At 71.8% G+C, this 46,407-nt stretch carries 32 protein-coding genes and 1 pseudogene; 15 read left to right on the forward strand and 18 right to left on the reverse strand.

Translation table 11 applies throughout. The annotated features are described in order from the left end of the window. Positions 1 to 333: 333 nt before the first annotated feature. The 7 genes from IE245_RS34230 to IE245_RS34260 all read right to left on the reverse strand — a co-directional run bounded on the left by IE245_RS34230 (position 334) and on the right by IE245_RS34260 (position 15,578). Positions 334 to 1,938: a glycoside hydrolase family 13 protein gene (locus IE245_RS34230; protein WP_189954904.1), complete on the reverse strand. Its 1,605-nt coding sequence runs from the start codon at positions 1,936 to 1,938 to the stop codon at positions 334 to 336. Positions 1,939 to 2,059: 121 nt separating this feature from the next. Further along, complete coding sequence (locus IE245_RS34235) at positions 2,060 to 2,935, reverse strand: carbohydrate ABC transporter permease (RefSeq protein WP_189954906.1); 876 nt, start codon at positions 2,933 to 2,935, stop codon at positions 2,060 to 2,062. A 15-nt stretch (positions 2,936 to 2,950) separates the two neighbouring features. Continuing rightward, entirely contained in the window at positions 2,951 to 3,916 is a 966-nt protein-coding gene (locus IE245_RS34240) for a carbohydrate ABC transporter permease (protein WP_189954909.1), read from the reverse strand. Positions 3,917 to 4,036: 120 nt separating this feature from the next. After that, entirely contained in the window at positions 4,037 to 5,455 is a 1,419-nt protein-coding gene (locus IE245_RS34245; protein WP_189954918.1) for an extracellular solute-binding protein, read from the reverse strand. A 340-nt stretch (positions 5,456 to 5,795) separates the two neighbouring features. Continuing rightward, on the reverse strand, positions 5,796 to 10,085 hold the full coding sequence (locus tag IE245_RS34250; protein WP_189954920.1) for a galactose-binding domain-containing protein: 4,290 nt from the start codon (positions 10,083 to 10,085) through the stop codon (positions 5,796 to 5,798). A 198-nt stretch (positions 10,086 to 10,283) separates the two neighbouring features. Further along, positions 10,284 to 13,655 (reverse strand): CARDB domain-containing protein, encoded by a 3,372-nt coding sequence (locus IE245_RS34255; protein ID WP_189954922.1) that lies wholly within the window; start codon positions 13,653 to 13,655, stop codon positions 10,284 to 10,286. 912 nt (positions 13,656 to 14,567) lie between these two features. Beyond that, positions 14,568 to 15,578, reverse strand: a complete 1,011-nt coding sequence (locus IE245_RS34260) for a LacI family DNA-binding transcriptional regulator (RefSeq protein ID WP_189954924.1) — start codon at positions 15,576 to 15,578, stop codon at positions 14,568 to 14,570. Positions 15,579 to 15,923: 345 nt separating this feature from the next. On the opposite strand from IE245_RS34260, the pseudogene IE245_RS34265 reads away from it, so the two are divergent. The 3 genes and pseudogenes from IE245_RS34265 to IE245_RS34275 all read left to right on the forward strand — a co-directional run bounded on the left by IE245_RS34265 (position 15,924) and on the right by IE245_RS34275 (position 20,995). Then, positions 15,924 to 19,057: pseudogene (locus IE245_RS34265) on the forward strand (Tn3 family transposase). Positions 19,058 to 19,291: 234 nt separating this feature from the next. After that, positions 19,292 to 19,552, forward strand: a complete 261-nt coding sequence (locus IE245_RS34270; protein ID WP_189954926.1) for a DUF6343 family protein — start codon at positions 19,292 to 19,294, stop codon at positions 19,550 to 19,552. 108 nt (positions 19,553 to 19,660) lie between these two features. Next, complete coding sequence (locus tag IE245_RS34275; RefSeq protein ID WP_189954928.1) at positions 19,661 to 20,995, forward strand: PP2C family protein-serine/threonine phosphatase; 1,335 nt, start codon at positions 19,661 to 19,663, stop codon at positions 20,993 to 20,995. Positions 20,996 to 21,646: 651 nt separating this feature from the next. Here the strand turns inward: IE245_RS34275 and IE245_RS34280 are convergent. Then, the gene (locus tag IE245_RS34280; RefSeq protein WP_189954930.1) at positions 21,647 to 22,237 is read right to left on the reverse strand and encodes a DUF305 domain-containing protein; all 591 of its coding nucleotides are present in this window, start codon (positions 22,235 to 22,237) and stop codon (positions 21,647 to 21,649) included. Positions 22,238 to 22,264: 27 nt separating this feature from the next. On the opposite strand from IE245_RS34280, the gene IE245_RS34285 reads away from it, so the two are divergent. Further along, positions 22,265 to 22,489, forward strand: a complete 225-nt coding sequence (locus IE245_RS34285; RefSeq protein ID WP_268256624.1) for an STAS domain-containing protein — start codon at positions 22,265 to 22,267, stop codon at positions 22,487 to 22,489. A gap of 75 nt (positions 22,490 to 22,564) precedes the next feature. On the opposite strand, the gene IE245_RS34290 is transcribed toward IE245_RS34285, so the two are convergent. Beyond that, positions 22,565 to 22,975 (reverse strand): four-helix bundle copper-binding protein, encoded by a 411-nt coding sequence (locus IE245_RS34290; protein WP_189954934.1) that lies wholly within the window; start codon positions 22,973 to 22,975, stop codon positions 22,565 to 22,567. Between the two features lie 382 nt (positions 22,976 to 23,357). Here IE245_RS34290 and IE245_RS34295 point away from each other — a divergent pair, with 382 nt between their 5' ends. The 4 genes from IE245_RS34295 to IE245_RS34310 all read left to right on the forward strand — a co-directional run bounded on the left by IE245_RS34295 (position 23,358) and on the right by IE245_RS34310 (position 27,837). Next, positions 23,358 to 24,374: a recombinase family protein gene (locus IE245_RS34295; RefSeq protein ID WP_189954936.1), complete on the forward strand. Its 1,017-nt coding sequence runs from the start codon at positions 23,358 to 23,360 to the stop codon at positions 24,372 to 24,374. Further along, positions 24,367 to 24,699 (forward strand): hypothetical protein, encoded by a 333-nt coding sequence (locus tag IE245_RS34300; RefSeq protein ID WP_189954939.1) that lies wholly within the window; start codon positions 24,367 to 24,369, stop codon positions 24,697 to 24,699. Before IE245_RS34295 ends, IE245_RS34300 begins: the two co-directional genes overlap by 8 nt. A 512-nt stretch (positions 24,700 to 25,211) precedes the next feature. Continuing rightward, positions 25,212 to 27,002 (forward strand): amidohydrolase, encoded by a 1,791-nt coding sequence (locus tag IE245_RS34305; RefSeq protein WP_229851977.1) that lies wholly within the window; start codon positions 25,212 to 25,214, stop codon positions 27,000 to 27,002. Positions 27,003 to 27,033: 31 nt separating this feature from the next. Further along, on the forward strand, positions 27,034 to 27,837 hold the full coding sequence (locus tag IE245_RS34310; RefSeq protein ID WP_189954943.1) for a helix-turn-helix transcriptional regulator: 804 nt from the start codon (positions 27,034 to 27,036) through the stop codon (positions 27,835 to 27,837). Here IE245_RS34310 and IE245_RS34315 read toward each other — a convergent pair. The 3 genes from IE245_RS34315 to IE245_RS34325 form a co-directional block, all read right to left on the reverse strand. Next, complete coding sequence (locus IE245_RS34315) at positions 27,797 to 28,684, reverse strand: NAD-dependent protein deacetylase (RefSeq protein WP_373305451.1); 888 nt, start codon at positions 28,682 to 28,684, stop codon at positions 27,797 to 27,799. The genes IE245_RS34310 and IE245_RS34315 overlap by 41 nt on opposite strands. A 67-nt stretch (positions 28,685 to 28,751) precedes the next feature. Further along, positions 28,752 to 29,162 (reverse strand): VOC family protein, encoded by a 411-nt coding sequence (locus IE245_RS34320; protein WP_189954946.1) that lies wholly within the window; start codon positions 29,160 to 29,162, stop codon positions 28,752 to 28,754. 114 nt (positions 29,163 to 29,276) lie between these two features. Then, on the reverse strand, positions 29,277 to 29,678 hold the full coding sequence (locus IE245_RS34325) for a hypothetical protein (protein ID WP_189954949.1): 402 nt from the start codon (positions 29,676 to 29,678) through the stop codon (positions 29,277 to 29,279). A 165-nt stretch (positions 29,679 to 29,843) separates the two neighbouring features. Here IE245_RS34325 and IE245_RS34330 point away from each other — a divergent pair, with 165 nt between their 5' ends. From IE245_RS34330 to IE245_RS34355, 6 genes are all read left to right on the forward strand, one after another. Continuing rightward, a complete protein-coding gene (locus IE245_RS34330) occupies positions 29,844 to 31,394 on the forward strand; it encodes a carboxylesterase/lipase family protein (RefSeq protein WP_189954951.1) in 1,551 nt (516 codons plus the stop codon). A 268-nt stretch (positions 31,395 to 31,662) separates the two neighbouring features. Continuing rightward, positions 31,663 to 32,640, forward strand: a complete 978-nt coding sequence (locus IE245_RS34335; RefSeq protein ID WP_229851979.1) for a hypothetical protein — start codon at positions 31,663 to 31,665, stop codon at positions 32,638 to 32,640. 175 nt (positions 32,641 to 32,815) lie between these two features. Continuing rightward, positions 32,816 to 34,705, forward strand: coding sequence for an HSP90 family protein (locus tag IE245_RS34340; RefSeq protein ID WP_189954953.1), 1,890 nt, complete (start codon positions 32,816 to 32,818; stop codon positions 34,703 to 34,705). After that, positions 34,706 to 37,837 carry a soluble NSF attachment family protein gene (locus IE245_RS34345; RefSeq protein ID WP_189954955.1) on the forward strand — a complete coding sequence of 1,044 codons (3,132 nt, stop codon included), beginning with the start codon at positions 34,706 to 34,708 and terminating at the stop codon, positions 37,835 to 37,837. A 182-nt stretch (positions 37,838 to 38,019) separates the two neighbouring features. Beyond that, positions 38,020 to 38,442, forward strand: a complete 423-nt coding sequence (locus tag IE245_RS34350; RefSeq protein ID WP_189954957.1) for a YunG family protein — start codon at positions 38,020 to 38,022, stop codon at positions 38,440 to 38,442. After that, complete coding sequence (locus IE245_RS34355; RefSeq protein ID WP_229851980.1) at positions 38,439 to 38,942, forward strand: hypothetical protein; 504 nt, start codon at positions 38,439 to 38,441, stop codon at positions 38,940 to 38,942. Before IE245_RS34350 ends, IE245_RS34355 begins: the two co-directional genes overlap by 4 nt. Before the next feature lie 24 nt (positions 38,943 to 38,966). Here IE245_RS34355 and IE245_RS34360 read toward each other — a convergent pair whose 3' ends face one another. Continuing rightward, positions 38,967 to 39,965, reverse strand: coding sequence for a TetR/AcrR family transcriptional regulator C-terminal domain-containing protein (locus tag IE245_RS34360; protein WP_229851982.1), 999 nt, complete (start codon positions 39,963 to 39,965; stop codon positions 38,967 to 38,969). 184 nt (positions 39,966 to 40,149) lie between these two features. Between IE245_RS34360 and IE245_RS34365 the strand changes: the two genes are divergently transcribed. Beyond that, a complete protein-coding gene (locus IE245_RS34365) occupies positions 40,150 to 41,403 on the forward strand; it encodes an FAD-dependent monooxygenase (RefSeq protein WP_189954961.1) in 1,254 nt (417 codons plus the stop codon). Here IE245_RS34365 and IE245_RS34370 read toward each other — a convergent pair. The 5 genes from IE245_RS34370 to IE245_RS34390 form a co-directional block, all read right to left on the reverse strand. Then, positions 41,393 to 42,433 (reverse strand): vWA domain-containing protein, encoded by a 1,041-nt coding sequence (locus IE245_RS34370; protein WP_189954963.1) that lies wholly within the window; start codon positions 42,431 to 42,433, stop codon positions 41,393 to 41,395. The two genes, IE245_RS34365 and IE245_RS34370, sit on opposite strands and share 11 nt — an antisense overlap. 102 nt (positions 42,434 to 42,535) lie before the next feature. Beyond that, positions 42,536 to 43,078 (reverse strand): GNAT family N-acetyltransferase, encoded by a 543-nt coding sequence (locus tag IE245_RS34375; protein WP_189954965.1) that lies wholly within the window; start codon positions 43,076 to 43,078, stop codon positions 42,536 to 42,538. A gap of 46 nt (positions 43,079 to 43,124) precedes the next feature. Next, positions 43,125 to 44,438, reverse strand: coding sequence for a threonine--tRNA ligase (gene thrS / locus IE245_RS34380; protein ID WP_268256627.1), 1,314 nt, complete (start codon positions 44,436 to 44,438; stop codon positions 43,125 to 43,127). Positions 44,439 to 44,565: 127 nt separating this feature from the next. After that, positions 44,566 to 45,756: a hypothetical protein gene (locus tag IE245_RS34385; RefSeq protein WP_229851984.1), complete on the reverse strand. Its 1,191-nt coding sequence runs from the start codon at positions 45,754 to 45,756 to the stop codon at positions 44,566 to 44,568. A 32-nt stretch (positions 45,757 to 45,788) separates the two neighbouring features. Then, positions 45,789 to 46,322 (reverse strand): GNAT family N-acetyltransferase, encoded by a 534-nt coding sequence (locus IE245_RS34390; RefSeq protein ID WP_189954969.1) that lies wholly within the window; start codon positions 46,320 to 46,322, stop codon positions 45,789 to 45,791. Between the last annotated feature and the right edge of the window lie 85 nt (positions 46,323 to 46,407).

Raw genomic sequence — 46,407 nt, forward strand, 5'->3', positions numbered from 1 at the left:
CCTTCCGGGGAGGTTTCACCGGCACGAGGCCAGATCGCGTTCGGACATTCGTCCCTTTCACCCTCCATTCGGCGCGATCGCGGAGAGGGATTGCTCACGGGTCGCGCCACTCCTCACAGGGCGGATGCCGCCGTCGACGCGCGGGCGCGGGCGGTGCGCCGGCTCGTGGACCGGGCGCGTCGCCCGCCCCCCTTACGCCTGCCGCGGACTCGCTTCCGTCGGAGGTGATGCGGGCTTCGCCAGGGGACGGGACCCCGGCCGTGGGAGCGGCGGGCCCGGTGCGCGCACCCCGCGGGAATGCGCGCACCGGGCGTTCCGCCGTGGGCGGCGTGGTCAGGTACGCAGCCAGACGGCGGTGTCCGGGGGGAGGGTGCCGTCCGCCGGCAGCTCGTCGCTGGCCAGCAGGACGGCGGCGTGCGGCGGGAGTGGCACGGGGTCGCCGGAGAGGTTGACGGCACAGAGGAGGTCCTCCGCGCGGCTGAAGGCCAGCACTCCCTCGGGCGACGGCAGCCAGCTCAGGGCGCCGTCTCCGAGCGCGGACTCGGCCCTGCGCAGCTCCAGCGCCGTGCGGTAGAGGCTGAGCATCGATCCGGGGTCGGCGTTCTGCCGGTCGACGGCGTAGCGGGCCCAGTCGGCGGGCTGCGGCAGCCAGGGTTCCGTACCGGTTCCGAATCCGTACGACGGGGCTTCGGCCTCCCAGGGCAGGGGGACGCGGCAGCCGTCGCGGCCGGGGTCGACGCCCTCGGAGCGGAAGTGCATGGGGTCCTGGATGCGGTCCAGCGGGATGTCCGCCTCGGGCAGGCCCAGTTCCTCGCCCTGGTAGAGGTAGACGGAGCCGGGGAGGGCGAGGGTGAGGAGGGCGGCGGCGCGGGCGCGGCGGGTGCCGAGCTCCAGGTCGGTGGGGGTGCCGAAGCGCTTGGCGGCGAAGTCGAAGCCGGTGTCCTCACGGCCGTACCGGGTGACGGTCCGGGTGACGTCGTGGTTGCAGAGCACCCAGGTGGCGGGGGCGTGGACGGGGGCGTGTTCGGCGAGGGTGGAGTCGATGGTGCGGCGCAGCCGCTCCGGGTCCCAGGGGCAGGCGAGGAAGTTGAAGTTGAAGGCGGTGTGGAGTTCGTCGGGGCGGAGGTAGCGGGCGAAGCGTTCGGCGTCGGGGAGCCAGACCTCGCCGACGAAGACGCCGCCGTACTCGTCGGCGATCGCCCGCCAGGAGCGGTAGACGTCGTGGATCTCGTCGAGGTCGACGTACGGGTGGGGGTCGACGCCCTCGGTGAAGTCGCGGAGCTCGGGGTCCTTGGTGAGGAGGGCGGCGGAGTCGATGCGGACGCCGGCGACGCCGCGTTCGAACCAGAAGCGCAGGACGTCCTCGTGTTCGCGGCGGACGTCGGGGTGGGCCCAGTTGAGGTCGGGCTGTTCGGGGGTGAAGAGATGGAGGTACCACTCGCCGTCGGGAACGCGGGTCCAGGTGGTGCCGGAGAACTGGGACGGCCAGTCGTTGGGCGGGAGTTCGCCGTGTTCGCCGCGGCCGGGCCGGAAGTGGAAGCGGGCGCGCTCGGGGCTGCCGGGGCCGGCGGCCAGGGCCTCGCGGAACCAGGCGTGCTGGTCGGAGACGTGGTTGGGGACGATGTCGACGATGACGCGCAGGCCGAGTTCGGCGGCCTCGGCGATGAGCTTCTCGGCCTCGTCGAGGGTGCCGAAGGCGGGGTCGATGGCGCGGTAGTCGGCGACGTCGTAACCGCCGTCGACCATCGGGGAGGCGTACCAGGGGGTGAACCAGACCGCGTCGACGCCGAGTTCGGCGAGATGGGACAGTCTCGTCCGGACGCCCGCGAGGTCACCGGTGCCGTCGCCGTCGCCGTCGGCGAAGCTACGTGGGTACACCTGGTAGATGACGGCGTCGCGCCACCAGTCGTCGGTGCGGGGCGGATGAGGGGCTGCCACGGGGCGTTCCTTTCGGGCAGGGCGGTTCTTCGCCGCCGGCCCTGACGGCGGGGCGGCGGGTGGGCCGACGGCGAAGGCTTATGGGGTACGGGCTCGTGATCGGCAGGGGCTCGGGGCTCGGTCAGCCCTTGAGTCCGCCGGCGGTCAGGCCGCTCATGATGTTGCGCTGGAAGACCAGGAAGATCAGCAGCGTGGGGACGGAGGCGATGGTCAGGGCGGCGATGAGGACGTTGACCGGGACGCCGTTGGACAGGGAGTAGATGCCGACGTTGAGCGTCTGCTTCGACGGGTCGGGGAGGGTGAGCATCGGCCAGAGGAAGTCCTTCCACACCCCTACGACCGCGAAGATCGAGACCACGCCGAGGATCGGGCGGGAGATCGGAAGCACGATCGACCACAGGACCCGCAGGGGCGAGGCCCCGTCCATCGACGCGGCGTCGAGCAGCTCCTTCGGGATGGAGTCGAAGAACCGCTTCAGCAGGAAGATGTTGAAGGCGTTGGTGACGGCCGGCAGCCAGATCGCCCACGGTGAGTTCAGCAGGTTCCGCTCGATGACGGGCACGTCGAGCACGGTGAGGTACTGCGGCACGACGAGGACGGTCGCCGGGATCATCAGCGTGGCGAGCATCATGCCGAGGATGGCCTTGCCGAAGACGGGCCGCAGCTTCGAGAGCGAGTACGCGGCCGCCACGTCGAGGACGAGCTGGAAGGCGAGCGCTCCGAAGGCGTAGTAGAGGGTGTTGAAGAGGAGGGTGGCGAGGTCCATGACCTCCCAGGCCCGTGTGTAGTTCTCCGGCTCGAACGATTCGGGCACCAGGGTCGGCGGTGTCGCGATGACTTCCTGGGCGTCCTTGAAGCCGCTGGACACGAGCCAGTACAGGGGGCCCAGGAAGACCAGGGTGAACAGGAGGACGACGACGGCGAAGACGGTCCAGTACAGGGCCTTGCCGCGGGGCCTGGCGAGGACGGCCGGCGAGATGAGCGTGCGTGTGGACATGACGGGTCTCCGGTCCTACTCGTCCTCGGCGCGGCTGAGCTTGACGTACACCGCCGAGAATCCGGCCAGGAGCACGAGCAGGAGCAGGCCGAGCGCCGCCGCGGCACCGTAGTCGTTGAAGTTGAAGGCGTACTGGTAGATCAGGTGGACGACGGTCGTGGTCGACCCCTCGGGTCCCGCGCCGCCCGTGAGCAGGAACGGCTCCACGAAGACCTGCATCGTGGCGATGACCTGCATGAGCGCCATCAGCGACAGGATGAGACGGGTCTGCGGGATGGTGACGTGCCAGATCTTGCGGAGCAGGCCGGCGCCGTCGAGCTCGGCGGCCTCGTACAGCTCGCCGGGGATGGACTGGAGCGCGGCGAGGTAGATCAGGGTGGCGCCGCCCATGTTCATCCAGGTGGAGGCGATGACGACGGCGAGCATCGAGATGTCCGGGTCCTGCAGCCACTGCTGCTCGGGCAGGCCGATCGAGGTGAACAGTTCGTTGAGGAGGCCGTAACCGGGGTCGTACAGGTACTTGAAGAGGAGGACCGAGGCGACCGGCGGCAGCATGACGGGCAGGTACACGAGCAGCCGCAGGTAGCCCTGGCCGTGCCGGAACTCGTTGATGACGACCGCGACGAGGAAGGGCACCGCGAAGCCGAGGACCAGTGCGAGGAGCGTGAACAGCCCGGTGTTCCCCCATGCCTGCCAGAACGCGGGGTCGTTGAACACCGTCACGAGGTTGTCGAACCCGACCCAGTCGGTCCGGCCGTTCTCGGTCTTCTGGAAGGCGAGGAAGAACTCCCGGACCATCGGGTACCAGGAGAAGACGCCGAAGCACAGGACCGCGCCGATGAGGAACCCGTGGGCGGTGAGGTTCCGCTTCAGGTTCCTGGCGAACCGGCCGGCGGGAGGTACGGATCCCGCCCCGCTCGGCGGGGAGGGGCGCGGGGGTCCCGCCTTGCTCGGGGTCGGGGTCATGCTGGGGGCCGACATCGTCTCTCCTCGGTACTGTCTGCCGGTTTCGGGGCCCGGGAGCGCCGGGTGGTGGGTGCGCGCCGGTCCGTGGGGGACCGGCACCCGGGTGGGACGGGCGCCCGCCCCACCCGGACCCGCTCACTGGTGGGCGAGGATCTGGTTGACCTGCGCCTCGGCGGTGGAGAGGAGCTTGTCGACGTCGGCGTCCTTGTTGGTGAGGAGGCCCGACATCACGTTGTCGAGGATCTTGTAGACCTCCTGGGCCTTCGGCGGCTCGGCCTTGCCCGCGACGGGGTTGTCCATGAAGGCCTTGAAGTTCTCGACCGGCATGGTGGCGTGCTCCACGCGGGCGGCGTCGTCCTTCGTCTTGGACCCGTTCAGCCAGAAGTTGGGCTGCGGGATGCCGACCGGGAGGCCGTCGGCCTTGGTGCGGGCCCAGTCGAACTGGCCCTTGCCGACGGTGAGGTTCTTGAAGTTGAGCCAGGCGACGGCGGCCTTGATCTTGTCGGGCGAGATGCCCTTCTTGACCATGTAGTTGTTGCCGCCGGCGAGGGTGTTCTTGCCGCCGGGGATGGGGCCCATGCCGAAGTTCTCGTACTTCGCGCCGAGTTGCTGGACCATGTAGGCGATGTCGTCGGGGGCGGCGAGGAACATGCCGAGCTTGTCGGTGGCGATCTGCTTCTGGAGGTCGCCCCACTTGAGCAGCTGGGTCTTGCCCATGGAGTCGTCCTCCCAGCGCATGGCGTGGAGGTTCCTCGCGACCTGCTTGCCGAGCTCGTTGTTGAAGGCGGCCTTGGTGCCGCTCGCGTCGACGACGTCGCCGCCGAGGCTGTACATCTGGGCGGTGAAGTGCCAGCCGCCGGTGTTGCCGGCGGAGTACTCGCCGAAGCCGGCGATCCCGTCGCCGAGGGCGGCGATCTTCTTGGCGGCGGCGCGGACCTCGTCCCAGGTGCGCGGCGGGGCGTCGGGATTCAGTCCGGCGTCCTTGAAGAGCTTGCGGTTGATCAGCAGGCCCATCGTGTAGTTGCTGGTGGGCAGGCCGTAGAGGTTGCCCTGGTGCCTGAGGGAGTCGAGGACGTTCGGGTCGATGTCCTTGAGGAGCGGGACGGTCTTGGGGCTGACGTAGGCGCTGATGTCGGCGGCGCCGTCCTCGGCGAGGACCTGCGGCAGGTCGGTGAAGTAGGTGTAGAAGACGTCCGGCTGGGACTTGGCCTTGAGCATGGCGGTGAAGCGCGGGGGCTCCAGGCACTGGCCGGGGGTGGAGCGGCCCTCGATGGTGACGTTCGGGTAGGTCTTGTTGAACTCGGCGACGTCCTCCTTCCACTCCTTGAGCTCGGCCGCCTTCGCCGCGGGCGGCATGCAGTCGATGGTGAGCGTCACCTTGGTCTTGGGGTCGAGCGGGATCGTCGGGTCGGACGAACCGTTCTGCTGGGCTCCGTCGCCGCCGTCGTCACCGCTGCTGCTCGTGCCGCAGGCGGCGAGCGCGGTCAGCGACAGGGCGGAGACGAGGGTGATCGCGGCGGCACGACGGCTGCGGCGGAACCGGGCACTTCTCATGGGTGGACCCCTTCGGGCATGAACGAGAGGAGCGATGCGTGAAGCGTGGAGCTCGCCCACGGCCTGTGAACTTCGTGGGGTGCGGCACACTCAATCACCACCAACAAGTGAACGCAAGATCTCGCGTTGATTTCGTAATTGCCTGACAGAGACGCGTAATCGTCTCGTGACCCATGCGCATCGAAGCGACGTTCCCCTGCTGGGCGGGCTTGTGCGCACCCGTACCGCGCGCACCGCGCCCTTCGCCCCGGGGGGACGCGCAAGGGCCGGCGCAGGGGCTCACGGAGGAGGCCCTGCGCCGGCTGGTGGTGCCTCCGGGGGACGCCGGAGGGAGGGGTGGCTACGGGTTGACGTTGATCTTGAAGGTGGAGGTGGTGTTGCGGACGTCGACGGCGTTGCCGCTCATCCGCAGCCCGTTGAAGGTGACCTCACCGACGGCCGGACCCTGGCCCGACTCGGGCATCTCGTTGGCCCAGAGACCGAAGCCGGACTTGGCGTCCCAGGCGTCGCCGCTCCTGCGGGCCCCGGTGACGGAGATGTCGGTGAGGACGGTGTCCTTGATCGGGAACTGCGGCTGTCCGCCGACGTAGTTCGTCTGGAACATGATGCCGCTGTAGGTGGGGTCGACGATGTCGACGTGGTTCACCCGGATGCCCTGGAACACCTTGGAGGCGGAGAAGAGCCACATGCCGGGGAAGGTCTGGTTGCCCCAGAAGTGGCCGCCGGAGCGGACGATCGAGATGTTCTCCAGCGTCGTCGGCTCGGTTCCGAAGCCGTTCATCGCGTAGCCGAAGTCCAGCGAGGAGATGGTGACGCCGGAGTACACCAGGGTGTCCGCGATGTGGATGTTACGGAAGGTGTTGCTGTAACCGCCGTAGACGGCCACGCCCGCCGCCCGCCAGGTCAGCGTGCTGGTCAGGTTCTCGTAGACGTTGTTCTTCATGTCGGCGCCGCCGGCGTCGATCGCGGAGAACAGCGCGAAGCTGTCGTCACCGGTCGCCCGGGCGTCGTTGTTGACGACGTGGTTGTCCGTGGAACCGTTGGTCATGTTGATGCCGTCGGCGAACATGTTCCGGATCCGGGAGTTCTTGATCGTGATCCGGTCGGTGTTGGCGCCCCAGTAGAGGCACACCATGTGCTCGGTCCAGATGTCGTCGATCTCCATGTCGGTCACGTTGGCGAAGTCGAAGACCTTGCCGGGACCGTCGATGCGCGAGGTGTAGTTGCCGAAGTAGGCGAAGCCGCGGAAGGACGAGCCCTTGGCCGCCGCCTCGGCGCGGAAGCCCACGTCGGTGTTGTTCTGCGCGGCCGGCGCGTGGAACTTCGTGTACCAGGGGCCGGCGCCCACGACCTGGACCGGCTTGCCGTAGACCTGGAACTTGCTCGACGTCTGGTAGTCGCCGGGCGGCAGGTAGACGCCGACGAGCTTGCCGGTGGAGTCCATGCGGACCTTGTCGAGGGCGTTCTGGACGTCCTGCTGGCCGAAGCCGGCGGGGACGGCGTACGCGGCGGGATCCGGGTTGGCGACCGGTGCGACCTGCTCCAGGTCGACGAAGTCGATCGCGTAGTTCGCCGCGGTGTTGGCGGCGTCCTTCTGGAGTCGGATCCTGCTGCCCGCCGGGACGGTCTCGCCGAGCATCAGGTGCGCCTCGTCGTAGATGTGGCGCGGGCCGCCGGCCGACGGAGCGTTCCCGGGGGCCGTCTCGGCGCCGTACAGCCACGCGTACTTCGAGGTCAGCGGCAGGGCCTTCTTGAACACGCCGTCGACGTACACGTTGATCGTCGAGTCGGTGCCGCCTCCTCCGGGGGCGTCCGGGACGGAGAAGCGGGTGACCAGGGTGTTGGTGGAGGCCCGGGTGGTGAACTCGACGTACTCGCCGGTCGCGTCCAGGTTGACCGCCTTGCGGCCGGACGCCTCGCCCGCGATGTCGCCCACCGTGCGGTTGGGCCCGACGACGGTCGCGCCGCCGCCCGGGGTGCCGTCCTCCGCCTCGTACGTGTCGTACGGCATGTTCGCGCCGCGTCCGACGAAGAGCGGCTGGCTGGAGCTGTTGTTGACGCGCTTGACCGGCAGCTCGCCGGCGTCGTCGGCGAGGACCGTCCGCACGGTGTACGAGCCGTCGGCGGCGGTCCACGGCCCGAGGTTCACCACGGTCGAGGCGCCCGCGGCGAGGCTGCCGCTGTAGGAGCCGGTCAGGGTCCTGACGGTGGCGCCCTGCTTGTCGAGCAGGTTCAGGGTGACGCCGTGGCTGCCCGCGGACGTGGCCTGGTTGCCCTGGTTCCTGACCGTCGCCCTGAAGGAGACGGTGTCCCCCGCGGTCGGGCTGGACGGCGTGGTCGTGACCGAGGCGGTGACCACGTCGGGGCTGGTGACCGCCTTGACCACCAGCGGGGTGGGGCTGGTGTGGGTGTTGTTCGTCTCGTTCTGCTCGACGACCGCGTTCGCCTCGTCCGCGACCGCGCTCAGCTCGTACGAGCCGGCCTCCCGCGCTCCGACGGAGGCGCTGACGGTGGTCTGCGCACCGGCGGCCAGGGCGCCGACCTGGGCGGTGGCGACCTTGGTGCCGCCGAGGCGCAGGGCGACGGCGCTGGCCGGAGCGGCCGCGGGGCCGCTGTTGCGGACGGTGGCGCTGACGGTGATCTGGTCCGACTCGACGGGAGCGGCCGGCGTCGTGGTCAGACCGATCACCTCCAGGTCCGGATTGGGGGCGGGCACCCCGATGACCTGGAACTCCGCGAGCTGGCCCGCCGAGGAGCCCGAGTTGGCCGTGAACCTCAGCTGCACGTCGGCGACGCGCGCGGTCACCGGCACGGTCGCGGTGTTGCCGCCGGCCGGATCGAAGGCGTAGCTCTTCGCGGGGACCAGGCTCGTGAAGCCCGTCGCGTTCTGCTCGCGGCCGAGGACCTCGACGGTCTGGGTGCGCGCGCCCCACGCGGTGTCGGGGCTGAGCTTCAGGACGAGGCGGTCGAGGTCGGCGTTGGCGCCGAGCTTGACGGTGAGGGTGTTCGGGTAGCTGCCGCCCGCGCCCTCCCAGTAGGTGCCGGTGTTGTTGTCGTTGGCGTTCGCCGCGACGAAGCTGTGGACCGTCGAGGACGCGCTGATCGCCTTGCCGACGGCCAGGTTGGATCCGGTGGAGCCGCTGCCGTTGCGGGTGACGGAGTTGCTGTTGCCCGACTGGTTGCCGGCGGCGTCCTTGGCCCGTACGTGGTAGGTGACCGTCTGGCCTGCCGGGCGGCTGTCGGTGTACGTGGTGACGTTGCCCGCCACGCTCGTGAGCAGGGTGTTGTTCGCGTAGACGTCGTACCCGGTGACGCCGGTGTTGTCCGAGGAGGCGGTCCAGGTGAGCTTCACCTGGCCCGAGGTCTGCTCCGTGAACGCCAGGTTCGCCGGAGCGGTCGGCGCCTGCGTGTCGCCGGTGTCGCCCTGCCGGGTGACGGCGTTGCTGTTGCCCGACTGGTTGCCGGCGGCGTCCTTGGCCCGTACGTGGTAGGTGACCGTCTGGCCCGCCGGGCGAGTGTCGGTGTACGTGGTGACGTTGCCGGCCACGCTCGTGAGGAGGGTGTTGTTCGCGTAGACGTCGTACCCGGTGACGCCGGTGTTGTCCGAGGAGGCGCTCCAGACCAGCTTCACCTGGCCGGTCGCGGGCTCGGTGAACGCCAGGTTCGCCGGGGCCGTCGGCGCCTGGGTGTCGCCGGTGGCCGGGCCGTAGACCTCCAGCTCGGAGAGCTGGGCGGCGGGCTGCACGGTGTTCGCCGTGACCAGGACCCGGAGGTACCGGGTGGTGGTCGCGCCGAACGGGATCGTGACGGTGTTCTGGGCGGACGGGGCGAACTCGTACGCCTTCGACGCGGTGAGGTCGGTGAAGTCCGTGCCGTTGTCGCTGCTCTGGACCTTCAGGGTCTGGCTGCGGGCGCCCCAGCCGTCGGGCAGGCGCAGGACGACGCGGTCGGCACGCACGGAGGAGCCGAGGTCCACCCGGAGCCACTGGGGCAGCTCGTTGTTCCGGCTCTCCCAGTAGGTGGCCTTGTTGCCGTCGTTGGCGTTGCCCGCCGCGTACACCTCGGTGTGGCTGCTCGCGGTCAGGGTCCTGCCCGCGGCGAGGTTCGCGGAGGTGCCGTCGGCGCCGTGCACCTCCAGCTCGGAGAGCTGGGCGGCCTGCCAGCCGGTGTTGGCGGTGATGTCGACGCGGACGAAGCGGGTCTGGGCGGCCGGGAAGCTCACCGTGACCGTGTTGCCGGCGCCCGGGGTGAAGGCGTACGTGGCCGAGCTCTTCAGGGTGCTGAAGCTGGTGCCGTCGGCGCTGCCCTGGATCGAGAGCGTCTGGTTGCGGCTCTCCCAGTTCGCCGGGAGCTTCAGGACGACCTCGTCGACGCGGGTGCTCGTCCCGAGGTCGGTCTGGACCCACTGCGGCAGGTTCGATCCGGAGCTCTGCCAGTACGTCGCCTGGTTGCCGTCGGTGACGTGCCCGGCGCCGTACTCGGGCAGGGCGCCGCTGGCCGACGCGGGATCTCCCAGTGCGATGTTGGGGCCTCCGGCCGCCTGTGCGGTCATGAGGGGACCGCCCAGCGCCAGCAGGCTCGTCGCGATCACGGCGCTCATGCTCCGTGATCTCCGGTTGTGCGGTTTCATCTGTCCTCGATCCGTGGGCTGCGTGGTTTTCGTGCTGCGAAGGCGGGCTTCTCGCTTCGTCGCGGCGTACGACGGCACGCCGAAGGCCCCGTGCGAGGGGTGGGCCACGGGGTGTCACGGGAAGCGCTGGGGGGTGGGGTCCGGCCGCCGCCGCGGCCGGACCCCGTGGTCAGGGCGCCCTGGGCGCCGCTGCCGGAATTACGGGTTGTCGATGACGAACTGGGACCCGGGCTCGACGAGGATGTCGCCCTCGGCCGAGTCGGTGATCGTCACGTTCGACAGGGTGGCGCTGCCGCGGGCGCCGCTCATCGCGAGGATGCCGGAGCCGTTGTTCGACTTGTCGATGCGGACGTTGGTGATCCTGACGTTCGGCATCTCACCGCCACCGGTCTTGAACTGGATGCCGTCGTAGGTCGAGTCGACGATGTCCGTGTCCTTGATGGTGACGCCCGGAATGGGCTGGCCCTGGGCGAACAGGGTGATGGCGCCGAACTCCTGGTCCTCGTTCCAGAACGCTCCGCCCGTGCGGTACAGGGCGTTGTTGGAGATGAGGGTCTGTCCGGAGAAGGGCAGCGGGTCGTGGTCGGTGGCCAGCATGATGCCGGGGTAGTTCATGGTGTCGGCGATGATGTTGTTCTCGATGGTGTTGCCGAAACCGCCGTAGACCGCGATGCCGTTGGCCCGCCAGGGGAGCTGGATCGTGTTGTTGCGGAAGTGGTTGTTGGAGCCGACGTCCACCGAGGTGTCCTTGACGTACTTGCTGGCCCAGACGGCCAGCGCGTCGTCACCGTTGTTGCGGAAGGACGAGTTGTAGACGGTGGAGTTGCGGGTGCCGTTGGCGAAGTTGATGCCGTCGGCGTACGTGTTGCGGATCCGCATGCCGCTGAACTCGACGCCGTCGCCGGGACCCCACAGCTCGGGGATGTTGGTGTAGTCGCGGCCGGCCCAGACGCCGACGTTGGCGTGCTCGATCCAGACGTTGCTGATCTTGGTGCCCTTGCCGAACCGCCCGTTGAGACCGACGCCGCCCTCCTGGTTGCCGTCGCCGCCCCGGATGGTGCCGGAGCCGAAGATGGCGATGTCGGAGATCTGCGTGTTGTGGTCGATGTCGAAGCCGAAGTTGCCCTCGTGCGGGTGGTTGATGCCGCCCGCCTGGTGCGGCGGGGTCAGCGTGTAGAGCTGCGAGTGCCACATGCCGGCGCCCCGGATCGTCACGTCACGGATGCCGACCGTGTTGTAGGTCCCCCGGTTCAGCGGGTCGTCGGTCAGGATCTTCTGCTCCTGGCGCCACTGGCCCGCCGGGATCCACACGCAGGGGATCTCGCCCTTCTGGTCGGCGGTCACCGCGCGCTGGATCGCGTCGGTGTCGTCGAGGCCGTCGTTGGGCACCGCGCCGTAGTTCGTGATCGAGACGCAGCCGGCCGGCTGGGCCGCCGGGGGAGCGACCTGCTCCAGGTCGATCAGGTCGATGATGTAGAAGGAGGCGGTGTCACCGGCGTCCCGCTGGAGCCGGAACTTCGTGCCGGCGGGGTAGGACCGCGTCAGCAGCGCATGGGACTCGTCGAACAGGCGGCGGGCGTCGCTTCCCGGCGTGTTGCTGAGCCCCTCCGGGTCGTCGGTGGTGCCGTAGAGCCAGCTGTGCTTGGAGGAGAGCGTCAGCTTCCGCACGAACTGGCCGTCGGCGTACAGGCTCAGCGTGGCTTCCCGCCCGCCGCCGCCGGGGGCGTCGGGGATCGAGTTGCGCACGACGATGGAGTTGGCGGCGTTGGTGGAGGTGAACTCCACATGTTCGCCGGTGGAGTCGAGCCGGACCGACTTGCGGCCGGACGACTCGGTGGCGAAGTTGGTGTGGCCGAAGGTCCGCTTGGCGTCGGCGGTGAGCAGGGTGCCCTGGTAGCGGGCGTCCTCCGCCTCGTACTCCGTGTACGGCACGGCGGCGCCCCGGCCCACGACGAGCGAGCGGCTGAAGACGTTGTTGTTCTCGTTGGTCTCGGCCACGGTCGCGGTGGCGTCGGCCGTCGCGGTGAGGGTGACTCCACCGTTCGCCGCGGTCCAGGTTCCGGAGATCGGCACGGTGACCGACTGACCGGCGGCGACCGCGGGGGTGGTGCCGTTCAGGGTGGTGGTGCCGGCGGCGAGGCGGGTGACGGTCCCCGCGGGGACACCGGTGGTGCCCCGGTTCTGGACCGTGGCGGTGAAGGAGACCTGCGCGCCGACCGCCGGGGAGGACGGGTTCGGGGTGATCGCGGTGACCGTCAGGTCCGGGCCGGGGGCCTGGCCGACGACCAGCTTGGAGGAGCCGGTCCGGCTGTTGTTGGTGTCGTCCTGCTCCACGACGGCGTTCGCCGGGTCGACGACCGCGGACACGGTGTAACTGCCCATGGCCTTCTTGCCGACGGGGATCCTGACGGTCGTGGAGGCGCCGGCGGCGAGCGCGCCGACCTGCGCCGTACCCGCCACGGCGCCTTCGAGGCTCACGTTCACCGAGGTGGCCGGCGAGGCGGCGGTCCCGGCGTTGCGGACGGTCGCGCTCACCTCGACGGGGTCCGTCTCCGAGGGGGAGGAGGGGGTCCACCCGAGGTCGGTGACGGTGAGGTCCGGGTTCGGTGCGGCGGCGCCCACCACCTCGAACTCGGCGACCTGGGCACCGGGAGCGCCGCTGTTGGCGAAGAACCTCACCTGCACGTCGGCGTACCGGCCGGTCACCGGGATGGTGACCGTGTTGCCGCCGGAGGACGGGCTGAACGCGTAGTCGGCGCGGGCCTTGAGCGAGGTGAAACCGGACGCGGACTGCTCGCGTCCGAGCACCTCGACGGCCTGGGTCCGCGGGCCCCACGCCTGGTCGGGGTTGAGCTTGATCCGGACGGCCTCGACGTCGGCGTTGGCCCCGAGCTTCGCCGTCAGGGTCGCGGGGAAGCCGGCCGACTCCCAATAGGTCGCGGTGTTCCCGTCGTTGGCGTTGGCCGCTGTGTACGACTGGGTGAACGACGAGGCCTCGATCGGCTTGCCGCGCGCCAGATCGGTGCCGTTCGGCGGCGGGTCGACCGGGCCGCCGTCGTCCTCGCCGAAGACCTCCAGCTCGGAGAGCTGGGCGGCGTTCCACCCGGTGTTCGCCGCCACCTGCACGCGGATGAAGCGGGCCGTGGTCGCGGTGACGGGGATGCTGACGGTGTTGGCGTTCGCCGGGTCGAAGGTGCGCGCCCCCGATCCGGCCAGCGCGGCGAACGAGGACCCGTCCGTGCTGCCGAGCACGCTCAGCGTCTGGACGCGGGAGCCCCAGGAGGCGGGCAGCTTCAGCGCGACCCGGTCGACCTCGGTGCTCGCGCCCAGGTCGACCTGCACCCACTGCGGAAACGCGCCGTTCGGACCCTCCCAGTAGGACGCCTGGCTCCCGTCCGTCACATGGCCGGCGACGTAACCGCCGTTCGTGCCGCCCGCGCTCGCGGGCTTGCCCAGGGCCAGGTTGGGGCCCTCCGCGGCGTGGGCGGGAGCGGGGAGCATCCCCACGCCCATCAGCCCCGCCATCACCGAGCCGACGATCACTCGCCGCCCGTGATTTCTCAATCGCATGAAGTCCTCTTGCTTCCTCACCGGCCGGCCGACCGTGCTCTTCATGGGGGGGCGGCGGAGCAGGTGAACGTGACGGAGTCCTCGCACGGCGCCTTCCACCCCAAGAAAGGGACATAAAGACGTCAGCAAGTTTTTTTGAGGTATTCAGTCAATCTTTTGCGACGACCGGGTGACAGGTTTCCGTCAGGTCACCACTTTGTCAACGGGGCAGACATGACTGCCCTGGGGGAGGGGGTGCCCGCCCGTACGCCGTCACCGCACGTTCTCGTGATCGTGGTGAGGGTGGATCAGGACGCGTGACGCGTCGCCGTGAACCGCCCGCTGCCGAGCGGGACCGTGGGGAAGTTCCGGGCCGGGACGGCCTGGCGGGACGCGCCCGGGCGCTACGGTCCGCGGGTCGCGCCGCATGCGCGTTTCCGCAGGTGGGCGGCGGGCGGGGGCGGGCGACATCGAGCGGCCGGTGACCGTCGGCCCCATGATCGTCCGGGGGGGGCGTCGGCATGCGGCGGGCCCCGGGGAGGGGCTTCGCGAACCTGCGCTCGGCCGGTCCGGAGGCGGCCCGACCGGCAAGATCCATCCGGTCTGCGACGGGCGGCCGCTCGCTCGTGGCGTCACGGGCGGCAACCGGGCCCGGCGCGGCGGCGGGGGAGGCCGCCCGCCGCCCTCGACCGCGAGGCCTGCGAGCACCGTGACGTCGTGGAACGGTGCTTCGACCGCCCCGAGTGATGGCGCGGGATCGCTACGAGGTGCGACAAGGCCGCCGCGCCCCGCGGAACAGCCGTCGCCCTCGCCTCACTTCTGATGCGGGCGTGACATGTGACGACGGAAACCACCGCCGGCCCCGGGGGAAATCGCCCGTCCGGCCCGCGCGGGTCCCGCAGAACCGGGAGAGGACCGTGGGGCAGACCTGGATCAGGCGCCGGCCGGCGGTGCGGTGGAGCCCCGGACCACGAGCTCCGGCTCGAAGAGCAGCTCACCGGGGTTCGCCTGCGTCCCCTGGATCTGGGCGCACAGGAGGTCGACGGCGGCGCGCCCCATCGCCTCGATCGGCTGCCGCACCGTCGACAGGGGCGGCTCGGTGCAGTTCATGAAGGCCGAGTCGTCGAACCCGAGCACGGACACGTCGGCGGGGACGGCGAGTCCCCGGCGGCGGGCCGCCCTGATGGCGCCCAGGGCCAGGGGGTCGCTCGCGCAGATGACACCGGTCATTCCGCGGTCCCACAGTCGCCCCGCCGCGGCTTGCCCGCCTTCGAGCGAGAACATCGAGCGCTCCACGGCCTCTTCCGGCAGTACCGTTCCGGCCGCGGCCGCGGCCGTCTGTGCCGCGGTCAGTTTCCGGCGGGAGGGAATGTGGTCCTCGGGGCCGAGCACCAGCCCGATGCGCTCGTGCCCCAGGGAGGAGAGGTGCCGCCACGCCTGCTCCACCGCGGCGATGTCATCGCAAGAGACGCAAGGAAAGTCGAGTCCCTCGATGGGCGCGTTGACGAGGACGACGGGGATCTTGCGTTCCGCCAGCTGCCGGTAGTGCTCGTGCGGCGCGTCGGCCTGCGCGAAGAGGCCTCCCGCGAAGATCACCCCGGACACCTGCTGCTGCAGGAGCAGCTCGACGTAGTCGGCTTCCGAAACGCCGCCCTTGGTCTGCGTACAGAGCACCGGCGTGAGCCCCTGCTGTGCCAGGGAGCCGCCGATGACCTCCGCGAAGGCGGGGAAGATGGGGTTCTGCAACTCCGGCAGAACCAGACCCACCAGCCTGGCTCGCTCCCCCCGCAGCTGCGTGGGCCGCTCGTAGCCGAGGACGTCCAGCGCACTGAGCACGGACCGGCGGGTGGCCTCGGAGACCCCCGGCTTGCCGTTGAGAACTCGGCTGACCGTGGCCTCGCTGACCCCCACCTTTTTCGCTACCAGAGCAAGTCGTCGCGTCACGAACGCAACTCTAGCGCAAAGAGAGTCAGGAAGTTACATACTTCTTGCCAAGATTGCAGCGCGACGACACGGGCGCAACGCTCGCGCGCATGCCCCGCCAAGAGCCGCGCCCGCGCCGAGCCGGGGCGAGGAGCGGGGAACCGCCGGCCCGGGCGCTCGCCCCCGCGGACAGAGATGGAACAGTCCGGGCCCCCTCGCGTCAAGACGTACCCGACCTTGGGGACCAACGGAACAGCCATTAGCGCTAAGCACTTGATCTTGGTCGTCTAGTACACGTGCTTGACTTGTCGGGGGTGTTCGGCGGAAGATCCACGTTCGTTCGCTGCGGCTGGTTACGTCCGCGATATGCCCGTGGAATTTTTGACCGATGAGCAGGCCGCCGCGTTCGGATCGTTCGCGGATGAGCCGACGAGACCTGAGCTGGAACGATTCTTCTTCCTCGATGACGAGGACCGGAAGCTGATCGCGAAGCGTCGTGGTGACCACAATCGCCTCGGCTTTGCCCTCCAGATGTGCACGGTGAGGTACATCGGGCTGTTCCTGGAGGACCCCCTGGCCGTGCCGTGGCCGGTGGTGGAGCACCTGGCCGCGCAGCTGGAGGTCGAGGATGCCTCTCAGATCAAGCGGTACACCGAGCGGCAGATGACGGCGTACGAGCACGCGTGGGAGATACGTGAGGCGTACGGCTACCACCTGTACGAGGATCACGCTCAGGGCCGGAAGTTCCGATCGTTCCTGCACGGGCGGGCCTGGACGGCGCACGCCGAGGGGCCGAAGGCCCTGTTCGATCACTCGGTGGGGTGGCTGCGCCGTAACCGGGTGCTGCTGCCGGGGGTGAGCGTGCTGGCCCGGCAGGTCGCCGAAGTCCGCAGGATCGCGGAGGAACGGCTGCACGCCACGGTCGCCAAGGAAGTCCGGCGGGCGGACGCGGCGCTGCCCGGGGACCTGGTGGCGACGCTGAAGGTGCCGGAGGGCAAGCGGTATTCGGAGCTGGAGCGGATGCGCCGGCCGCCGACGCGGACCACGGGCACGGCGATGAAGGGTGCTTTGCAGCGGGTCGAGGACATCGCCTCCTTCCAGCTGGGGCGGGTGAAGCTGGACAGGATTCCGCCGAACCGGCTGTCCGCGCTGGCCCGCTACGGGCTGGGCACGAAGGCGGCGAAGCTGGAGAGGTCCACGGAGCCCAAGCGCACGGCGATGCTCACCGCGGTGATGCGCCACCTGGAGGCGAAGGCGATCGACGACGCCCTGGACGTGTTCGAGATCCTGATGGCCACCCGGTTGATCAGCGCTGCGAAGCGGTTCACGGACAAGCAACGCCTGTCGACGCTGCCGCAGCTGGAGAAGGCGTCGCGGCTGGTGGCGAGGGCGGCGGCGGTGTTCATCGAGGAGCTGGAGCTCATCGAGCAGACCGGCTGCGATGTGGATGTGGCGGCGTTGTGGGCGGCACTGGAGGAGGTCGCGCCCCGGGCCGCCCTGTCGAGCGCGGCGGTCACGGTGGTGAGCCTGGTGCCGGAGGGCGACGACACGGCCGAGGCCGCGCTGCGGGGCGCGCTGGCGCTGCGCTACAACACGGTCAAGCCGTTCCTGTCCTTGCTGGGTGAGTCGAAGGCGCTGGACGCCGCGCCCGCCGGCAGGCGGATTCTCACCGGGGTGCAGCGGCTCCCGGCGCTGTCGCGGAGGAAGGTGGGCGAGAAGCCGCTGCTGCCGCGGGAAGTCGACGAGAAGCTGGTTCCGGCGCACTGGCGCAAGGCGGTGTACGCGAACGCGGACCTGCCGCAGGGGGCGGTGGACCGCGATGCGTACGTGGTGTGCGTGCTGGAGCAGCTCTTCGGCGCTCTCAGGCGCCGTGACATCTTCGCCTCGCCCTCGCACCGGTGGTCCGACCCGCGGGCCCGCCTGCTGGCGGGCAAGGGGTGGGATGCGGTGCGCGAGGACGTCCTGGCGGGCCTGAGCCTGGATGAAGACGCGGAGCGGCACCTTCGGGAACTGGTCGACGTGCTGGACGCGACGTGGAAGCAGATGGCTGAGCGGCTTCAGGAGGCCGGCCCGGACGCGAAGATCAGCATCGAGGTGCAGCCGAACGGGCGGGCGAAGCTGAACGTGGAGAAGCTCCACGCGCTCGGCGAGCCGAAGTCGCTGAAGTGGCTGCGCGAGCGCGTCGAGAAGATGCTCCCGAAGATCGACCTGCCGGACCTGCTGTTCGAGGTGCACGGCTGGACCGGGTTCCTGGACGCCTTCGTGCACTTGGGCGACGGCAAGACCCGCATGAAGGACCTGACGACGTCGATGGTCGCGCTGCTGGTCTCGGAGGCGTGCAACATCGGCATGACGCCGGTCATCAACCCGGGCTACGAGGCACTGACCCGCTCCCGGCTGGTCCACGTCGACCAGTACTACCTGCGCAGCGACACCATCGCTATGGCCAACGCCGCCCTCATCGAGGCCCAGGGGCGGGTGCCGATCGTGCAGTTCTGGGGCAAGGGCCTGCGGCCTCCGTCGACGGCCTGCGCTTCGTCGTCCCCACCCGGACCGTCAACGCCGCACCCTCACCGAAGTACTTCGCGAAGAAGAAGGGCATCACCTGGCTGAACGCGATCAATGACCAGGTGATCGGCATCGGGCAGATGGTGGTGCCCGGCACCCCGCGCGATTCCCTGTTCATCCTGGACGCCCTGCTGAACCTGGACGGCGGGGTGAAGCCGGAGATGGTCGCCACCGACAACGCCTCTTACTCCGACATGGTGTTCGGCATCTTCAAGATGCTCGGCTACCGCTTCTCCCCGCGCTTCAAGGACCTGGAGGACCAAAGGTTCTGGAAGGCGGCGATGCCCAGCGCCGAGACGGCGGGCGGGTACGGGCCGCTGGAGGCGATTGCGCGGAACAAAGTGAATGTGAAGAAGGTGATCACGCACTGGCCGGACATGCTGCGGGTGGCCGGCTCCCTGGTCACCAACCAGGTCAGGGCGTATGACCTGCTGCGGATGTTCGGCCGTGAGGGCCACCCGACCCCGTTGGGGCAGGCGTTCGCCGAGTACGGGCGGATCGCCAAGACCCTGCACCTGCTCGCCGTAGTCGACCCCATGGACGACACCTACCGGCGCCAGATGCACAAGCAGCTCACCGTCCAGGAGTCCCGCCACAAGCTGGCCCGCGAGATCTGCCACGGCAAGAAGGGCACCATCCACCAGGCGTACCGGGACGGGATGGAAGACCAGCTGGGCTCACTGGGCCTCGTGCTGAACGCCGTGGTGCTCTGGACGACCAGGTACATCGACGCCGCCGTCGCCCAGCTCCGCGCCGAGGGCCACGAGATCCGTGACGAGGATGTGGCCCGGCTCTCCCCGCTCAAGCACAAGAATCTCAACGTCCTGGGCCGCTACAGCTTCACCGCCTCCCAGCCGGTCGACGGCCTGCGCCCGCTGCGCGATCCGGAAGTCGTCGACCTCGATGATGACGACGACGGCCAGGACGAGTGAGCCCGGTAGGCTGGGCGGCTTCGGCATCATGAGGGCCATGGACGACGTCGAACTCACCGAGGACGAGATCAACGACCTGCTCAGCGGCGATGAGGGGTCTGAGCAACATCGGTGTCGGATCGTGCGCTAAGCCTCCGTCGGTCTCCTCGTGCCAGGTCGGCCGGGCATCGCCTGGCGCGTTCTACGAAGCGGAACGGGCAGCCGCATATGGGAAGCGGATGAAGGGAGACCCTCATGGGCCGATCCGAGTGGCGTAGTGGACGTGAGCCGGTGACGGCGCGAAGCGACCTGAAACTGCGTCTCCTGCTGTTGCTGGTCTTCACGCCGCTTTTCGCCGCGGCGACCATCGCGTTTGCCTTCTGGGCCGCCCGTGCCGATGACGACGCTCTCGGGCCGGGTGTCCCGGCAGCACTCGCCGTGTTCTGCGGGCTGCTGACCGTGACCGCTGCGATCGATCTCGTCGTTGTCGCCCGTCGCCGCAGCAGCAAGACCTGATCTGCGCCCAGGCGTCTCGGGCAGCTTGTGCGTGGTGGGGGCATGCGAGCCGGGGCTTCGGGTAGTCGGCAGGTGGGCTTCGCTCGTATTCGACAAGAGGGGCGACGCATGAACCTGGAGGACAAGGGTCCCGACGGATTCGCCCCGTCGGCGAAAAGCCTGGGCGAGGAGAACCTGGACCGGCTGGAGCAGGGGCTTCAGCAGATTGCCCGGGCGCACGGGCGGATGCGGGACCTGTTGGACGCGGTCCTTCTGATCAGCCGGGAGCTGGATCTCAACCTGGTCCTCCACAAGATCATCGAAACGGCGCGGCAGCTGGTCGACGCCCGCTACGCCGCTCTGGGCGTTCTCGGGCCGGACGGTGAGTTCACCGATCTGATCACCTCCGGGTTCGGCGCGGACCAGACCGCGCGGCTCGGCGACACCCTCCCGCACGGCACCGGCCTGCTCGGCGCCCTGGTGCGCGATCCCCAGCCGTTGCGCGTGCAGGACCTGGCCCACCACCCTCAGGCCGTCGGCTTCCCCGAGGGTCACCCCCCGATGAGCACCCTGCTGGGGGTGCCGATCCGGGTCCGCAGCACGATCTACGGGAACCTGTACCTGGCGGACAAGGCCGGGGGCGGCGCGTTCACGGACGACGACGAGGCCGTCGTCACCGCCCTGGCCAGCGCGGCCGGCGTGGCGATCGAGAACGCCCGCCTGTACGAGCAGCTGCGCCGGGCGACCGAGGAGTTCCAGCGCCGCCTGCTCCCCGACATACCGCACCTGGACGGCCTGGAGCTGCACGCGCACTACCAGCCCTCCACCGAGGCGCCGCGGATCGGCGGAGACTGGTACGACTTCATCCGCCTGCCCGACCGCGTGCCGTGCCTGATGCTCGGCGACGTCATGGGCCACGGCACCCCCGCGGCCACCGTGATGAGCCAGATCAGCAACATGCTCCGGGTCATCGCCTTCGACGAGCAGGAACCGCCCAGCCGCATCCTGCACCGCCTCGACACCGTCCTGCACGAACTCCACGGAGGCCCGATGGCCACCGTCATCATCGCCCGCCTCGAACCCGAAGGAACCGGCCGCCGCCTGCAGTGGGCCAGCGCCGGCCACCTGCCCCCGCTCCTGGTCACCCCCGGCCACGAGGCCCGCTATCTGCACGCCGACACCGGTCTGCCCCTGGGCGTCGACCCCGACGTCCCCCGCGCCGACCACGAAGAACATCTCCCGGCGGGAAGCACCGTCCTGCTGCACACCGACGGCCTGGTCGAGCACCGCGGCGAGTCCCTCGACGTCGGCATGGACGAAGCGGCCGGCATCGCCGCCACCTATGCCAGCAAGCCTCTCCCGGCCCTCGTCGACGCCCTCGTCAAAGCCCGCGCCGGCACCTTCGAGGACGACGTCGCACTCCTCGCCGCCCGCATCACCCCCAGCACGAATCAGAGCGGCTGACCAGGATGATGCGTAGTTGCTCGTGCCTGCACGGAGAACCCTTGGCGCACGATATGACAGCGATGTTCCTCAAACCCCGATGACCAGGGAGCCGGGTGGGACGAGGAGGACGGCTACGAGTGGGTGAGCTGATCACCGCGCCACCAGCGCCACGTCCAGTTCGCCGACGCTGAGCGCGTCCTCGTCGGGGTCCGGGTGTCTGCGACGGTCTCCGGTGGCCCCATCGGAACGGTGAGAAGTGGCTCCGCCAAGCGTTCGACCGACGGGCCTGTGGGTGGCCCGCGCACAAGCGCAGCCAGCGACAAGAGGCCGTATGGGGTCCGGGTGAGCCGTCGGCTACCCGTTCGAGAGGTGGGGCCACTTCCCGCCGTTCGCCCGGGTCCAACGGAAGCCGTTCAAGACATCCGGGGCCTCGAAGCGGTCGAAGGAGTCGTCCGGTGCCCCGGGGGGGGCAGCGCTTTGGCGTCGGCGCGCTGGTTGCGTTCGTTCCCTTGGTCAGCCGCTTCCACGCGGCGGCGGTCCGCCCCCTGGGGCCCGCAGCTTGATGTCCGTGCCTTGCCGAACGCCCGGTGGAGAGGCTTCCGGCACGCGGAGAACGGCGTGACCATGTCCCTGCCGCGCGGCCCCGGGCCTTCGGCGGCGTTCTCCAGGTCAGTCCGGCGGGCACTCACGCAGGGGGGACCCCTTGAAATCGGGGACGGGCCGGGCCTTCGCCTCTTCGAGCGTCTTGACCTCTCCGTTCTTCTCGATGTCCTTGATCAGCCATTCCATCTCGCTGATCTCCCGTTCCTGGGCCGCGATGATTTCGACGGCCAGCCGGCACACCCGGACGTCGGTGATCTCGGCGCGCTCGGATCGGGTGATGGCCAGCGAGTGGTGCGGGATCATCGAGCTCATCCAGGCGGGGTCCTGCACGGTGGTCTGGCTGCGGTCGAGATACACGCCGCCGCCCAGCAGCAGGAGGCTCGCCGCCACGATGGCGATGTTGCCCTTCATGTTCTTGTACATGTTGAGCATCCACGCGAGCATGACCAGCCCCATGGTGCCACCCATGGTGAGTGCCATGAACAGGCGACTCTCGCTCCACCGCACGTGGCTCCACTCCCACGTACCGACGAACATGGTCCAGTACATGACGACCATGGCAGTCAAGATCATGGCTGCGAAGCGCAGGTACATCTTGGTCTGGTGCGACAGGCCGCCACCCTGCTGGTGCTCGTTCCCCTCGGCATTCTCCGCCATGGACGGGTCTCCGTTCCGTCGTCATCGGTGTCTACACGCGTCCCCGACCAGCCGAACGCGGGCCCGACCGGGGAACTTGACGTGGTCAGTGCCCCGAACGCCCGGGAAGCCCTCAACGCCGCCGTGTTCGCCCACGACCGCGTCCACGTCGACTGCGGCGGGCTGACCTTCTGCGACTGCACCGGCCTGTCCGCGCTGCTGGCCGCCGCCCTGATGCTTTCGGCGGGGTCGGCCGGGAACACCAGGGCGTAATGGAAAGGCCCTGGCGAAGGCGATCGCCCGAGCGCGATCGCTCGGTGCGGGCGTGGGCCGGGTGTCTCTGGCGGATCAGCCCAGGGAGGTGATCAGGTCGTTGCATGCCTGTTCGCAGCGGCGGCAGGCTTCGGCACAGACACGGCAGTGGTCGTGTTGTCCGGCGTGACGCTCGCACTCGTCACCGCAGGCTTTGCACACGGTGGCGCACGCCTGGAGGATCGCACGGGTGATGTTGGCGTCGTAGCCGGTGTGGCGGGACAGCACGGCGGCGGTGGCGGTGCAGATGTCGGCGCAGTCGGTGTTGGTGCGGATGCACTTGGTCAGCTCCGCGACCATCTCCTCCGACAGACAGGCGTCCGCGCAGGCCGTACACGCCTGTGCGCAGGCGATGCACTCCTCGATGCAGCGGGCGAGTTTCTCGCGGTCCACACCGCCCAGGTCGGCGGGGTAGGTGTCGAGCATGTTCTTGACCGCAGTGGTCATCAATGCCTCCTGGCATGTGGTCGTTTCAAGGCGGCGATCGCCGCCTTGAAACGGGTAACCCCGGGTGCGGTGCGGGAAACCGTCTGCGCCCGCCGGCCACCGGTTCGCGGGCGAACGTCCAGCTGTATGCCACGCCCGGCAGGTCAGGACTCGCTCCCGGCGCGGAGCCCGCCCCAGGTATGAAGGATGACCCCGGCTTCGTAGCCTGAGCGGATGCGGCGAGCCCCAGGGGCACTGCCCCACACTGCGCGACTCGCACAAACGGTCATCTGTGAGAGTTCTGAGAACGGCACCCGAGTGGTCGCATTTCCGCAGGTCGCCGTTCGCAAAAGTCCTCTCGAAACCGACGTGTTGTGCGAGGCACTTCTGAGAGACTGCCCCCATGGATTTGACGCCCGATCAGTCCGCACTTGCGGTAGAACGTCACGACTGCCCGAACTGTGACGCGCCCGTCGGCTCCGCCTGCCGCACTCGGGGCGGCAAGACCGCCGCGAAGTACCACACCCCCCGCTTCGTCCTCGTCCCCGCGCTCCGCGAGGAACTGGAGATCCCCGTCCCCGCCGACCGCGCTCCCGGCCGCGCGTGGAAGCAGGGCCCTGTGCTCGCCGTCGTCCGCGCGCCCCGCACCGAGCGCCCGGTCCGCATCGGGTACGCAAGGACATCGACCGCCCGCCAAGAGCTCGCGAGCCAGCTCGAAGCCCTCCACCGGGCGGAGTGCCACAAGGTCTTCAAGGAACAGATCAGCACCCGCGTCAAGGTCCGGCCCGAGCTGGAGAAGGCACTCGCGCTGGCCCACCAGTTCAAGGAGGCCGCCCCCGATACACCGGTCATCTTCACGGTGCACGAGCTGAAGCGTCTGGCCAGGAACGCGGCCGAGCTGATGACGCTGTCCGCCGAACTCCAGGCCGGCGGCATCCAGCTCGAACTCCTCACCGGACCGCTCACCGGGATCTACGACCCCAACGGCATGGGCGCGATGTTCTTCGCCGTCCTCGCCGTCGCCGGGCAGATCGAGCGCAACTACATCCGGGAGAAGACCCTCGAAGGCCAGGTCATCGCCGCGTCCAAGGGCAACCACGGCGGGCGCCCGAAGGTCATCGACGACGACATGCTCACCTTCGCCGTCGCGCTGAAAGACAAGGGCGTCCCTGTCCCGGAGATCGCGAAGAAGCTCACCATCAAGATCGGGAAGAACGCGGGCAAGTCCCCCTCGGTCGCCTCGCTCTACCGGGCGCTCGCCGAGGCCGAGACCGCCGCGGCGGACGATGGCCTGCCGCTGCGGCCCAAGCCCGTACGCCTCCGCCAGGCCGGGGAACCGCTCACGGCCGAGGAGATCGACCTGCGCGAACGGCTCCAGACCCAGCCCCACCCGAACGCCGCAGGCACCCGACGTGGATGACCCCACCGCCGTTCGCGCGCAGGAGTACGCGAAGGTGTACGACGAACTCCTCGGCGCCGCCGCCCGGCTCGACATGCTGCGGCGCCTGGAAGGCGGCAGCGTCGACGCCCACGCGACCGCGGCCATGCACGGGGTCCGATTCGCCGCCACCATCCTGTGGCCCGCCGTTCCGAACACCCCGCCGCCCGGCTACCGCCAGGACAGCGAGCGCCAGCTCCAGCTCGCCGCCAACTGGCGCGAGGCGGCGCTCGAACTCGGCGATTTCGCCCCACAGCGCCCGGCCCTCCGGCTCGTCAGCGAGACGACAGCGGTCGATGAGGACTGAGGGCTGTGGCGCGTGGGCGACGGCCCAGGGACTGAGATCACCGGCTTAGCGCTAATGGCTGTTCCGTTGGTCCCCAAGGCGGGTACCGGAACCGGGGGACGAGCGGTGATCACCAGCCGCGCCCCAGAGGGCAGGCGGTGCCGGGGCTGCGGATCCGGGTTTCGCCCTCCCGCGCTGTGACGGACCCGGAGCCCGGTCCCGTGACGGACTCCGTCTCCTGTCCGTCCGGCGGATGCCCGGGGCGGTGACTCCACGGCCGGGTGCGCCGCTCGGCGGTGGCGCAGCGGCATCGGAGGCGCCGGGTCCCGCGCCTCCTGACGGAGCCGGACCCGCCTTCGGGACCGCGGGCGGAAAAGCCGCGCCCCGCCCGGGCGGGTGCCCGGGACCGGTCCGGCCCGCGCCGGCCCGTATCGGTGGGATGACCGATGTGCGACGCGGGCCGGCCCGGCGATAGTCCTCGGGAGATCGTTCGCGGGCGTCCGTGGGGCGCCCGGTCTTCGAAAGGACCTGCTGTGGGTGCGTATGCGGATCTGGTGTTCGTCGGCGGCCGTGTGGTCACGGTCGACGCGGAGTTCTCCGTGGCGGAGGCGCTGGCGGTGACCGGATCGGTGATCAGCGCCGTCGGCGGGCGGGAGGACGTGGCGCCGTTCATCGGTCCCGGCACCCGGGTCGTCGACCTGGAGGGGGCGACGCTGCTGCCCGGCATCAACGACTCCCACCTGCACGGCTGCGCCTTCGGCACGGCGTCCCCGCCGCTGTCGGTGGAGGTCGGACACCCCGCCGTCTCCTCCCTCGCCGACGTGGCCGAGGCGGTACGGGAGGCGGTGGGGCGGACTCCCGAGGGGCAGTGGGTCACCGGGCACGGCTGGGACACCGGCTTCCTCGCCGAGTGCGTCGCCGACCCGTCCCGGCAGCCCTCGCGCGGCGACCTCGACGCCGTCAGCCCCGACCACCCCGTCGTCCTCTACTCCTTCTCCGGCCACGCCACCTGGGTCAACTCCAAGGCACTGGAGCTGATCGGCATCGACCGGGACACCGTGGCACCGCCCGGCGGGGCCGTCGTCGTCGACGCGACGGGGGAGCCCACCGGGCTGCTCCACGAGGGCGCGCAGGCCCTCGTCCAGAACGCCCTGCCCCCGCTCGGCAGGCAGGAGCGCACCGACGCCATCCGTTCGACCCTCGCCACCCTCGCCCGGCTCGGCGTCACCAGCTACACCGAGCCCGGGCTCGGCCCCGGCGGCGACGGCATCATGCGCGGCACCCTGGGCACCCGGACCCTGGACGTCTACCGCGAGCTGCTCGCCGACGGCGAGCTGACCGCCCGCGTCGGCGTCCTGCTCCTCCCGACCGGCATGGCGGGCACCGCCGAGGAGTTCGCCCGGAACCTCGACGCCCTGGACCAGGTCACCGCCGGAGACGACCCGCGCCGCCTCGCGATCCTCGGCGTGAAGGTCTTCGCCGACGGCATCGTCCCCAACAAGACGGCCTGGATGCACGAGCCGTACGTCGGGGGCGGCTGCGGCTCCCTCTGCGTCGGCGGCGACATCGACGACGACCGGGTCGCCGAGATCCGCGCGATGATCCGGCACGCCCACGCCGCCGGACACCAGCTCGGCGTGCACGCCACCGGCGACCGGGCCATCGACACCGTCGCGGACGCCTTCGCCGAAGCCACCGCCGCGCACCCGCGCGAGGACGCCCGCCACTACGTCATCCACGGCGACTTCCTCACCCCGCACGCCATGAAGGTGCTCGCCGAGCACGACTACGGCGTCAACATGAACCCGACGATCAAGTGGACGGTCGCGGACATGGAGGAGGAGTTCGTCGGCGCCGGCCGGGCCGCGTACGCGTGGCCGTACCGTGACGCCCTCGACGGCGGCGTGCGCGTGGCCAGCGGCTCCGACGCCCCCGTCACCCACCCCGACTGGCGGCAGGGCGTCGCCACCATGGTGCTGCGCGAGTCGAAGGCCGCCGGACGGGTCAGCGGACCCGAGCAGCGGATCGCGCTCGCCGAGGCGATCCGCACGTACACCATCGACGCGGCCTGGCAGGACTTCGCCGACGACTGGAAGGGTTCCCTGGAGCCCGGCAAGGTCGCCGACCTGTGCGTCGTCGACGGCGACCTGCTCGCCGCCGATCCCCACGCCATCCCGGAGCTGCCCGTCGTCCTCACGGTCCTCGACGGACGGATCGTGTACGAGGCCGCGCCCGGCACCCGGTCCGACGCGGGCGCCGACATCTTCTCCGGAGCCGACGCCGGCACGGGCTCCGGCCTCGGCTCCGACAACCCGCGCGATTGACGTATGCCGGACAGATGATCATCCTGGTGGGATGGCGGCGCGGCACAGCACAGCGGACATCCTCGACGCCGCCGTCCACGTCCGGGACGCCGCCAGGAGCGCCACGGCCGGTTCGGCGGGCGTCGACACGGTCCTGGCGGCCCTCTCGGAGGTCGTGGAGCACGACCACGCCTCCCTGACCCGGTGGGACCCCCGGCGGCGGCGCCACACCACGCTGGCCGGGACGTATCCCGAGGAGGCCACGACCTACATCGAGACCCGCCTCCACCGCGACCCGGTCTTCCCCGTGCTGCACAGCCCCGCCCGGGGCGGCCTCTGGCTCGGGGACGTCCCCAGGGGGCTGCTCGACGCCTCGCCCGGCTTCCAGGACGTGCTCGCCCCGCTCGGCATCGTGGACGGCGTCGCCCAGTGCCTCTTCGCCCCCGACGGCCGGTACGTCGGCATGCTGAACGTCAGCATCCGGCGACCGCGCCGCACCCCCGACCCGGCCCGCGCCGTGGTCACCCTCCTCACCGAGGCCCTCGCCGCGACCGTGGCCGCCGCCGAGGCGGATCCCGTCCGCCCGCCCGACGGCCTCTCCCCGCGGGAGCGGGAGGTGCTCGCCGAGCTGACGGCCGGACGCACCAACCGCCAGATCGCCGAACTGCTCCACGTCACCCCGCGTACCGTCGGCACCCACATCGAGCACATCCTCGCCAAGCTCGACCTCCCCAACCGGGCGGCGGCGGCCGCCCGGGCCGCCGCCTGGGGAATCCGGTCGCCCCACGGGGACGGCACGGGCCCCGAGCCTCCGCTCAGCCCACGTCGACGCCCACCCGCTCCGCCACCGAGGTGAGCGCCTCCCCGAGGGGCAGGGCCACCCGGGCGGCGGCGAGCGTGTCGCCGCGGGTCGGATCCCGGTTGACGATCAGCACGGGCGTACCGGCCTGCGCGGCCTGCCGGACGAACCGCAGCCCCGACATCACCGTCAGCGACGATCCGAGCACCAGCACGGAAGCGGCGCCCCGCACCAGCTCCCGGCAGCGCTCCACGCGCTCGGCCGGCACCGTCTCGCCGAAGAACACGACGTCCGGCTTGAGCACCCCGCCGCACACCACGCACGGCATCACGTGGAAGCCCGCGACCTGCTCGTCGGTGAGGTCGGCGTCGCCGTCGGGGTTGATCGCGGCGGGCACCGGGTCGAATCCCGGATTGGCCTCCTCGAGGCGCCGGGCCAGCTCCCGCCGCGGGCTCGTGTCGCCGCAGTCCAGACACACGACCCGGTCGAGACCGCCGTGCAGCTCCACGACGTCCTCGCTCCCGGCGGCCTGGTGGAGCCCGTCGACGTTCTGCGTGATCACGCCGCCGCCGAGGAGCCCGGCCCGGCCGAACGCGGCCACCGCCCGGTGCCCGTCGTTGGGCCGGGCCCGCCCGAAGGTGCGCCAGCCGAGGTGGCTGCGCGCCCAGTACCGCCGCCGTGCCCGCGCGTCGCCCGTGAAGTCCTGGTACGTCATGGGCGTGTGCCTGCTGAGGCTCCCGCCCTCCCCCCGGTAGTCCGGGATGCCCGACTCCGTGGAGATCCCGGCCCCGCTGAGGACGAGCACGCCCCCGGCCCGCACCGCGTCGACGACCGGCTCCAGATCGGTCGTGCCCGGCGGCAGCTCCCCGGTCGGTGTCCAGCTCAAAGTAGGCCGCATGCGCATGCGGCCAGCGTACGGAACGCGCGCCGCGGCCGCCGCAGGTCAGGCGCCGCACGTCGGACGCCGCACGTCAGGCGCTGGACCAGTCCCGGGTGGACAGCACCAGCAGGTAGCCGTCCGGGTCCCGGAGGGTCACGCCCCAGGTGTCCCAGTAGGGGTTGTGGGCGGGCACGCGCTTCCCGCCGTGCTCTTCGAGCCGCCGCACGAGCGCCTCCGGCACCTCCTCGCCGAGGTAGACCACCAGCAGGTCCTCGGCCGTCGGCCGGGGCTCCGTGGGGGCGGCCGGATCGTGGACGAGTTCGAGGTGCCAGCCGGCGCCGCGCCAGCCGACCATGAGCAGCGAGTGCCGGCCGGGAGTGCCGTCGGCGGCGTGCCGGTACTGCACGTCGAGCCCGAGCCCCGCCACCCAGAAACGTTCCGCCGCCTCCAGGTCACGTGACGGGCGGGCGATACGGATGGGGGCGGCGGCATCGGCGGGCACGGCGGGACCTCCTGGTCGACGGACGCCCCGAGCCTAGGGACCGGACCGGTCACCTGCCCATACCCCGCTGGACCTACGACCGGCGAAGGAGCCGGCCCGGGCCGCGCCGCGGCGTCACGCGCTCTTGGCGTCGGCGATCCTGTCCAGCTCGCGCATCGCCTGGGAGTGGGCGCTCATGCGGCGGCTCACCACGCCGACCGCGCAGAGGCCCACGCCCGCGACCGAGACCGGGACGGAGAGGCCGAGGACGAGCAGCGCCTCGGGCCAGTCGCGTTCGCCCTGGCACCAGGAGTTCTGCCGGACGCCCCGGTTGGCGGTGCCGTCGTCGGTCAGCAGCCGGGGCTCGCACTCGGCCGGGTGCTTGTCGTCGGGCTTGCGGTCGACCTCGTACGACGTCAACAGCAGGACCGCGCACCAGGTCCACAGGACCGCGGCCAGCCCCAGGAGGCCCATACCCCAGAAGCTCATCCGGCGCGCCCGGTCGCGGAAGTCGAGGTCGAAGTCACGTGATCGCATCGCGACCGAACATAGCAGCGGGTCTCCGGACGTTCGACGGTCATTGACAACGCAGGTGCGTGGATCGCTTTCCTCCCGGTGTTGGACGGGACGGGCGCCGCGACGCGAAGCTGATCACCGATCCACCTCACCCCACCCTCCCGACGGCGAAACGAGGCAGCACCCATGGACGACGACGTCTTCGAGACGACGGGCGGTCCGGTCCGCGGCTTCCGGGTCGCGGGCGACGACGTCGTCGCCGCGCTCGGAATCCCCTACGCCGCACCCCCGTTCGGCGCCGCCCGGTTCCGCGAGCCGCGCCCCGCCGCGCCGTGGAGCGGCGTCCGGGACGGTACGGGGTTCGGACCGGTCGCCCCGCAGTCGGCCGAGCTCCCCGGCGCGCCGGTCTGGTCGCCCGGGGACGAGGACGTCCTCACCGTCAACGTCTGGACCCCCGCACCCGCCGGCGGCCGTCTCCCCGTCCTCGTCTGGCTCCACGGCGGCGCCTACACCTTCGGCTCCTCCGCCCAGCCCGACTTCGACGGCACGGCGCTCGCCCGCGCCGGCCTGGTGGTCGTGACCGTGAACTACCGTCTCGGCTTCGAGGGCTTCGGGCACGTCCCCGGAACATCGGAAGCCCCCGGGCCCGGTCCTGCCGCCCCCGCGTTCCCCGACAACCGAGGACTGCTGGACCAGATCGCGGCCCTCCGCTGGGTACGCGACAACATCCGCGCCTTCGGCGGCGACCCCGACGAGGTCACTCTCGCCGGCCAGTCCTCCGGCGCCACCTCCGTGATCTGCCTGATGGCGACGGACCGGGCCCGAGGCCTGTTCCGCCGCGCCATCGCCCACAGCCCCGCGAGCCCGTTCCACACCCGGGACATCGCCGCGGCGACCACCCGCGAGATCGCCGCCGCGGCCGGCTGCCCCGCGACACCCGGCGGCCTGGCGTCGGCCGGCCCGCAGACCCTGGTCGAGGCCGCGGACCAGGTGGTCGACGCGTACCGGAACGACCCCGGCTCCGGCTCCCGCCACTACGACCCCTCCCTCTTCGCCCCCGTCCTCGACGGCGACATCCTGCCCACCGACCCGCTCACGGCCCTGGCCGCCGGCACGGCCCGCGACGTGGACCTGCTGCTCTGCCACACCACGGAGGAGTACTGGCTCCTCGACGCCGTCGGCAGCTGCGCACGGCTCACCACCGAGGCCCGACTCGCCCGTTTCGCCCACGACTTCGGCCTGGACGCGGACCTGCTCGACGCCTACCGCTCCCCGGACCCGGCACTCCTCACCGACGACTACCTCGCCCTCTACGGCGATCTGCTCTTCGTCGAGTTCACGCACCGCCTCGCCGAGGCGCACGCGGCCGGCGGCGGCCGGGCGTACCTCTCCCGCTTCGACCGGCGCCGCGAGCGCGCCGACGGCACGGCCGTCCGCGCCTGGCACTGCGCGGACGTCCCCTTCGCCTTCGGCAACCTCGACGACGAACACCTCTCCTTCCTCATCGGAGGCGCCCCCACCCCCGAGGACCACGCCCTGTCCCGCCGCATGGTCGGCGCCTGGGCCGACTTCGCCGCGACCGGGAACCCGGGCTGGGCCCCGATACGGAAGGACACCACCGGGACGGAACAGGCCTCCCGCGTCTGGTCCACCGACGACCAGCCGTCGGTGGACCTCCGGCCCGCCCCTCCCCGCGCCCTCTGGGCGAAGGTCGACTTCCCGCTCCTGCGCCCCTGACCGCGGCGCGGAAGGCTACAGCGACGGGACGAGCGAGGAGGCCGGTGCCGGACGCCCGGCCATCGGCTCCACGCCTCCTCGCGCCCCGTACGCGGACACCACCACGCGCCTCCCGCGCCTCCCGCTTCCCCTCGTCGTGACGGGCCCCGCCGACCTGACCTGCGGGGTCATATGGGTGTGCGATTGTCGGTCGCGCGTGATAGTCACTACACCCACGGGGCGGGACGATCATCAGCCGCCCCGTGCGCACACATCAAGGGGTGGGGACATGGCGTTGCTCCGGGACCTGGGGAACACGCTGGGAAGATGGACGGGCAGGCCCGTCGCGCGCGTCGACGCCGACGCCGGCGACCCGGAGGCGCGGCGCGCCCGCGAGGCCGCCGAGGCCGGGGACTGGACCGCGGTACGGGACGTGCTCGACGCGCGGCCCGAGGGCGAGGACCGCACCGGCCTCCTGTGGGCCGTCGGCGACGTCGCCGGTGTGGAGCGGTGGATCGCCGACGTCACCGCCGCGGAGCCCGACGCGACGCTGCCGCGCCTCGTGGCGGGCGTGCGGCACATCAGCTGGGCCTGGGAGGCCAGGACCGGCGCACGCGCCGAGCACGTGTCCCGCGAGCAGTTCGAGGTGTTCTTCGACCGGCTGCGCACCGCCGAGACCCGGCTGTACGAGGTGGCCGAGCGCGAACCCGGATGGACCTCGCCCTGGTACGGCCTCCAGGTCACCGGGCGCGGCCTCCAGGTCGGCCAGGACGTGGCACGGCGCCGCTTCGAGGCGACCGTGCGCCGGGACCCGTACCACCTGGGCGCGCACCAGCAGCAGTTGCAGCAGGTCTGCGAGAAGTGGAGCGGCTCCCACGAGGAGATGCACGACTTCGCCCGCGCCTCCGCCTTCGGCGCGCCCGCCGGGACGCTCCTCGGCCAGCTCGTGGCCGTCGCGCACCTGGAGCACTGGCTCGCCCTCGACTCCGGTCCCGACGCCCGCTACATCCGGCAGCCGCAGGTCGTGGCCTCTCTCAACGAGGCCGCCGACCACTCCTTCCGCCACCCGGACTTCGTGCGCGGACGCGGCTGGCTCCAGGTCTGCAACACCTTCGCCATGGCGTTCGCCCTCGCCGGTGACGTCGCCTCGGCGCGCGAGTGCTTCCGGGCCACGGAGGGCCGCGTCACCGAGTTCCCCTGGTACTACCTCGACGGCTCCGACCCCGCCAAGGCGTACCGTCAGCACCGCTCGTACGCCGGACGCTGACGGCCGCCCGGCGGAGGCCCGGGCAGCGCCCGTACGGCTCCGGTCCCGGTCCCGGCCCGGTGTCGCCGCCGCCGGTCCTTCCCGCCCACGCCGCCGGCGCCGGTGCGCGACCGGCCGCGCCCACGCCTCCCCGCCCCTCGTTCCCCGCCCGCTCGCACCCGAAGGACTGCGTCAGGTGTCCCACCCTGATTCCCCCGAGACCGCCCACACCTTCCAGGTGGATCTGCGCGGCCTGGTCGACCTGCTCTCCCACCACCTCTACTCCAGCCCCCGCGTCTACCTCCGCGAGCTCCTCCAGAACGCCGTCGACGCGATCACCGCCCGTCAGGCCCTCGACCCCGCCGCGCCCGGCACGATCACCGTGCGGACGGGGGAGACGCTGACCGTCACGGACACCGGGATCGGGCTGACCGAGGCCGATGTGCACCGGTTCCTCGCCACGATCGGACGCAGCTCCAAGCGGACCGCCGACGGAGCGCTGGACGGGGCGGGGCTCGACGCGGCCCGCGGCGAGTTCATCGGGCAGTTCGGCATCGGGCTGCTCGCCTGCTTCGTCGTCGCCGACGAGATCACCGTGCTGAGCCGATCCGCCGCCGACCCGGCCGCGCCCACCGTCGAGTGGCGCGGCCACTCCGACGGCCGCTACACGATCCGCACCCTGCCGTCCGCGACCCTCCCCGAGCCCGGCACCACGGTGAGGCTCGTCCCGCGCGCCGACAACGCCGAGTGGACCCGTCCCCAGCAGGTCGTCCCGCTCGCCCGGCACTACGGCGGGCTGCTGCGCCACGAGGTCACCGTCGTCGACGCGCGCGGCGACAGCCACCGGATCAACGCGGCGCCGCCGTGGGAGCGGACGCACCGCTCGCCGCTGGCCAAGCGCGAGGCGTACACCGCGTACTGCCGCGAGCTCTTCGACTTCACCCCGCTCGACACCATCGAGCTGGACCTCCCCGCCGCCGGCCTGCGCGGCGTCGCCTACGTCCTGCCGACCGCGGTCAGCCCGGCCCAGCGCGCCGGACACCGCGTCCACCTGAAGGGCATGCTCCTCACCGACCAGGCCCCGGAACTCCTCCCCGAGTGGGCGTTCTTCGTACGCTGCGTCGTCGACACCACCAGCCTGCGGCCCACCGCCTCCCGCGAGTCGCTGTACGAGGACGGCACGCTCTCCGCCGTACGGGACGCCCTCGGCGACCGGATCCGCGACTGGCTCACCGGGCTCGCCGCCAGCGACCCGGCGCTGCTCCACCGGTTCATCGACACCCACCACCTGGCGGTCAAGGCGCTCGCCCGCTACGACGACGAACTGCTGCGGGTCGTGCTGCCCTGGCTGCCGTTCGAGACCACCGACGGGAACGTGACCCTGGAGGAGTTCGCGCGCACCCACCCGACGCTCCTCGTGACGCGCAGCGTCGAGGAGTTCCGGCAGGTCGCGCCGATCGCCGCGGCCGCCGGGCTCGGCGTCGTCAACGGCGGGTACACCTACGACCGCGACCTCGTCCACCGCCTCCCCGAGATCCGCCCGGGCACCTCCGTCGGCGACCTCGACCCGGCCACCGTCACCGCCCACCTCGACGCCGTCGACCCGAGCGCCGAACTCCGCGCCGCCGCCTTCCTCGCGGTGGCCCGCGAGACCATCGGCGTCCACGACTGCGACGTCGTCCTGCGTGACTTCCAGCCGGTCACCGCGCCCGCGCTGCTCCTCGACAACCGCGACGCCCGGCACGAGCGCACCCGGTCCGGCCTCGCCGCCGACAGCGACGGACTGTGGGCCGACATCCTCGGCTCGCTCCGCCACGAGGCGCCCCGCGCCCAGCTCGTCCTCAACCACCTCAACCCGCTGGTCCGCCAGGCCCTCACCATCGGCGAGCGCGGCCTCGCCGTCACCACCGCCGAAGCCCTCTACGGCCAGGCCCTGCTGCTCAGCCGCCGCCCGCTGCGCGCGAGCGAGAGCGCCCTGCTCAACCGGGCCTTCATCGGCCTCCTCACCCACGCCATGCACCACCCGGGCGACGCCGGCCCCGGCCCCGGCTCCGGCCCCGGCTCCGACCCCCGGAAGGAGAGGTAGATGCTCGACACCCCCGAGGCCGTCGTCGAGGCGCTCCGCGAGAACCACGAGCGCCCCCACGGCCTGCCGCGCACCATCACGGCCGAGGAACTCGTCGAGGCCGCCGAGGCCTTCGAGAAGCCCGACGTGCTCGTCACCGCGCTCCTCGAACTCATGACGGCGTACGAGTTCACCGGCGAGCAGCGCAAGTCGCCGGTCGCCTTCGCCCGCATCCTCAAGCTCTGGGACTCCGCCCCCGACTCCTTCAGCCCCTACGAGGCCCACCAGGTCTTCTGGCGCTTCAAGTGGGTGACGACCTCCCTCCTCCAGGTGCCCGAGATGCCGCTGGCGACCATCCGCGGCTGGATCGACCAGATGCGCGACCGGTACGAGGCCGCCGGCCACGACGTCCAGCCCGTCGCCGCCATGCGCCACCACCTCGCCCGGCACACCGGCACCGGCGTCGCCGACGCGTACGACCTCTGGGCCACCCGGCCCCGCACCGACCTCAGCGACTGCGAGGCCTGCGAGATCCGGCACCACGCCTGGCACCGGGTCGTCGAGGGCGACGACGCCGCCGCCCTCGACGTCTGGCGGCCGGTCCTCGCCGGCGCGTCCACGTGCAGCGAGGAACCGCAGATGAGCCAGGCCCGCGCCCTGCTCCCGCTGCTGCGCACCGGCCGTACCGACGAGGCCCGCTCCCACCACCTCACCGGATACCGCAAGGTGCGCGGCAACGCCGCCATGCAGGCCGAGGTCGGCCTCCACCTGGAGTTCTGCGCCCTGTCCCGGAACGAGGGCCGGGGCCTGGAGATCCTCGCCGAGAACCGGCCCCTCTTCGAGGCCACCGGCGCCCCGCTCGACCACCTCGGCTTCCTCACCGGCGTCGAGGTCCTCCTCGCCCGCCTCGTCGAGGACGGCCACGACGACACCGCCGTCGCCGGCCCGCCCGGACGCGACTGGACGGCCCGCGAACTCCTCGCCCACGTCCGCGCCGAGGCCGAGCCCCTCGCCGCCGCCTTCGACGGCCGCAACGGCACGGGAGCCGTCGGCGACGGCCGCCGGACCCGGCTCGCCCGCCGCCCGCTCCTCGACGAGCCGCTGCCCCTCGGCCTGCGGGCCGCCACCGGCGCGACCGGAGCGGGCGGGGCCAGGGCGGGCGCGGCCGGGGCCACGGCGAGCGCCGCCGGCGCGCCGTCCACCGCCCGGATCGAGATCCCCGAGGACTTCGCCGCGCTGGTACGGGAAGCCCGCCGGCTGTCCCGCGAGGGCCATCCCGGCGAGGCCCGGCTCTGGACGCGCATCACGGAACGCCTGGCCGACGGCTCCGCGTCCTACGACGACGCCCCGGGACCCGGCGACCTCCTCCGCGCCGAACTCGCCGAACAGAAGGCCCAGGAGCTCTGGCTGGACGACCTGCACACCGCGGGCGCCACCGAACTCGCCACGGCCATCGGCCACTTCGAGGAACTGGGCATGCCCTGGCACGCGCTCTCCGCCCGGGCCCGCGTCCTCGCCTGGGCGAGCAGCCCGGGTTCCCGGGACGCGGACGGCGTCGCCCCGGACCACGCGGCCTCCCGCGCGGGACTCGACGAACTGCTGCGCGCCGCCGAGAAGCTGCTCGCCGAGACGCCCCTCGACGGCGAGCCGCTCGGGGACGCCGAGACGGCGTTCGGCGCCGACCTGGCGGCCGAGCGCGCCCTCTCCTACCTCTCCCTGCGCTACTCGGACGCCTTCACCGCGTACCAGGCGCTCCTCGACGGGACGCACCGGTCCCGCCACCGGAAGGACGGCGAGGAGGACGGGGGCGGCGGCGAGGAGGACAGGGACGGCGGCGAGGGCGGCGAGGTCGACGCGCTCACGGAGCGGTTCGAGGAGGCCGTCGACACCCTCGCCGCCGAGGCCCTGCGCCTCGGCTACCCGCACCACAGCGCCCACGCCCGCCAGTTCCGCGCCGACACGCTCGCCCGGCGCGGCGCGATGGCCGACGCCGAGCGGGAACTCCGCGACGCCCTCCAGGACCTGGAAACCGCCGGGCGCCCCTGGCGCAGGCCGCGCCCGGCCGCCCTCCTGGCGCAGGTGCTCCTCGCCCAGGACCGGCCGGACGAGGCGGTGGAGCTGCTGCACGCCGCGCACGCCGACGCCGTCGCGTACGACGACACCACCTTCCGGCTCGCGCCGACGTACCTGCTGCTCGGCCACGCCTCCACGCACCTCGGGGACCTCTCCGGAGCCGTACGCCACCTCTCCGAGGCCGCCGCGCGCTTCGACCAGGACGGCGCGCACGGCGAGGCGACCGAGGCACGGCTCCAGCTCGCCGACGTCCTGGCCCGCTCCGGACAGCAGGCCGACGCGGTCGCCGTCCTGGAGTCCGTCCTCGCCGACGACGCCGCGTCCGGCGTCGACGAGCGCACCCTCGCCCAGGCCCGTCTGACCTTCGGCCGGGGGCTGCGCGAACTGGAGGAGTACCTGCCGGCCGCGGAGGAACTGCTCCGGCTCGCCGACACCGTCGCCGGCTGGCCGCGGGAGGAGCGCGGCGGCGTCCTCACCCTGGTCGCCGCCGAAGCCGCCATCACCCTCGCCCTGGCCGAGCGCTGGGACGCGGCCGACACGGCGTACGCGCGGGCCGTCGCCGCCCACGCCGAGGCTCCCAACCCGCCGCTCGTCCTGCAGATGATGCGGGAGTTCGCCCGCCTCACCCCGCGGTCCCCCGAGGACGAGCACGAGGGCGCGGGCACGGACGGGGCCGACGGCGGCGTCTCGGGCACCGACAAGGCCCTGGCGCACCTGGCGCGCGCCGACGCGGTCCTCGCCGCCGTGACCGCGGAGGAGGAGGACGGCTTCGCCGTCTGGTACGAACGCGGCGAGATCCACTACCGCCGCGCCCGCGTCCTCGCACAGGCGGGTCGCCACGACGAGGCCCTGCCGGAGGCGGAGGCCGCCATCGCCGCCCACGAGGAGGGCGGCGAGCAGGGCGAACTCCCGCGCGCCGAAGCCGTCCGCGTCGCCGCGCTGGTCGAGGGCAACGGCCTCGACCGGGTCAACGAGGCCATCGCCCGCCTCACCACGGCGGCGGCCCGCTGCCGCAACTCCGGCCATCCGGAGGCGGCCCGGATCCTGGACGCCCTGCGCCAGGAGTTCCTCTCCCGCTGACGGACCGTCCGCCGTCTTTGCCCGTGGCGCTCGGCGCACGGGCGGAGGCGGCGGACGGAGCGGAGGGAAGGCCGGCATCGGCGATCCCCGCGCTCCGGCCGTGCCCCTGCCCGGCGCCGGCCGCGGCCCCGCGGTCCTCGCACGTTCCTCCGGTCGTCGGCGCCGGGTGAAAGGATCGCGGCATGACGACGCCCCTGCTCCTCTCCGACATCGAAAGGGCCGTGCGCGCCGGTTGGAGCGCCGAGACGGCCACGCCCGAGTTCCGGTCCCGCTGGACCCCGGACAACCCGGCCCGGGACCAGTGCGGGGTGACCGCGATGGTGCTGAACGACCTCCTGGGCGGCGAACTGCTCCGCGGCGAGGTCCTCGTCGACGGGGAGCGGGTGGACTACCACTGGTGGAACCGCCTGGGCGCGGGCGTCGAGATCGACCTCACGCGCGAACAGTTCGGGCCCGAGGAGAAGGTCACGGCCGGAACGGTCGTCCCCCGGCCGCCCGTGAGCGAGTGGCGCAGGCTCCGCGACGAGTACGCGCTCCTCCGCGAGCGCGTCCTGCGCCGGCTGGGCCAGGGGCCCGGCGCGGCCCCCGACGGCTCCACGGCGTGAGGCCCACCGGGCCCGCGGTCCTGCCGGACCTGCGGGCGTCCATGGACGAACTGGCCACGCCGGCACGCGTGTACGTGGCGGCCGGACGCTTCACCGGTCCCGACCCCGACCTGCCGGAGCCGGCGGCGGAGGTCCGCGTCGTGCCGGCCCGCATGGCGGCGGACGAGGCGCGGGCGCGGTTCCTCCCCGGGTACGCACCGCCTCCGGTCCCGGAGCTGTGCGCCGCGCTGGAGCCGCTGGAGACCGATGAAGCCGCCCCGTTCCTGGCCCGGCTCGCGACGGTCGACCTGTACTGGCCGACCCACCGCCACCTGCCGGCCGGCGTGGCCGGACGCGCGGCGGACCGGGTGGTGTCGCTCCTCGGGCCGGACGCCTCCTGGTGGACCGACCACGACGAGGCGGCCGGTGCCGTCACCGGTGTCACCCCGTTCCTCGACAGTCTGCTCGCGGGCACGGACGGCACGTACTTCGCCGTCGCCCTCCAGGTGGCCGACGACTGAGCCGGGGCGAAGGGGAGGCGTGGCCTACACCCGCGAGGGCGGGACGTCCTCGTCGAGGAGCAGGGCGAGGCCGTCGAGGAGGCGCTGGAGCCCGAACTCGAAGAGGCCGTCGAGGTCGAAGTCGTACCCGGCCCGCGCGAGCCGGGCGAGCGCCGGGTACCGCCCGCCCTCCAGGGTCGCCCGGAGGGCGGGCTCCTGGGTGTCCATCCACCCCTCGCTGTCGAGGCCGCTCCGGGCCTCGGCCTCCCGCTCCGTCTCCATGTTCAGGGCGAGGCCGCGGATGTGGTTGAGCAGCGTCAGATGTGCCGTGAAGGCGGTGTGGTCGTCGAGCCCGTGCCGGCCGAGGCAGCCCAGGACCCACTCGCTGTACGCCATCGCCGAGGTGATGAGCTGCGGCCGGGTCAGCGACATGGCCGGCGCCATCCAGGGGTGGGCCCGGAACAGGCCCCAGAGCTGCCGGGCGGCCACGGCGAGCGGCTCCCGCCAGCCCGGGGGCGGATCGGCGGGCAGGGGGCGTTCGCCGATGGCCGCGTCCATCATCCGCACGAGCAGGTCGTCCTTGTCGGCGACGTGCCGGTACAGGGACATGGTCGCCACTCCGAGTTCGGCGGCCACCCGGCGCATCGACACGGCGGCCAGCCCCTCCGCGTCGGCCACGGTCACGGCGGCGGCCACGATCCGGCCGAGCGTGAGGCCGGTGGAGCCGGGGGGCGTGGCGGAGGCGGACGGCGTGCTCCGCCGGGCGGGAGCGGGAGTCGCGGGAGCCGGGGCGGGGGAGGGGCCAGCGGCCCGCTCCGACGCCGACACGACCGTCCCGACCCCCGGTACGGCGCGCACCAGGCCTTCGTGGCGCAGCTCGGTCAGCACCTTGGTGGCGGTCGCCATGGCCACGCCCCACTGCCGGGTGATCTCCCGGGTCGACGGAACGCGCTCGCCCGGTGCCAGTTCGCCGGTCTCGATCCGCTGCCGCAGTTCGCCGACGATCCGGCTGTAGCGAGGTTCCGGTCTCCTGCCGTCTCCCACCGACACCGTCCTGCCTTCCGCACTAGTGCACTTGGAGGGCCCCATCGTAGCCGCCGACGAGGGGAATTCCGTGAGCGCACTGCCTTCGCCCCTCTCTGTGCTAGTGCACCTTCGCACCGAAGGGCCTTGTTGGTAAGGGATTTCAGCTTGCCCACTCCTCTGCGTACGGCGTACATTCCCCGTCATGAAGAACAACGAGATCCTCATCAGCGGCGCCGGCATCGCGGGAACGGCACTGGCGTACTGGCTACGCAAGGCGGGCTTCGTGGTCACGATCGTGGAGCGGGCGCCCGAACCCCGCCCGGGCGGGCAGACCGTGGACCTCCGGGGCGCCGGACGGACCGTCGTCGAGCGCATGGGTCTGATGGACCGGGCCAAGGCCGTCACCGTCGACCAGCGCGGCCTCGCCCTCGTCGACGGGAAGGGCAGGATCACCGCGCGGGTGCCCGCCGACAGCTTCGGCGGCGAGGGGATCGTCTCCGAGATCGAGATCCTCCGCGGCGACCTCGCCCGGCTGCTGTACGAGGCGACCCTGCCGGACACGGAGTACCTCTTCGACGACACGATCACCGGGATCGACCAGGAGACGGACCCCGACGCCGTCACCGTCACCTTCGAGAAGGCGCCGCCGCGCCGCTTCGCGCTCGTCGTCGGAGCGGACGGGGCGCACTCCGCCGTCCGCTCCCTCGTGTTCGGCCCGGAGCGGGAGCTCGCCCACCCCATCGGCCTGTACACGGCCTGGTTCACCGCCCTCGACCCCGACCTGGACCTCGACGGCTGGTACCTGATGCACAACGCGCCCGGCGGGCTCGTCGCCTCCGCCCGCCCCGGCCGTCTCCCCGGCGAGGTCAAGGCCGGCTTCAGCTTCCGCTCGCCGCCGCTGGCGTACGACCGCCGGGACGTCGCCGCCCAACGGGAGATCGTCGCCCGGCGCTTCGGCGGCGTCGGCTGGGAGACCCCCCGCCTGCTGCGGGCCCTGCGCACCGCCCCGGACTTCTTCTTCGAGACCATGGCGCAGGTCCGCCTCGACGGCTGGTCGCGCGGCCGGGTGGCGCTGCTCGGCGACGCCGGATACTGCGCCACGCCGCTCACCGGCCTCGGCACCAGCCTCGCCCTCGTCGGCGCGTACGTCCTCGCGGGCGAACTGGCGGCGGCGGGAGGCGCGCACGAGACCGCCTTCCGCCGCTACGACACGGTGATGCGTCCCTATGTCGCCCAGGCCCAGGAACTCCCGCCCGGCGGAGCCGCCGGCTTCGCCCCCATGGGCCGCTTCGGCATCCGGATGCGCGACCTCTCGATGCGCTCGATGACCCGCTGGCCGATGCGCGCCGTCCTCGGCGCGCAGTTCGCCAAGGCCGGCGACATCGCCCTCCCGGAGTACGGCCCGGCCGGGACGGTGACCGGGGGAGCGGGGAAGCGGGGGCGCCTCAGTGCATGAGCAGCAGGCGGGTGTGGGGCACCAGCTTGCGGTTGACGCTGGTGCTCTGCACGAAGATGGTGAAGTCCGCGTTCTGATCGGGCTTGACGCGCACCTCCTCGTCCGGCAGGCCCAGCAGGGCGCGGGCCTCGGGCCCCGTGTAGACGCGGTCGGTCTTCTTCTCCAGGACCGCGATCCGCTTCCGCGCCTGGATCTTCTCCGACTTGCTCAGCTGGTAGAAGGCGCACCCGGTCTTGTACGTGTGCCCGGACTCGGTGACCCACTCGCGGATCGCCACGTCCCGGGTCACCGGGATCAGCTGGTAACCGGACGCGTCGACCGGAGTGAGGCCGGCCGCCGCGATCGTCTCCTTGTTGACCGCGTCCGCGCCCACGGAGAAGACGGAACGCGACCCGCGGATGCCCTTGGCGCGCCCCACCATGAACTTCTCCGTCGCCTGCTGGATGACCTGGCCGGCCTCCTCCAGGCCCCGGGTGCTGGTGGCGTCCCAGACGGCCACGTTGTCCTTCGGGAAGCCGCAGTTCATGGCCTCCCGCTTGCCCATCTGGTCCGGCACGAGCACGGCCAGCGTCCAGTTGTCGTCCTGCTCCTCGATCATCTCGGCCACGGCCGACACCAGCGCCCGCGGGTTCGTGCTGGGCGCGTCGGGGCAGCGGTGGCTGGCGTTCTCCTGGCCGTCCGTCAGGACGAAGGTGAGGAAGCTGTGGTCGCCGTACAGCTGGGCCGTCTGCGCCAGCTCCCGCTGCGACTTCAGCGCCGCCGCCAGCAGCGAGGTCATGCCCCCGACGTTGTACAGCGCCTTCAGGGACGGCATCCGCAGCACGTCCTTGTCGTAGATGACGCACTGCACGGTGTCCGCGAACACGTACACCGTGACCCGCGTCTCCTGGTCCAGCTCCCGCGAACGGCGCGCGAGGTACTCGATCTGCTGGTCGGCGACCTCGACGACCTTCCCCCGCAGATGGGACATGGACGAACTGGCGTCCAGCACGAGCGCGACGTGGTTGATGTAGTTCTGGTTTCCGGACATGGCCAACTCCCCGTCCTCGGCGGTGTGATGTCCTTACCGTCTCACCCACCACTGACAATCGGTCCGGACGCCGCCCGCCGCCCCCTCGCCCTCCTCCGGGACCTACGCCGTCCCGTCCGGCTTCCACTCGTGGGCGAGGAGGCCGAGCAGCACCTCGTCGAGGAACTCGCCCATGACCCAGGCCGACGACCGCAGCACGCCCTCGCGGACGAAGCCGTTGCGCTCGGCGGAGCGGAGCATCGCGTGGTTGTCCACGAGCGTCTCGATCTGGAGCCGGCGCATGCCGCGCACGAGGAAGCCGTAATGGCACAGGGTCGCGACGCCGTCCGTGCCGTACCCCTTGCCGCGGGCGGACGGGAGCAGGCCCAGGCCGAGGTGCGCCGAGCGGTTGTGGTGGTCGACGCCCCAGAAGGACGCGGTGCCGACGAGCGCGCCGCTCTCCAGCTCCACCATCGAGAACGCGACCGCGTCGTCCCGGGTGTCGTCCCCGACGAGCCGGGGGTCCTCCGAGTCGGGGGCGAGGGGCCGCCACGGCCGGCCCTCGGCCCGCACGGTGCCGACGACGTCGTCGTACAGCTCCGTCCGCAGGATCGGGCCGTCCTCCTTGTGCCGGGCGCGCAGCCCGATCTTGCTTCCCTTCAGCATGGGAGCTTCCTGTCCTTCCTGCTCCGGCGGCGGCAATCGGATGTGATCACCACAGGTCGGTGCGGTGGGCGGCGACGAGCGCGCCGATCCGGGCGAGGGCGGCGCCGGCCGGCTGCGGGGGCAGCCGGCGGCCGTCGCGCAGACGGAGGGAGACCTGGCCGTCGGCGGCCTCCCGGGGGCCGACGACGGCCACGTACGGGACCAGGCGGGCGGCGCGGATCCGGGCGCCGAGGGTGCCCTCGTCGGGGGCGGCGACCTTCGCGCGCAGGCCGGCGTCGGCGCAGCGTCCGGCCAGGGCACGGGCGGAGGGCAGTTCGGCGGCGGAGAGCGGGAGGACCACCAGCTGGGTGGGGGCCAGCCACGCGGGGAAGGCCCCGCCGTGGTGCTCGACGAGGTGGGCGACGGCCCGTTCCACGCTGCCGACGACACTGCGGTGGACCATCACCGGGCGGTGCCGGGCGCCGTCCGCGCCGACGTAGCGCAGGCCGAAGCGTTCGGGCTGGTGGAAGTCGACCTGGACGGTCGAGAGGGTCGACTCCCTGCCCGCCCCGTCGGCGACCTGCACGTCGATCTTCGGTCCGTAGAACGCCGCCTCGCCCTCCACCGCCTCGTACGCGAGCCCGGAGGCGTCGAGGGCCTCGGTCAGCAGCGCGGTGGACCGCCGCCACAGCTCGGGCGCGTCCACGTACTTGCCCCCGGGGCCGGGCAGCGAGAGCCGGTACCGGCTCGGGACGACGCCCATCGCCTCGTACGCCCGCCGGATCATCCCGAGCGCCGCCCCCGCCTCCCCGGCGACCTGCTCCACGGTGCAGAAGACGTGCGCGTCGTTGAGCTGGATGGCCCGCACCCGGGTCAGCCCGCCCAGGACCCCCGACGGCTCGGAGCGGTACATGCCGCCCAGCTCGGCCATCCGCAGGGGCAGCTCCCGGTGACTGCGCGACCGGGAGCGGAAGATGAGCGCGTGGTGCGGGCAGAGGCTCGGCCGCAGCACCACCTGCTCCCCGCCGAGCCGCATCGGCGGGAACATGTCGTCGCTGTAGTGCGACCAGTGCCCCGAGATCTCGTACAGCTCGCGCTTGCCGAGCACGGGCGAGTACACGTGCTGGTACCCCGCCCGCCGCTCGGCGTCACGGATGTACTCCTCCAGGGCGTGGCGTACGGCCGCGCCGTCGGGCAGCCAGTACGGCAGGCCCGCGCCGATCAGCGGGTCGGTGTCGAACAGGCCGAGCTCGCGGCCCAGTCGGCGGTGGTCGTGCATGGCGGTCTCCTCGCGGTGAACGGGCGAGCGACCACGGCACGAAGCCCCGGGGCACTCGCCCCGGGGCTTCGGACTGAGACAACGGTCAGCGCGCCGGGACACTCTCCGGCGTCGTCGTCTCGGCGGCAGGCTGCTTCATGCGGGAGACGGTAGCGGGGACCGCGAACGCCCGCACCTCCTTTTCACCGGCGGGCGCGGTACGCGGCCGGCTCGCCCGTGGGCGGTTCGGCTACGCGGCGGGCGTGTACGAGAACCCGCCCTCGCCCTCGCCGCCCTCGCCCTCGGCGAACTCGCCTTCGGGGAACGCGCCCTCCTCGGGCATCATCGCGGCGGCGAAGGCGCCCATCAGCTCCTCCGGCTTCAGCTCCGTGGCGCCGGCCGGGGCCGTCGGCTCGGTGCCGGCGCTCAGCTTGAGCCCCAGCCCGATCTTCTTCCCCTTCGCGTTCTCGGTGAGCTTCGCGAGGTCGACGTACACCTCGGTCAGCTCGCCGTTCTTGAGCGTGAAGTCGGCGGTCACCTTGTCGGCCGGGACGTCCTTCAGGTCGGCGGCCGACGGCAGCTCCACGCCGGGCGGCAGCTCCTCGGAGAACGGACGGATCTCGTCGACCAGGTCCGTGATCAGGGTGCGGAACGGCGCCGTCGCCGAGATGCGCTCCGTGCCGTCCTCGCCGCCGGCCGTCGTGAACTCGACGTCCCGGGCGACGACCTCGCGCAGGGCCTCGACCAGCTTCTTCTGGGTCTTGGCGTCCAGCGTGGGCGCGGGCGACGGCTCCGACTCCGGGGCCTCATCGCCCGGCGCCCGGCCCATTTCCTCGCCGGCCTTCTCCAGGGCCTTGTAGTCGACCTTGATCCACTCGCCCTCCAGGACCTTCTTGAAGGCCCCGGCCTCCGGCGGCAGTTCGTCGGTGGACGGCATGGGGGTGCCCATCGCCTCGCCGAGCGCCTCCACGTCGGACCGGAAGTAGGCGTAGTCGCCGACGAGCCGGTACTCGACCAGGTCGCCCTCCGGGACGCTGACCTTCATCGCCATCCCGACGAAGTCCTCCTCCCCGGACTCGTCGAGCGGCTTCTTCGACTCCACCGTGACGCTGAGCTTCGCCCCGCTGAGGAGTTCGGCGGCCTCGTCCGGGAGTTCCTCGCCGGGCTCGGGGTCGGAGGCGGCGTCCAGCTCCTCGAGGGTCGCGGCGTCGACGTCCAGGTCCAGTTCGAAGGAGAGCGACTTCTCCTTGCCGAGCTTCTCGAACGCCTGGTCCAGCTTCTTCCCGGCGGACAGCTGCTCGACCGTCCCGCAGGCGGCCGACCCCGCCAGGACGGCGCCGACGACGGCGGTGGCGGTGAGGGTCTTGCGTATGGCGCTGATGATGAGCTCCTCAAGAGTTCGATCACAGATGATCGACTGTGGTCGGCAGAGGAGACTCACGGCTCGGCCAGAGGGTTGTACGCCGGTTTCGATCAGTCCGCCGCGATGCCGGGAGCCGGGCCGCCGGCGTCCCGCACGCCCCGCCACTGCTCGGCGCCGAACTCCTCGTACCGCTCGACCTCCGTGAAGCCCAGCCTCGCGGCGAGCCGCATCGCCCGGCCGTTGGCGGTCTGCGTGACGAGCGACACCGGCGCGCCGGGCCGCGCGTCCGCGAACCAGTCGAGCACCGCCCCGCACGCCTCGGCGGCGTATCCGTGCCCCCACGCCCGCGGCAGGAACAGATACCCGAGGTCGGTCCGCCCGTCCTTTCCGGGATCCAGCGTCACCACGCCGATCATCGCGCCGTCGCGCTCGACGACGAAGGCGCCGGGGCGGTTGCCCGGCACCTCGGGCATCGCCGCTTCCAGGTCCTCATGCGGCCGGGCGCCACCCACGTACGTCCCCACCTCCGGCGAGGAGAACAGTTCGACGAAGGCCGGCCGGTCCTGGGCCGCCGACGCGCGCAGCACGAGCCGGTCGGTCCGCAGGGGGGCGGGCGGCCAGGAGCCGGATCCGAGTTCGGTCATGACGGGCAGGCTAGGGTCTGTTGCGAAAGTGGATCTTGTTCGTTGATGATCACGTCCTGTGGGACGTGGGGATCTGACGAACGGC

This window comes from Streptomyces roseolus (assembly GCF_014649855.1).
Lineage (GTDB): Bacteria > Actinomycetota > Actinomycetes > Streptomycetales > Streptomycetaceae > Streptomyces > Streptomyces roseolus.

Excerpts from the sequence above, each read along its gene's own strand:
- IE245_RS34350 (WP_189954957.1), top strand. The coding sequence starts at position 38,020 with ATGACGACGCCCCTGCTCCTCTCCGACATCGAAAGGGCCGTGCGCGCC.
- IE245_RS34270 (WP_189954926.1), top strand. The coding sequence starts at position 19,292 with ATGGGCCGATCCGAGTGGCGTAGTGGACGTGAGCCGGTGACGGCGCGA.
- IE245_RS34365 (WP_189954961.1), top strand. The coding sequence starts at position 40,150 with ATGAAGAACAACGAGATCCTCATCAGCGGCGCCGGCATCGCGGGAACG.
- IE245_RS34250 (WP_189954920.1), bottom strand. The coding sequence starts at position 10,085 with ATGAAACCGCACAACCGGAGATCACGGAGCATGAGCGCCGTGATCGCG.
- IE245_RS34295 (WP_189954936.1), top strand. The coding sequence starts at position 23,358 with ATGGATTTGACGCCCGATCAGTCCGCACTTGCGGTAGAACGTCACGAC.
- IE245_RS34335 (WP_229851979.1), top strand. The coding sequence starts at position 31,663 with ATGGCGTTGCTCCGGGACCTGGGGAACACGCTGGGAAGATGGACGGGC.
- IE245_RS34245 (WP_189954918.1), bottom strand. The coding sequence starts at position 5,455 with ATGAGAAGTGCCCGGTTCCGCCGCAGCCGTCGTGCCGCCGCGATCACC.
- IE245_RS34255 (WP_189954922.1), bottom strand. The coding sequence starts at position 13,655 with ATGCGATTGAGAAATCACGGGCGGCGAGTGATCGTCGGCTCGGTGATG.
- IE245_RS34275 (WP_189954928.1), top strand. The coding sequence starts at position 19,661 with ATGAACCTGGAGGACAAGGGTCCCGACGGATTCGCCCCGTCGGCGAAA.
- IE245_RS34345 (WP_189954955.1), top strand. The coding sequence starts at position 34,706 with ATGCTCGACACCCCCGAGGCCGTCGTCGAGGCGCTCCGCGAGAACCAC.
- IE245_RS34240 (WP_189954909.1), bottom strand. The coding sequence starts at position 3,916 with ATGTCGGCCCCCAGCATGACCCCGACCCCGAGCAAGGCGGGACCCCCG.
- IE245_RS34370 (WP_189954963.1), bottom strand. The coding sequence starts at position 42,433 with ATGTCCGGAAACCAGAACTACATCAACCACGTCGCGCTCGTGCTGGAC.
- IE245_RS34280 (WP_189954930.1), bottom strand. The coding sequence starts at position 22,237 with ATGGCGGAGAATGCCGAGGGGAACGAGCACCAGCAGGGTGGCGGCCTG.
- IE245_RS34290 (WP_189954934.1), bottom strand. The coding sequence starts at position 22,975 with ATGACCACTGCGGTCAAGAACATGCTCGACACCTACCCCGCCGACCTG.
- IE245_RS34310 (WP_189954943.1), top strand. The coding sequence starts at position 27,034 with ATGGCGGCGCGGCACAGCACAGCGGACATCCTCGACGCCGCCGTCCAC.
- IE245_RS34315 (WP_373305451.1), bottom strand. The coding sequence starts at position 28,684 with ATGCGCATGCGGCCTACTTTGAGCTGGACACCGACCGGGGAGCTGCCG.
- IE245_RS34325 (WP_189954949.1), bottom strand. The coding sequence starts at position 29,678 with ATGCGATCACGTGACTTCGACCTCGACTTCCGCGACCGGGCGCGCCGG.
- IE245_RS34390 (WP_189954969.1), bottom strand. The coding sequence starts at position 46,322 with ATGACCGAACTCGGATCCGGCTCCTGGCCGCCCGCCCCCCTGCGGACC.
- IE245_RS34375 (WP_189954965.1), bottom strand. The coding sequence starts at position 43,078 with ATGCTGAAGGGAAGCAAGATCGGGCTGCGCGCCCGGCACAAGGAGGAC.
- IE245_RS34235 (WP_189954906.1), bottom strand. The coding sequence starts at position 2,935 with ATGTCCACACGCACGCTCATCTCGCCGGCCGTCCTCGCCAGGCCCCGC.
- IE245_RS34330 (WP_189954951.1), top strand. The coding sequence starts at position 29,844 with ATGGACGACGACGTCTTCGAGACGACGGGCGGTCCGGTCCGCGGCTTC.